Annotated in this window: 51 protein-coding genes (1 of these 51 only partly in view); 37 read left to right on the forward strand and 14 right to left on the reverse strand. The window is 62.3% G+C overall.

What is annotated here, in order from left to right; translation table 11 throughout:
* The 9 genes from BMZ79_RS03955 to BMZ79_RS03990 all read left to right on the forward strand — a co-directional run.
* Nucleotides 1-885: the 3' portion of a glucuronyl esterase domain-containing protein gene (locus BMZ79_RS03955; protein WP_090636711.1), read on the forward strand. The gene continues 36 nt to the left of window position 1, outside the view; the window shows 885 of its 921 coding nt (coding positions 37-921); its start codon lies off the left edge, out of view; the stop codon is at nt 883-885.
* Nucleotides 886-1328: 443 nt separating this feature from the next.
* Nucleotides 1329-2828 carry a malate:quinone oxidoreductase gene (locus BMZ79_RS03960; protein ID WP_090636712.1) on the forward strand — a complete coding sequence of 500 codons (1500 nt, stop codon included), beginning with the start codon at nt 1329-1331 and terminating at the stop codon, nt 2826-2828.
* A gap of 241 nt (nt 2829-3069) precedes the next feature.
* Nucleotides 3070-5142 carry a serine hydrolase domain-containing protein gene (locus BMZ79_RS03965; protein ID WP_090636714.1) on the forward strand — a complete coding sequence of 691 codons (2073 nt, stop codon included), beginning with the start codon at nt 3070-3072 and terminating at the stop codon, nt 5140-5142.
* A 107-nt stretch (nt 5143-5249) separates the two neighbouring features.
* Nucleotides 5250-5723 (forward strand): GyrI-like domain-containing protein, encoded by a 474-nt coding sequence (locus BMZ79_RS03970; RefSeq protein ID WP_090636715.1) that lies wholly within the window; start codon nt 5250-5252, stop codon nt 5721-5723.
* 224 nt (nt 5724-5947) lie between these two features.
* Complete coding sequence (locus BMZ79_RS03975; protein ID WP_090636717.1) at nt 5948-6922, forward strand: S1C family serine protease; 975 nt, start codon at nt 5948-5950, stop codon at nt 6920-6922.
* Between the two features lie 160 nt (nt 6923-7082).
* Nucleotides 7083-8039 carry a D-2-hydroxyacid dehydrogenase family protein gene (locus BMZ79_RS03980; RefSeq protein WP_090636719.1) on the forward strand — a complete coding sequence of 319 codons (957 nt, stop codon included), beginning with the start codon at nt 7083-7085 and terminating at the stop codon, nt 8037-8039.
* 122 nt (nt 8040-8161) lie between these two features.
* Entirely contained in the window at nt 8162-8872 is a 711-nt protein-coding gene (locus BMZ79_RS03985; protein ID WP_090636720.1) for a copper resistance CopC family protein, read from the forward strand.
* Between the two features lie 402 nt (nt 8873-9274).
* Nucleotides 9275-9562: a hypothetical protein gene (locus tag BMZ79_RS33520; RefSeq protein WP_218154645.1), complete on the forward strand. Its 288-nt coding sequence runs from the start codon at nt 9275-9277 to the stop codon at nt 9560-9562.
* A gap of 479 nt (nt 9563-10041) precedes the next feature.
* A complete protein-coding gene (locus BMZ79_RS03990) occupies nt 10042-10662 on the forward strand; it encodes a DedA family protein (protein ID WP_090636722.1) in 621 nt (206 codons plus the stop codon).
* Between the two features lie 26 nt (nt 10663-10688).
* Here BMZ79_RS03990 and BMZ79_RS03995 read toward each other — a convergent pair whose 3' ends face one another.
* Together BMZ79_RS03995 and BMZ79_RS04000 are read right to left on the reverse strand one after the other, a co-directional pair.
* Entirely contained in the window at nt 10689-11150 is a 462-nt protein-coding gene (locus BMZ79_RS03995; protein WP_090636724.1) for a nuclear transport factor 2 family protein, read from the reverse strand.
* 256 nt (nt 11151-11406) lie between these two features.
* Complete coding sequence (locus BMZ79_RS04000) at nt 11407-13002, reverse strand: catalase (RefSeq protein ID WP_090636726.1); 1596 nt, start codon at nt 13000-13002, stop codon at nt 11407-11409.
* Nucleotides 13003-13343: 341 nt separating this feature from the next.
* On the opposite strand from BMZ79_RS04000, the gene BMZ79_RS04005 reads away from it, so the two are divergent.
* From BMZ79_RS04005 to BMZ79_RS04025, 5 genes are all read left to right on the forward strand, one after another.
* Nucleotides 13344-13739: a GNAT family N-acetyltransferase gene (locus BMZ79_RS04005; protein ID WP_090636728.1), complete on the forward strand. Its 396-nt coding sequence runs from the start codon at nt 13344-13346 to the stop codon at nt 13737-13739.
* 48 nt (nt 13740-13787) lie between these two features.
* Entirely contained in the window at nt 13788-14564 is a 777-nt protein-coding gene (locus BMZ79_RS04010) for a GNAT family N-acetyltransferase (protein ID WP_090636729.1), read from the forward strand.
* Nucleotides 14565-14700: 136 nt separating this feature from the next.
* Nucleotides 14701-15291 carry a TetR/AcrR family transcriptional regulator gene (locus tag BMZ79_RS04015; RefSeq protein ID WP_090636731.1) on the forward strand — a complete coding sequence of 197 codons (591 nt, stop codon included), beginning with the start codon at nt 14701-14703 and terminating at the stop codon, nt 15289-15291.
* 382 nt (nt 15292-15673) lie between these two features.
* On the forward strand, nt 15674-16417 hold the full coding sequence (locus tag BMZ79_RS04020) for an SDR family oxidoreductase (protein ID WP_090636733.1): 744 nt from the start codon (nt 15674-15676) through the stop codon (nt 16415-16417).
* A gap of 299 nt (nt 16418-16716) precedes the next feature.
* Entirely contained in the window at nt 16717-17769 is a 1053-nt protein-coding gene (locus BMZ79_RS04025; protein ID WP_218154646.1) for a phosphotransferase enzyme family protein, read from the forward strand.
* Between the two features lie 100 nt (nt 17770-17869).
* Here the strand turns inward: BMZ79_RS04025 and BMZ79_RS04030 are convergent, their stop codons facing one another.
* Together BMZ79_RS04030 and BMZ79_RS04035 are read right to left on the reverse strand one after the other, a co-directional pair.
* Nucleotides 17870-19075 (reverse strand): MFS transporter, encoded by a 1206-nt coding sequence (locus BMZ79_RS04030; RefSeq protein ID WP_090636735.1) that lies wholly within the window; start codon nt 19073-19075, stop codon nt 17870-17872.
* Between the two features lie 138 nt (nt 19076-19213).
* Complete coding sequence (locus tag BMZ79_RS04035) at nt 19214-20143, reverse strand: AraC family transcriptional regulator (protein ID WP_090636737.1); 930 nt, start codon at nt 20141-20143, stop codon at nt 19214-19216.
* Between the two features lie 187 nt (nt 20144-20330).
* On the opposite strand from BMZ79_RS04035, the gene BMZ79_RS04040 reads away from it, so the two are divergent.
* Complete coding sequence (locus tag BMZ79_RS04040; RefSeq protein WP_090636739.1) at nt 20331-21068, forward strand: SDR family oxidoreductase; 738 nt, start codon at nt 20331-20333, stop codon at nt 21066-21068.
* Between the two features lie 182 nt (nt 21069-21250).
* Here the strand turns inward: BMZ79_RS04040 and BMZ79_RS04045 are convergent, their stop codons facing one another.
* A complete protein-coding gene (locus tag BMZ79_RS04045; protein ID WP_177221998.1) occupies nt 21251-21976 on the reverse strand; it encodes a GntR family transcriptional regulator in 726 nt (241 codons plus the stop codon).
* Between the two features lie 285 nt (nt 21977-22261).
* Here BMZ79_RS04045 and BMZ79_RS04050 point away from each other — a divergent pair, with 285 nt between their 5' ends.
* From BMZ79_RS04050 to BMZ79_RS04100, 11 genes are all read left to right on the forward strand, one after another.
* Nucleotides 22262-23602 carry a 6-phospho-beta-glucosidase gene (locus BMZ79_RS04050; RefSeq protein ID WP_090636743.1) on the forward strand — a complete coding sequence of 447 codons (1341 nt, stop codon included), beginning with the start codon at nt 22262-22264 and terminating at the stop codon, nt 23600-23602.
* Nucleotides 23603-24165: 563 nt separating this feature from the next.
* Entirely contained in the window at nt 24166-25074 is a 909-nt protein-coding gene (locus BMZ79_RS04055) for a carbohydrate ABC transporter permease (protein WP_090636745.1), read from the forward strand.
* Nucleotide 25075: 1 nt separating this feature from the next.
* Nucleotides 25076-25939: a carbohydrate ABC transporter permease gene (locus tag BMZ79_RS04060; RefSeq protein WP_090636747.1), complete on the forward strand. Its 864-nt coding sequence runs from the start codon at nt 25076-25078 to the stop codon at nt 25937-25939.
* Between the two features lie 103 nt (nt 25940-26042).
* Nucleotides 26043-27467, forward strand: coding sequence for an ABC transporter substrate-binding protein (locus BMZ79_RS04065; protein WP_090636749.1), 1425 nt, complete (start codon nt 26043-26045; stop codon nt 27465-27467).
* Between the two features lie 139 nt (nt 27468-27606).
* Entirely contained in the window at nt 27607-28407 is an 801-nt protein-coding gene (locus BMZ79_RS04070; RefSeq protein WP_090636751.1) for a sugar phosphate isomerase/epimerase family protein, read from the forward strand.
* Nucleotides 28408-28419: 12 nt separating this feature from the next.
* Complete coding sequence (locus BMZ79_RS04075) at nt 28420-29550, forward strand: Gfo/Idh/MocA family protein (protein ID WP_090636753.1); 1131 nt, start codon at nt 28420-28422, stop codon at nt 29548-29550.
* A 3-nt stretch (nt 29551-29553) separates the two neighbouring features.
* A complete protein-coding gene (locus BMZ79_RS04080; RefSeq protein WP_090636755.1) occupies nt 29554-31161 on the forward strand; it encodes a gamma-glutamyltransferase family protein in 1608 nt (535 codons plus the stop codon).
* A 389-nt stretch (nt 31162-31550) separates the two neighbouring features.
* A complete protein-coding gene (locus BMZ79_RS04085; protein ID WP_090636757.1) occupies nt 31551-32750 on the forward strand; it encodes an MFS transporter in 1200 nt (399 codons plus the stop codon).
* A gap of 232 nt (nt 32751-32982) precedes the next feature.
* The gene (locus BMZ79_RS04090) at nt 32983-33552 is read left to right on the forward strand and encodes a sigma-70 family RNA polymerase sigma factor (RefSeq protein ID WP_256252539.1); all 570 of its coding nucleotides are present in this window, start codon (nt 32983-32985) and stop codon (nt 33550-33552) included.
* The gene (locus tag BMZ79_RS04095) at nt 33542-34246 is read left to right on the forward strand and encodes a DUF4367 domain-containing protein (RefSeq protein WP_177221999.1); all 705 of its coding nucleotides are present in this window, start codon (nt 33542-33544) and stop codon (nt 34244-34246) included. The genes BMZ79_RS04090 and BMZ79_RS04095 overlap by 11 nt, the downstream gene beginning before the upstream one ends.
* Before the next feature lie 337 nt (nt 34247-34583).
* Nucleotides 34584-36791: an RCC1-like domain-containing protein gene (locus tag BMZ79_RS04100; RefSeq protein ID WP_090636761.1), complete on the forward strand. Its 2208-nt coding sequence runs from the start codon at nt 34584-34586 to the stop codon at nt 36789-36791.
* A 142-nt stretch (nt 36792-36933) separates the two neighbouring features.
* Here the strand turns inward: BMZ79_RS04100 and BMZ79_RS04105 are convergent, their stop codons facing one another.
* The 5 genes from BMZ79_RS04105 to BMZ79_RS04125 form a co-directional block, all read right to left on the reverse strand.
* Nucleotides 36934-37275, reverse strand: coding sequence for a nuclear transport factor 2 family protein (locus BMZ79_RS04105; RefSeq protein WP_143088885.1), 342 nt, complete (start codon nt 37273-37275; stop codon nt 36934-36936).
* Nucleotides 37276-37327: 52 nt separating this feature from the next.
* Nucleotides 37328-38119, reverse strand: coding sequence for an SDR family oxidoreductase (locus BMZ79_RS04110; RefSeq protein WP_090636764.1), 792 nt, complete (start codon nt 38117-38119; stop codon nt 37328-37330).
* A 366-nt stretch (nt 38120-38485) separates the two neighbouring features.
* A complete protein-coding gene (locus BMZ79_RS04115) occupies nt 38486-39484 on the reverse strand; it encodes a phage baseplate protein (protein ID WP_090636766.1) in 999 nt (332 codons plus the stop codon).
* Nucleotides 39485-39787: 303 nt separating this feature from the next.
* Nucleotides 39788-40024, reverse strand: coding sequence for a hypothetical protein (locus tag BMZ79_RS04120; protein ID WP_090636768.1), 237 nt, complete (start codon nt 40022-40024; stop codon nt 39788-39790).
* A gap of 100 nt (nt 40025-40124) precedes the next feature.
* Entirely contained in the window at nt 40125-40829 is a 705-nt protein-coding gene (locus tag BMZ79_RS04125) for a spore germination protein (protein ID WP_090636770.1), read from the reverse strand.
* Between the two features lie 119 nt (nt 40830-40948).
* Here BMZ79_RS04125 and BMZ79_RS04130 point away from each other — a divergent pair, with 119 nt between their 5' ends.
* Nucleotides 40949-41512, forward strand: coding sequence for a TetR/AcrR family transcriptional regulator (locus BMZ79_RS04130; protein ID WP_090636772.1), 564 nt, complete (start codon nt 40949-40951; stop codon nt 41510-41512).
* 210 nt (nt 41513-41722) lie between these two features.
* On the opposite strand, the gene BMZ79_RS04135 is transcribed toward BMZ79_RS04130, so the two are convergent.
* On the reverse strand, nt 41723-43066 hold the full coding sequence (locus BMZ79_RS04135; RefSeq protein WP_090636774.1) for an ATP-binding protein: 1344 nt from the start codon (nt 43064-43066) through the stop codon (nt 41723-41725).
* 249 nt (nt 43067-43315) lie between these two features.
* Here BMZ79_RS04135 and BMZ79_RS04140 point away from each other — a divergent pair, with 249 nt between their 5' ends.
* Complete coding sequence (locus BMZ79_RS04140; RefSeq protein WP_090636777.1) at nt 43316-43897, forward strand: dienelactone hydrolase family protein; 582 nt, start codon at nt 43316-43318, stop codon at nt 43895-43897.
* Between the two features lie 170 nt (nt 43898-44067).
* Here the strand turns inward: BMZ79_RS04140 and murF are convergent, their stop codons facing one another.
* A complete protein-coding gene (gene murF, locus BMZ79_RS04145; RefSeq protein WP_090636779.1) occupies nt 44068-45165 on the reverse strand; it encodes a UDP-N-acetylmuramoyl-tripeptide--D-alanyl-D-alanine ligase in 1098 nt (365 codons plus the stop codon).
* Nucleotides 45166-45342: 177 nt separating this feature from the next.
* Between murF and BMZ79_RS04150 the strand changes: the two genes are divergently transcribed.
* Both BMZ79_RS04150 and BMZ79_RS04155 read left to right on the forward strand, forming a co-directional pair.
* Nucleotides 45343-46491, forward strand: a complete 1149-nt coding sequence (locus BMZ79_RS04150; RefSeq protein ID WP_177222001.1) for an aminotransferase class I/II-fold pyridoxal phosphate-dependent enzyme — start codon at nt 45343-45345, stop codon at nt 46489-46491.
* On the forward strand, nt 46488-47432 hold the full coding sequence (locus tag BMZ79_RS04155; RefSeq protein WP_090636782.1) for a 2-hydroxyacid dehydrogenase: 945 nt from the start codon (nt 46488-46490) through the stop codon (nt 47430-47432). Before BMZ79_RS04150 ends, BMZ79_RS04155 begins: the two co-directional genes overlap by 4 nt.
* A gap of 137 nt (nt 47433-47569) precedes the next feature.
* Here BMZ79_RS04155 and BMZ79_RS34140 read toward each other — a convergent pair whose 3' ends face one another.
* Nucleotides 47570-47734: a hypothetical protein gene (locus BMZ79_RS34140; protein ID WP_177222002.1), complete on the reverse strand. Its 165-nt coding sequence runs from the start codon at nt 47732-47734 to the stop codon at nt 47570-47572.
* 108 nt (nt 47735-47842) lie between these two features.
* On the opposite strand from BMZ79_RS34140, the gene BMZ79_RS04160 reads away from it, so the two are divergent.
* On the forward strand, nt 47843-48085 hold the full coding sequence (locus BMZ79_RS04160; RefSeq protein WP_090636784.1) for a hypothetical protein: 243 nt from the start codon (nt 47843-47845) through the stop codon (nt 48083-48085).
* 119 nt (nt 48086-48204) lie between these two features.
* The gene (locus BMZ79_RS04165; RefSeq protein WP_090636786.1) at nt 48205-48744 is read left to right on the forward strand and encodes a cupin domain-containing protein; all 540 of its coding nucleotides are present in this window, start codon (nt 48205-48207) and stop codon (nt 48742-48744) included.
* 178 nt (nt 48745-48922) lie between these two features.
* On the opposite strand, the gene BMZ79_RS04170 is transcribed toward BMZ79_RS04165, so the two are convergent.
* A complete protein-coding gene (locus BMZ79_RS04170; protein ID WP_090636788.1) occupies nt 48923-52033 on the reverse strand; it encodes a discoidin domain-containing protein in 3111 nt (1036 codons plus the stop codon).
* Nucleotides 52034-52318: 285 nt separating this feature from the next.
* On the opposite strand from BMZ79_RS04170, the gene BMZ79_RS04175 reads away from it, so the two are divergent.
* From BMZ79_RS04175 to BMZ79_RS04195, 5 genes are all read left to right on the forward strand, one after another.
* Nucleotides 52319-53767, forward strand: coding sequence for a spore germination protein (locus tag BMZ79_RS04175; RefSeq protein WP_090636790.1), 1449 nt, complete (start codon nt 52319-52321; stop codon nt 53765-53767).
* Between the two features lie 7 nt (nt 53768-53774).
* Nucleotides 53775-54896 carry a Ger(x)C family spore germination protein gene (locus tag BMZ79_RS04180; RefSeq protein WP_090636793.1) on the forward strand — a complete coding sequence of 374 codons (1122 nt, stop codon included), beginning with the start codon at nt 53775-53777 and terminating at the stop codon, nt 54894-54896.
* 15 nt (nt 54897-54911) lie between these two features.
* On the forward strand, nt 54912-56015 hold the full coding sequence (locus BMZ79_RS04185) for a GerAB/ArcD/ProY family transporter (RefSeq protein ID WP_090636795.1): 1104 nt from the start codon (nt 54912-54914) through the stop codon (nt 56013-56015).
* Nucleotides 56012-56212 (forward strand): hypothetical protein, encoded by a 201-nt coding sequence (locus BMZ79_RS04190; RefSeq protein WP_090636797.1) that lies wholly within the window; start codon nt 56012-56014, stop codon nt 56210-56212. Before BMZ79_RS04185 ends, BMZ79_RS04190 begins: the two co-directional genes overlap by 4 nt.
* Before the next feature lie 159 nt (nt 56213-56371).
* Entirely contained in the window at nt 56372-57574 is a 1203-nt protein-coding gene (locus BMZ79_RS04195) for a macrolide family glycosyltransferase (RefSeq protein WP_090636799.1), read from the forward strand.
* The last annotated feature ends 97 nt before the right edge of the window (nt 57575-57671 follow it).

Raw genomic sequence — 57671 nt, forward strand, 5'->3', positions numbered from 1 at the left:
TCGTTCGACGGTCCGGGAGGCACGATCGTGATTCGCCTGCTCCTCTTCGTGCCGTCAACCGGCGAGCCGCGGAAGGCGCCGGCCTTTCTGTTCCTCTGCAATCGGGAGCGCGCGCATATGGATCCCGACCGCCGCGAACGCAGCGGCTTCTGGCCGGCGGAGGACCTGGTCGCGCGGGGCTACGCGGCCGCCGTCTTCCACGTGGAGGACGCGGATCCCGATTACGACGACGGATTCCGCAACGGCGCGCACGGCGCGTTCGATCCGCCGGGTCCCCGGGCCGACGACGCGTGGGGCGCGATCGCGGCATGGGCATGGGGCGCGAGCCGCGCGATGGATTATTTGGAGACCGATCCCGGCATCGATGCAAGCCGGATCGCCCTCGTCGGCCATTCGCGCGGCGGCAAGGCGGCGCTGTGGGGCGGTGCCCAGGACGAGCGATTCGCGCTCGTGGCAAGCAACAACTCGGGCTCGACCGGCGCCGCGATCGCCCGGGGGAAGGCGGGGGAGACGATCGCGGACATCAACCGGCAATTTCCCCACTGGTTCTGCGAGCGGTATAAGCGCTATAACGGGAAGGAAGACGATCTGCCCGTCGATCAGCACCAGCTGCTGGCCTTGATCGCGCCGCGGCCGCTCTACGTGGCCAGCGCCACGGAGGATGAGTGGGCGGATCCCGAAGCGGAATTCATGGCCTGCGTGCTCGCGAGTCCCGCATACGGCCTGCTTGGCCGGCAAGGCGTGTCCGCCGAGCTTCGGCCGGCACCGGATACCCCGCTTACGGGCGGCGGCATCGGCTATCATCTCCGCACGGGCGGGCATGACTTGACTCGCTATGATTGGCAGCGCTTCATGGATTATGCGGATCTTCACATGCGAGGCTAATCATCGGGTCGACGAGGCAGCGTCTGGTCGACGAATGCTCGCCGCGAACCGGCGGTCTCCGCAGCCCGCCGTTTTCGCGGCGGGCCGTTCGATTTGGCCGGGGGCCGGCCGAACGTTCAGAAAAATGTTGGAATTGCCGCGCGGCCGGGCCGGCGACTGGCGAAAGCGCCGACAATGAACGGCATTCCCGCCGCTCGCACGATCCGGAAGGAAGCCGAAACCGCACTGCGAGGCGCGAATCGGCGGGATTTCCGCCTCGCAACATCGCTGCGCTTCTTGTCGTATCGCTTGCAACTATCATATAATAGTTAATAAATATTTTTTAATGTTTTGGACTGGTCCGGAAAAGGCGTGCGACGCGGTGGCGCCTCGGCTTGTTGCGGCATTTTATGCCGGTGCGCCTGCATCCTTTTCGGCAAATTCAGCGTGTAAGGACGGTAAACATGAGTGACAGACAAACTAGTACAGACGTTATCCTGATCGGTGCCGGCATCATGAGCGCGACGCTGGGGTCGCTGCTGAAGCAGCTGGCGCCGGACTGGAACATCAAAGTGTTCGAGAAGCTGGCAAGCGCGGGCGAAGAAAGCTCCAACGAGTGGAACAACGCGGGAACGGGGCATGCGGCGCTGTGCGAGCTCAACTACACCGACGAGAAACCGGACGGCTCCGTCGATATCGCCAAAGCGATCAAAATCAACGAGCAGTTTCAAGTGTCCCGGCAGTTCTGGTCGTATCTCGTGGATCATCAGCAGATCCGCAATCCGCAGGAATTCATCATGCCGCTGCCGCACATGAGCCTGGTGCAAGGGGAGAAGAACGTCGGCTTCCTGCGCAGGCGGTATGAAGCGATGTCCGCCAATCCGCTGTTCGCGGGCATGGAATTCTCCGACGACCCGAAACAATTGAAGAAATGGATTCCGCTCGTCATGCAGGACCGGAAATCGAACGAGCCGATCGCGGCGACGAAGATCGACACCGGCACGGACGTCAATTTCGGCGCGCTGACGCGCATTCTATTCGAAACCCTGCAGCGCCAAAACGTAGAAATAAAGTACAGACACATGGTCGATAATATAAAACGGACGCGCGACGGCCGCTGGGAATTGAAAGTGCGGAATCTCGGCACGGGCGCCGTCGAGCGTCACTCGGCGAACTTCGTGTTCATCGGCGGCGGGGGCGGAAGCTTGCCGCTGCTGCAAAAGTCCGGCATCCCGGAATCGAAGCGGATCGGCGGCTTCCCGGTCAGCGGACTGTTCATGGTGTGCAACAATCCGGACGTCGTCGCGCAGCACAACGCCAAGGTGTACGGCAAGGCGCCGGTCGGCGCGCCGCCGATGTCCGTGCCGCACTTGGACACCCGCTACATCGACAATAAACGTTCGCTGCTTTTCGGACCGTTCGCGGGCTTCACGCCGAAGTTCCTGAAGACGGGTTCGATGTTCGACCTGATCGGCTCCGTGAAGCCGAACAACGTCGTGACGATGCTGGCGGCGGGCGCCAAAAACATGGGCCTGACCAAGTACTTGATCCAGCAGGTCATGCTGTCGAAGGAGAAGCGGATGGAGGACCTGCGGCAGTTCGTACCGAACGCCAAGAGCGAGGACTGGGATCTGCTCGTGGCCGGCCAGCGCGTGCAGGTCATCAAGGATACCGAGAACGGCCGCGGCACGCTGCAGTTCGGCACGGAAGTCGTCAACAACGCCGACGGATCGATCGCGGCGCTGCTCGGCGCGTCGCCCGGCGCTTCCACCGCCGTCTCCGTCATGCTCGAACTGATGAAGAAATGCTTCCCGCAGGAAATGAAAACGTGGGAGCCCAAAATCAAGGAAATGATTCCGTCCTACGGGCTGTCGCTCGTGAAGCATCCGGAACTGATTCAAGACATTCATGCGTCGACTTCGCGCGCGCTCGGACTGAACCGGGCCCTGCAAGCGGCAAAATAATCGCCGATTTCCAATCGGAGCGCCATACGGCCTTCGTCTCGCTAACCGCGGGATGGAGGCCGTTTTTGTGCGCCGAAGCGTCGAAGCGTTGCGCATATGGCGGGATTCGTTTGACAAATTCTATTAAAGTTGGACACTTTCGGTAGATTGTCCCGTACTAAAGAGAGACTCTTGCCAAGCGCATGCTTTCGAAGGAGGGTAGCCGGGACGAAGGCAACGCAATACGATTGAGGAGGCTCTCATGCATAAACGATTGAAATGGCTGACGATGACAGCGCTTGCAGCTTCCCTGCTCCTGCCGGCCGGCGCGATGGCCGCGGGACAGGACGGCGCGCAGAGCTACGACGCCACGAGAAAGGCCGCGGCCGAGAAGGCCGCGCTGCTCACGGGAACCTATCAAACGACCAGCGTGCAGTACGCGCTCATCGACCATGGCCGGATCGTCGTATCCGGCGAAGCCGGCCGCAACGACGAGAAGGAGCGCGTACCGCTGTCGGCGGATACGATGTACGGCATCGGTTCGACGAGCAAAATGTTCGCGACGGCGGCCGTGATGAAGCTCGTCGACGAAGGGAAAGTCGACCTGGATACGCCCGTCGTCCGCTACCTGCCGGACTTTACGATGCAGGACGAGCGGTATGCGCGCATTACGCCGCGCATGCTGCTGAATCATTCGTCCGGGCTGTACGGCTCGACGTTCCCGAACGCGTTTTTGTTCGAAGACAACGACACCTACGCGCACGATCATTTGTTGGGCGAGCTGGTCAAGCAGAAGCTGAAAGCCGACCCCGGGGCGTACTCCGTCTACAGCAACGACGGCTTTACGCTGGCCGAGCTGCTGGTCGAACGGGTGAGCGGCACGGACTTCACCTCGTTCATTCACGAGACCTTCACGGAGCCGCTCGGCATGGACGCGACGAAGACGCCGCTGGATCGGCTCGACCTCTCGCGGATGGCGGGTCTGTATTTCCCGGCTTACAAGGGTCAGCTGCCGAACGAGACGGTCAACGTCATCGGAGCCGGCGGCATCTACTCGACGGCGGAGGACCTGGTAAGGTTCTCGCAGATTTTCACCGGGCAAACCGCAGGCATCCTCTCGGACAAGGCGGTCGACGCCATGGAGCAGGCGGAGTATAAGCGCGGAATGTGGCCCGACGACGCCGACACGTCCGTCAATTACGGGCTCGGCTGGGACAGCGTCGACCTGTTCCCGTTCGGCGAGTACGGCATCCAGGCGCTGACGAAGGGCGGCGACACGATTCTCTATCACGCCTCGCTCGTCGTGCTTCCCGACCAAAACATGGCGGCGGCCGTCCTCTCCTCCGGCGGCTCCAGCACGACGGACCAGCTGCTCGCGAACGAGATCCTGCTCGGAGCGCTGCGGGAGAAAGGCGCCATCGCGGAGCTCAAACCGGCGAAATCGTTCGGCGCCCCGGAGAAAGCGCCGATGCCGGAAGCGTTGACGGAGCTCTCGGGTACGTACGGCGCGACGAATCAATTGCTCAAGGTCGAGGTGCGCAAGGACGGCGACCTCGCGGTGAGCGCGGTCCAGGCGCCGGGCGCGCCGGCCGAGCATTACGTCTACACGGCGGACGGCACGTTCGCCAGCGCGGACGGCAATGCGAAGGTCGCGTTCGTGAAGGAAACGAACGGCCATACGTACGTCTGGGTGCGCGGATACGCGTCGCTGCCCGGACTCGGCCAGACGGCCTTGTCGCAGTATTCCGCCGAGAAGCTCGAAGCGAACCCGATCCCGAGCGAGACGGCGGCGGCATGGGAGAAGCGGGCGGGAGAGTCGTATTATTTGGTCAACGAGAAGTATTCGTCGCTCGCGTACTTGCTGCAGCCCGCGGTCAAGATCGCGCTGTTCCCGGACGCGCCGGGCTATCTGCTCGACCAGAAGATACTCGGTCCGGACGTTTCCGCGAGCGACCTGCAAATTCCGACGATGGCGGGGCGGGACACGCAGGCGTACCGGTTCTATACGGACAACGGCACCGAGTACATGACGTCCGCGGGCAGCGTGTTCGTCAGCGGCGAGGCCGTGAAGCCGATCTATGCCGGCAAGCAATCGGCCGCTACGATTCCGGCGAACGGATACGCCAAGTGGTATAAATTGTCCGATCAGACGGCCGGCAAGACGATGCAGGTGAAACGGCCCGCCGACGCCTCGTTCGCCGTCTACGACGCGCAAGGGACGTGCGTTTACTTCAGCGTAGCCGGCGGGAAGGACGCCGTCGTCCTGCCGAAGAACGGAACCGTCGCCTTCGTCGGCGATGCCGGCGCGAAGTTCGGCATTTCCGTCAAGCCTTGACCGCATGTCGAGGACGGGCTTTACAGGCGAGCTAGCTTTTCGCTACCATAGAGGTTAAGTCAGATATGAAATGATATGATTTCCATTTACGGGGAGGGCGAGCGAATATGCGGACGTATTCAGTCGAACGCGTCGAAATGCCGGCCATCCGGCTGATCGGCTTCGAGCTGCACGAGAGCTTGAATCAAGTGCTCGAAACGAAAATCGTCGTGAAGCTGCGCGAGGAATTGGCGGCGCGCATCCGCGACATCGAAGGCGCGGCGGACGCGGCGGGCATCTATTTGGTTCAAGCGTATTCCGAGAACGAGCAGTGGACCCCGGACAAGCCGTACCGGCATGTCATCGGCGCGGCCGCAGCGGAAGGCGAGGCGATTCCGGCCGGCATGGTCGCGTACGCGCTGCCGGCCGGACGTTACGTCAAGGTCACGCACGAAGGACCGGAATCGCGGATCGGCGAGACGTACGACTACATCAACCGCGAGCTCGGCCACCGGCCGGTCGATATCGAGGTTTGGCCGGACATTCGCGCGTTGGAGCGCGAAGAGAGCCGGATCGATATTTACTTTCCGGATCGGGGATGACCGGTTCTTGATCGGCTGAAGGAGCGAAACGCACGCCATAAGAGCGCTCGGGATTGCATTCCCGGGCGCTCTTCATTATTCCGACCGGCATGCCGCCGTTTTAAGCAATTCTTCAGTTAACTTTCATCTGGTTATTAGCCTCCCTTAAGTTGCGCTTCAGGTTCGCGCCCTATACTTCTATCTATCGACAGGACAAATCAAGGGCAGCGAAGGGCGGTAATCGAATGAACGAAGATACCCGAATCGAGACGAGCATCAAGCTGAATGCAGATGAAAATAAGCGTGCGCGCAAGTCGCGAAAGGCCGCAAAGACGGGAAGCGCCAACTGGCGAGCGATGTTCGCGACGTTCATGGCCGGCGCGGCCGTAATCGGCGGCTTGACGTTCGCTTCGGATAAGATGAATCTATTCGGCTATGCCGCCCGGCCCGCGCAAGCGGCCGTCTCCTCCGCCGGCGATTCGGCGGCAGCCGGCGTGCAAAGCGCCTCCTTGGCTTCTTCGGGGACGAACGGCATCTCGTCCATCGTGAAGGCCGCGAGCCCGGCCATCGTCAAGATCGAGACCAAAGTCGACCGGGCGGCGAACGGGCAGGCAAGAAGAAGCGCGCTTCGGCAAGGCGCGGAGGGCGGAGACGCGGTCGAAAGCGGGATCGGTTCCGGTTTCGTGTTCGACTCGAGCGGCTATATTATGACGAACGAGCACGTGATCGACGGGGCGGACGAAATCGAGGTCTACGTGCAGGGCGTCGACGCGCCGTTCACGGCCACGCTGCTCGGAAGCCGCTACGACCTGGATTTGGCCGTGCTTAAGATCAACGGCGACAAGGCTTTTCCAGCCCTGAAGATCGGCGACTCCGACGCGACGGCGGTCGGCGATTGGGTCGTGGCGATCGGGAATCCGTACGATTTCGACTATTCCGTAACGACGGGCGTCTTAAGCGCCAAAGAGCGCGAGATCAGCATCGACGACGAACAGGGTACCCGTAATTACAAGCATTTGCTGCAGACGGACACGGCCATTAACCCGGGCAACTCCGGCGGTCCGCTGCTGAACACGAAAGGCGAGGTCATCGGCATCAATACGGCCGTGAACGCCGAAGCGCAGGGAATCGGCTTTGCGATACCGGCAAGCACGGTAAATTCGGTCATCGATCAGCTGAAAGCAAGCGGGACGGGCGCTAACGGACGGGCAACGCTTTAACCTTAACGGCATTCGTCGGTTCGATTGGCTTGCGGCTGCATAAATGGACCAAAGAAGCTTGGGAGCACGCCGATGCGGCCGGGGTGCTCTTTTTGGATCTTGCTTAGGGCTAGTCCTTATGCCAAGATGAGAGCATAACCGGACAGGGAGGAACCAACGAATGATAAAATGCGCAATACTGGACGATTACCAGCAGGTCGCGATGTCGATGGCGGACTGGTCGTCCGTCGCGGATCGGGTACAGATCGACGTGTTCCAACGGCATTTCGACGACGAGGCGGAGCTGGCGGCCGCCGTCGCGGATTGCGAGATCGTCGTCATCATGCGGGAGCGGACGCCGTTCCGGCGGTCGCTCTTCGAGCGGCTGCCCCGGCTGAAGCTGCTCGTGACCACGGGAATGCGCAACGCTTCGGTCGATCTCGCCGCCGCTTCGGAGCGCGGCATCGTCGTCTGCGGCACGCGCGGCGGCGGCGAAGGCACGACCGAGCTGACGTGGGCGCTCATCCTGGGCTTGGCGAGAAAGCTCGTCCAGGAGAACGAGGCGCTTCGCGGCGGCGGGCCTTGGCAGCAGTCGATCGGCGCCGACTTGACCGGCAAGCGGCTCGGCCTGCTCGGGCTCGGCCATATCGGCGGCAACGTCGCGCGGATCGGACAGGCGTTCGGCATGGAGGTCGCGGCGTGGAGCCAGAATTTGACCGCGGAGAAAGCCGCGGCTGCCGGCGCGCGTCTCGCGGCTTCGAAGGAGGAGCTGCTGGCGGACAGCGACATCGTCTCGGTTCACCTGGTGCTGAGCGACCGCACCCGCGGCCTGCTCGGCGCCCGCGAGCTCGGGCTGATGAAGCCGACCGCGTACCTGATCAACACGTCCCGCGCGCCGATCGTGGACCGGGACGCGCTGATCGCGGCGCTGCGCGAAGGCCGGATCGCCGGCGCCGGGCTGGACGTGTTCGAGACGGAGCCGCTTCCCGCGGACGACCCGTTCCGCTCGCTGCCGAACGTGTTGGCCACGCCGCACATCGGCTACGTCACCGAAGCGGCGTACCGCGGATTCTTCCGCGGCGTCGTCGCCGACATCGAGGCATACTTGAACGGCTCCCCGGCGAACGTGCTGGGCTGAGCCGGCAAACGGAACGCGGGGCGCGTTCACGAGATGTTCATCCCCGTAGCCCGAAAGGGTCATCTAAAACGTCGGATCCTTTGGTATACTGGGTTCGTCATGACGGATGAAGAGGAGTGAACATGATGAATCTACGCGCAGGAATCCTGCTCTTGCTGATCGCGCTGTTCGCGCTGCCGACGGCCGCGTCGGCCCATACGAAGTTGAAAAGCGCCTCGCCCGCCGACGGCGATACGGTCGCGAAGGCGCTGACGGAAATCAAGCTGACGTTCGCGACGGCGATCCAGCCGCTGACGGTGCTGAAGGTGACCGACGGGGAAGGGAACGCCGTCGCGGTCCAAAGCGCCTCCGGCGAAGACGAGATTACCGGCACTTTCGGGCAGCCGCTCGCGAACGGCACGTATCAAGTTGCGTGGCGCATCATCGGGGAAGACGGCCATAACATCTCCGGCAGCTACGCGTTCACGGTCGCGGTGCCGGACGAACAAGCGCCCGCCGGCGGCGGTAACGCAGCCGCGCCGGATCAGCCCGCGAACCGCTCGGACGTAAGCGGTTCGGCGGAGCCGGACTCGAATGGCGAAGCTGCGGCCGATCCGGCCGTTCAGGAGGCGAACGCGCCGCGGCCGAACGCAACCGGCGACGGCGGTTCGGCCGAGGCCGTCGATACGGCGGCGGGAGACGCCCCGGCAGCCGATGCCGATTCCCCGATCGCAACGGATGCCGAGGCGGACGACTCGGCCGAGAAGAGCAATCTAGGTGCGGGCTGGATCGTCGCGATCGGGCTTGGCTGCCTGGCAATCGTCGGCGCGATGGTCCGCGTATTCAGATCCTAAGGCAGCGAAAAAGTCCGCGTGCGAGCGGACTTTTTTCATGCCCTTCGATGGTCCTCTCTGATGACCGTCCGTTCAAAGCGCGGCGATTGTCGCGCAACCCGCGACGGCCGTTACGGCAGCCGCTACGACAGCCGGTCGATCCAGAGGCCGCGGGCGCAAGCCAGCAAGCCGCCGATGACGAACGACGCAAAGGCGACGGCGAGTCCGATCAGTGCGTACGCCTCCTTTAAGGCGGATTCGCTTCAAAATCGAGAATTCGGCTGATAATCGTCCATTTTCGCGGAAAATGCGGTCTTTTTCGCCGGGAACGTGATATGATGAAAGGAATGACGCGGCGGCAGCATCCATGCAGGCGGCCGAATTCGGGCCATTCGCGCGGCACGTTGTCACACCAATGCTTGGATGACGAATACGTTAGTGCAGGGGCATACGTCCGGCGACCAACAGCCGGGCCGTCAAGGCTTGTTTGCCGTTTCCATGACCTGGCCGAGGAGAACGATCGTGAAGATGAGAGACATGCGGGAGTACATTTCGATTAATTTGATCATTTTTATGTTTTGGGTGTTTCTGATCGTCAAGGACGGCGTCATCTCGCCGCTCGAAGGCGCGCTGCTGTTCGATCTGGCGCTCGTCTACCTGATGCGCGAACCGATCAAACGGCTGCTGGATGCGATGTTTCGCGCCCGATGACGGCCGAACCTTGAAGAACGCCAGAAAAAGCCGGGACCGCGATGGCGGTCCCGGCTTTTTACAGGTTGTCCCGGCAATCGCGTCGCGCGCCGGATCTAGCGGCACCGTCTTCGCGTTAAGCCGGAGCGACGCCAAACGGGCAAACGCGTTTGAAGCGCGTTTGCCCGTTTTCGATGCCCGATCGCCGGTCTGAGGAAAAGCCCGCCGCAAGAGGGGGGCCAAAAGCATCCCGTTCGTGGTATAGTTCCAGTAAGAGAGTCGAAGCGAAGCGTGAACGTCGGCCATAAGAAGTACGAGGGCGTAGACAATCGGCGACGCGAGAGAATGATGTTCGTTTCCGGAGCCGGCTTAAGCAAGCTTCGGGATCACGGTTAAGCAGGAAAGGAACGCGTAATCTAAGTAAGAAAGGGAGCGCGTAACCGAAGAGAATCCGGGACGATCGGAGCAACATCCGCCCGGTATGGAAAGAGGCAGGTTGAATGGACGTCGATATGATGGCAGGGCTGATCCAGCACCTGGGCTATGCAGCGTTATTCTTCGTTTTATGTCTGGGCCTGATCAGCATTCCGGTCCCCAATGAAGTGATCGTCATGACGGCCGGCGCGGTATCGGCGGGCGGTTCCTTGCTCCCGCTGCCGGCCTTTCTATGCACGTACCTCGGCGTGCTGTCCGGGCTGACCTTCGGCTATACGATGGGGCGCCGGTACGGCAGGCCGTTGGTGCGGCGCTTCCAGCACAAGGCGCGGCTCGGCAAAGCGTTGCGCTTCGCCGAAAGCCTGCTCTCCCGGTACGGGAAGTTCGCGCTCTGCGCCAGCTATTTTTTTCCGCTGGTCCGGCATGTGATGCCGTATCTAGCGGGCATGAACCAGATGAGCTTCAAGCTGTTCGCTGTCTTCTCGTATACGACGGGCCTCATGTGGACGCTGCTGTATTTCCTGCTCGGACGGCTGATGGGCAATCAAGTCCAGGAAACCGGCTATGCGATTTATTACTATGGCATGGGCGCCTTGGCGGTCGTCGTCGTCGGCGCGGCGGCGCTCGGCGTCGTCAAGTGGTTGTCCCGGGCGCGGAGCCAGCGGGACCGCACGCTCGGACGATAGCTAGTCAGCCAGGTTGTCCCGGGCGGCTACAAGCCCAGCTCCGACAGTCCGGGATGCTCGTCCGGACGCCGGCCGAGCGGCCAATGGAACTTGCGTTCCGAGGGCCGGATCGGCATATCGTTAATGGACGCGAACCGGCGGCGCATGAGGCCTTGCTCGTCGAATTCCCAGTTCTCGTTGCCGTACGAACGGAACCAGTTGCCCGAATCGTCATGCCATTCGTAGGCGAACCGCACGGCGATCCGGTTGTCCGTAAACGCCCACAGCTCCTTGATCAGCCGGTAGTCCAGCTCCTTTTCCCATTTGCGCTTGAGGAATTCGACGATTTCCGGCCGACCGGCGGGAAATTCGACGCGGTTTCGCCAGACCGAATCCTCCGTGTACACGAGCGATACTTTCTCGGGGTCGCGGCTGTTCCAGCCGTCCTCGGCCATGCGGACCTTCGCGAGCGCGGTCTCCGGCGTGAAAGGCGGTACGAGTGCAGTCATGCGTTTCTCTCCTTTGGCGAATGCGATTCGGCATTCGCGATTAATCGGTCACCGTTCCATGGTAGCCCGGCCGCGCGCCGGAAGCAACCGAAATCGCGGCCATACCGGTTGCGGCGGCCGAATCGCAAGCATCCCGAGCCGGCCAACCACGACCAAAGCATTGCAAAAGAGCTCCCGCGACCAGACTGCGGGAGCTCTTCGTCCATTCGTCCGCGCGCGAGCCGCCAAGACGGCAAAGCAAGCCCGGGGGCACGGCTCAGTACGGCTCGGCGTCATGTCCCTTTTGCGCGGCATCGTTCGGCGCTTGGGCGCCGTCGCGGTTGGCGAGATTCGTTTGGCTGCTTCCGCCGCCGCCGGCCTGCGCCAAGCCTTCCCGCAGACGGCGGCCGTATTCTTCGTCGGCCGCTTCGGCGAGCGCGATCATGCGGTCTCGAATGCGGGCGTCGCAGCGGGAGAGATCGCCGATCAGGTTGGCGAGCAGCTCGTCCTTCTCCCACGGCTCGAAGCCCCGGAACGTCTCGCCGGCTTGCTTCGTGTTATCGTTCCGGTCGATGGATTGCCGCACCAGGTTGCCCTGCACGTACGGCGTATGCTCCTTGCCGGGCTGCTCCGCTTCGACGAGGCCGCCGAGCAGCGACGGCTCGTAATTGACGTGCGGGTTTTGGCCCGGCGCGAGATCGACCCGGAGCTGCATCATGCCGCCGCGCTGGTTCGTCGCGACATGCTTCCGGGGCGCGTTCACCGGCAGCTGCAAATAATTGGCGCCGACGCGGTGGCGCTGCGTGTCCGAATAGGAGAAGGTGCGGCCCTGCAGCATTTTGTCGTCGGAAAAATCGAGCCCGTCGACGAGCACGCCTACGCCGAACGCGGCCTGCTCCACTTCCGTGAAGTAATCCGCGGGATTGCGGTTCAAGGTCATTTTGCCGACGGGCAGCCAAGGGAACCGGTCGTTCGGCCACAGCTTCGTGTCGTCGAGCGGATCGAAGTCCAGCTCCGGATGCTCGCCGTCGGGCATGAGCTGCACGAGCAGCTCCCACTCCGGATAGTCGCCGCGTTCGATCGCCTGGTACAGATCCTGCGTCGCATGGTTGAAGTTCGTCGCTTGAATCTCGTTCGCTTCTTTCACGGTCAGGTTCTTGATGCCCTGCTTCGGCTCCCAATGATACTTCACCAATACCGCTTCGCCGGCCTGGTTGACCCACCGGTACGTATTCACGCCGGAGCCCTGCATCATGCGGTAATTGGCCGGAATGCCCCACGGCGAGTAGACGAGCGTGACCATATGGAACGTTTCGGGCGAGCTGGCGCAGAAGTCGAAGAACCGCTCGGCGTCCTGCACGTTGGTCACGGGGTCCGGCTTGAACGCGTGGATCATGTCGGGGAACTTGATCGCGTCGCGGATGAAGAAGATTTTCAGGTTGTTGCCCACGAGGTCCCAATTGCCGTCCTCGGTATAAAACTTCACCGCGAAGCCGCGCGGGTCCCGGAGGGTCTCCGGCGAATGGGTGCCGTGCACGACCGTGGAGAAGCGGACGAAGAGCGGCGTCTGCTTGCCCTTCCCTTGAAACAGCTTGGCGCGCGTATACTTGCTCGCCGGTTCGCCGCCGACGGTGCCGTACGCCTCGAAGACGCCGTGCGCGCCGGCTCCGCGGGCGTGAACGACGCGCTCGGGCACGCGCTCCCGGTCGAAATGGCTCAGCTTCTCGATGAAATCGTAATTTTCCAGCGTAGCCGGCCCGCGGTTGCCGACGGTCCGGATGTTTTGATTGTTCGTGATGGGGTGACCCTGCCGATTGGTCAATTCGTTGCTCGCGCTTTGCCCGTCCGGGCGGCGCGTGGAATCTGTCGTCACGGTTGTCGCGGCTCCTTTGCGTGTGGGGGATGGGAAGGGCTTTTTTGCCACTAGTAGTATTGATTAGCAGGCGGAAATTATGCGGGATGCGGATAATTGCGCGAAGAAGCGTGCGAAAGCGCAAGCGAATTCGACCCGCGGTATGAAAAGCCGAATCACGTTTCGGGGCGGCAACCGGGCACGCGATCGACTGGCCAGCATCTGTGTTGGCACTCTCGATTATGGCAGTTTCCGTAACCTTTCGTGATGGAGCTCGTCTAGTAGACGTGGCGAGGAGATAAGGTTTTGGGAAGGGAATGGGAAATTCGGCAGACCGAACGCATAGTAAGGAGGAATAGCGATTGTATCATCCCATCGTTATCAACCTGCCGATCGCGCCGGACGAGGTACCGGCGCTCCGCGAGCACATCGGGTGGGAAGGGCGTCATGCGGATTATCCGCGCTTGTTCGAGCGCTGCAACTTTTGGGCCGGGTGTCGCAACGAACGGCGGCAATTGATAGCTTTCGGTTATATCTCGGGCATGGGGCTGCAGCACGGCTACATGGAAGACGTGATGGTCCATCCCAATTACCGGCGTTCGGGCTTGGGCCAAGCGGTGGTTCGCGCACTACTGGAAGAAGCGGAGCGATTCGGACTGGACATCGTCACATTAACGTTCGAAAACAAACTGACCGCGTTCTACGAAGGCGCCGGGTTCGCATCCTGTGCCGGGGGCGTGTGGAGAAGGGATGGTTAGAGCGGCCGAACCATAAAAGCGGCCGCACGACACGAGGAGGAACAGCCATTGACGAACGAATCGCACGTACAAGCCATTATCGCAAACATGATCGATACCTTCGCCTTTCTGAGCGGCAACAGCCCGCGGGTGCAATTCGTCCGTACCGCGGCCTGCGCCCGCATCGAGACGGATCTGCCGCTGCCGATCTTCAACCGCGTATTCGGCTATAAGCCGGACGGGGACGCGGCCGCCGAGGTCGGATCCATCGCGGAATCGTACCGCGCGCGCGGCATGCGCTGCAGTTGGCATACGTATTCCCATGCGCCGGACGGAGCGGTCGTGCAAGCGCTGCGAGCGAATGGCTTCGAATTCGGCGGCAGCTTGACCGGCATGGCCGCGGCGCTCGAAGGGCGGACGTTTTCTGCCGAACGCGTGCCGGGACTGCGCATCTCGGCGATACGGACGGAAGAAGAGCTCGCATCGTTCAAACGCGTGTTCGTAGCGGAATACGGGCTGCCGGACGCGTTGGCCGCGGCGTTCACCGACGCCTTCGCCTTCGATCCGACGGGCAAAGCGCGTTATTACCTGGCAAGCTTGAACGGGGAACCGGTCGGCAGCGCCATGACGTACGGCGAAGGCGACGCGGCGGGTCTGTATACCGTCGCCACGCTAAAGGCGTTCCGTTCGCGCGGGATCGGCAGCGCGGTTACGGCGTACGCCTTGCGCGACATGCAGGAATCCGGCATCAAGCTCGCGATTCTTCAGGCAAGCCCCATGGGCACGAACCTGTACCGCAGGCTGGGGTTCGACGATGCGGTGACGATTAACGTCCATGTCGGTTAAGCGGCGCCGACGGGTTCGCAAGCGCGATTCGAATGCGCATGCCAATGATTTGGATGACAAATAACAGAATCGCGATATTGTTATCCGACTTGCGGTCTGCTATAGTAATACCAACGACCGGAAGGAGGACGAGCGGATGGCGAACGATCTGCCGCTTAGCAAGGAACAAATTCTCGATACCGCGGAACAGGTGCTGAAGCGCTTCGGACCGGACAAAACGTCCGTCGTGGACGTCGCGCGGGCGCTTCAAGTAAGCCATGGCACGCTGTACCGCCATTTCGCGAGCAAAGCCGCGCTGCGCGAAGCGGTGACGGCGCGCTGGCTGGACCGGATCATCGCCGAGCCGCTGGCGTCGCTCGCGGACCTTCCCGGCGACAGCGCGGCCGATCGGCTTCGGCAGTGGGTCGTCGCCCTCATCGCGGCCAAGCGGACGTACGCGGCGGACGATCCCGAGCTGTTCAAAATGTACGCGGACGTCACGTTGGAAGCCGGCGGAATGATCGAAGCCCACATCGGCCGCTTGATCGGGCAGCTGGCATCCATCATCGCGTCGGGTATCGCGTCCGGCGAGCTGAAGCCCGGCGATCCGGAGGAGACCGCTCGCGCCATCTTCATCGCCACATCGAAATTCCACCACCCGTCTCATGCGCGGGAATGGCTTGCGGAGCGCGCCGACCGGGAATTCGAGTCCGTCTGGCGCGTGCTCCTGTACGGCATCGTGCGGTAGGCTCGCCATACTTGGCGCCGAGCCGCGAAGAACCACTCGATACCAGTAACCAGCCTGCGTGCGCGAAGCACGAACATCGACGCGCATTGGGCAGTCTTCAACAACCCTTCGATCCCTGAATCGAAGGGTTGTTTGCTTTGTTTGTTTATATTTGCTTTGATTGTTTATATTTGCTTTGTTTGCTTTCTCGCAAGCGGCGCGAACCGGCATCGAAAAATTAAATGACAAAATCGATAATCTGTCACTTGATATTTGTTTGAAGCTGATCTATAATCAAATCATCAAAGCGAGGAAATGTTAATCCTTAGTCCGTTCATCGATTCGATGTAGAATCGCAGCCGTTATCAAGCAAACGAACAGCTAATTCAGGGAGGAATCATTCATGAGCCGTACATTGGAAGGCAAAGTCGCGTTGGTCACCGGAGCGTCGCGCGGGCTGGGAAAAGCGATCGCCGAGCTGCTCGCGGAGCACGGGGCCAAAGTAGTCGTCAATTATGCCAGCAGCCCGGGGAGAGCGGAGGAGGTCGTGTCCGCCATCAAGGCGAACGGCGGGGAAGCGTTGGCGGTTCAAGCCGACGTCGGGCAGGTAACCGAGATTGAGCGGCTGTTCCGCGAAACCTTGGACGCTTACGGCCGCATCGATATTTTGATCAATAACGCCGGCATCATGATCACGAAGCCGCTCGCGGACATTACGGAGGAAGACTACGACCGGCAGTTCGCGATCAACGCGAAAGGCACGTTCTTCGCGATCCAGCAGGCGGCGAAGCACATGGGAAGCGGCGGGCGCATCATCAACTTCTCGACCTCGGTCACCGGTCAGATGTTCCCGACCTACAGCGCGTATACGGGCTCCAAAGGCGCCGTCGAGCAGTTCAGCCGCCAGTTGGCCAAGGAGCTGGGCCCGAAAGGGATCTCGATCAATACCGTGGCGCCGGGACCGATCAATACGGAGCTGTTCACGGCCGGGAAGACGCCGGAGCAAATCGCGAGCGTCGGCAGCGGCAACTCCTTCGGCCGGCTCGCGGAGACCGAGGACATCTCCAAGGTCGTGCTGTTCCTGGCCGGACCGGATTCCGGCTGGGTGACGGGCCAGACGATCCGCGTCAACGGCGGGTTTATTTAATCCGACACTACGATGAATTCCAGCGCGGCCCCTTTGCCGAAACGGCGATGGGGCTGCGTTTTTTTGTGCCCACGGACGAAGCAGTAAAGGGCAGGCTTCTTTAGCGGCGGTCCTTAAAGCGTTTTCGCTATACAGGCACTCCGGATTGCGCTAAGGTAGAACCATCCTAAATAAGGAGGTTTTTAGATGGAGATGATCTGCCGCGAATGGACTGATGAGGTACGGAACGGCTAACCGTACCGTGCACCGGAACGAATGCCCTTCCGAAAAAAATCAAGAGCATGGAGGGTTAACTTGCTATGAATGCAAAACAACCGTCAAACACCCGGCCGGACATCCGCAGCGCGCCGGATGTGTCGGAGCAGCGGCTTCTCCATTGTCTTCGCGACCGGTATCGCCTGAATCCGGTTTCGCTGGCGTTTCTTCCGCACGGCCATGACTTCGGGGCCGGGGTCTACCGGGCGATCGACGAACAAGGGACGGCATACTTGCTGAAGGCGTCCTCTCGTCCGTTCGAGGCGAACCGCTACCTTGTCCCGGCGTATGTGCGGGGTCAAGGGATCGAAGCCGTCGTTGCCCCGATTCCCGCCGCGGACGGCGCTTTGTGGACCCGGCTTGAAGCGTGGACCGTATCGGTCTACCCCTATGTGGAAGGAAGCGCGGGCTTGGACGGCATGACGGCGAAGCACTGGAAGGCGATCGGCGAAGTCATGAAACGCATCCATCAAGTGCCTCCGCCTGCGAACATCGCTTCGCTGCGCGAAGAACGCTTCGATCCGTCCGCGTACATACGCTGGATTCGCGAGTTCGGCGAGGACGATGCGCGCGCGGCCGCCAAGGACTATACCGGGCGCGAGCTGCTCGCGTGCTGGGCCGCCAACCGCGCCATGATCGGCGAGATGATGGCTTCGCTCGCGCGATTGGCGGAGGCGCTGCAGGGCGAGACGCTTCCGCAAGTGATCTGTCACGCCGATCTGCACGCGTCGAACGTCATCCGCGGCCAGGCGGACCGCGTGTTCGTGATCAATTGGGACGAAGCGATGCTGGCCCCGAAGGAACGGGATTTCATCTTCGTCCGCGAACCGCATGCCGCCGCGTTTCATGAAGGTTACGGCGCGGGGGAGACGAACCCTGCAGCGCTCTCGTACTTTCTTTGGGAACGCATCGCCCAAGACTTGATCGAATGCGCGACGAACGCATGCCTGAAACCGGAGCTCGGCGAAGCGAGCAGGGCGGCCGCGGGCCGGGCGGTGCAAGAGATGTTCGCCGGGAGGAAGGGCGGCCACTTCGAAGCGGTCCATGCCGCGAACGAACGGCTGCCGGCCAGCCTTCGCGCTCCGCTGAAGCGATAAGTCGCGCCGAAAATCAAAATCAAACAGCAGCCGGAAACCTCGCGTTTTCGGCTGCTGTTTTTGGACGCCTTAACGGTTCGAATCAGGCGACGAGCGGTATTCAGCCCGCCTCCCGGGCCTTGGTCTCGACGCCATAGACGAGCAGCATGACCGTTCCGATCAGCAGCACCGCGGTAAACAGGCTGAAAATCGGCGCATAGCCGGCGTGCCCCTGCACGAGGACGCCGACGAGATACGGCGCGATCACGCTTCCGATCCGCCCGAAGCCGGCGGCGAAGCCGGCGCCCGCCCCGCGGATCGGCGCCGGGTAGTTTTCGGGCGTATAGGCGTACAGCGCGCCCCAGGCGCCCAGATTGAAGAAGGACAGCAGCGCTCCCGTCAGCAGCAGGGTTCCCGTGCTCTGGCTGAAGCCGAAGCCGAGCGCCATCGCGCCGGAAGCGATCAGGAAGACGGCGAGCGTCGCCTTGCGGCCCCATTTCTCCACGAGGTACGAAGCCGCGAAGTAGCCGGGCAGCTGGGCGAGCGTCATGAGCAGGACGTAGCGGAAGCTCTGGATCATGGTGAAGCCTTTGTCGACGAGGACGGAAGGCAGCCAGAGAAACATGCCGTAATAGGAGAAGGCGATGGCGAACCAAACCGCCCAGAGTGCGATCGTTTCGCGCTTGTAGGACGTGAACAGCTCGCGGATCCGGATGCGCCGTTCCGCTTTCGGGCGATAGTGCGGCGATTCCGGCACCTCGCGGCGGATCCATAGCGCGAGCACGATCGGGAGCGCGCCGACGGCGACCGCGACGCGCCAGCCGTACGGCGGAATGACGAAGTACGCGAGCACGGCGGCCAAGATCCAGCCGGCGGCCCAGAAGCTTTCCAGCAGGACGACCATCCGGCCTCGCGTTGCCGCCGGCGCGAATTCGCTGACGAGGGTGGACGCGACCGGCAGCTCGGCCCCCAGCCCGACGCCCATCAGGAACCGCAGCGCCAGCATGATGCCGAACCCGCCCGCGAACGCGCTGCCGAAGCTGAACGCGCCGAACACCACCAGCGTCAAGAGAAACACGGGACGCCGGCCGAACCGGTCGGCAAGATAGCCGCCCAAGACCGCGCCGATGGCCATGCCGACCAAATTGAACGTGCCGAGCAGGCCCGCCTCCTGCGCTGACAGCCCCCATTCCTTGCGGAGCGCGACAAGGATGAAGGAAAGCAGGCCGACGTCCATGGCATCGAACATCCAGCCGAAGCCGGCGGCCCAGAACACCTTGTTGAGCTCGCGTTTGCCGCCGGTTACTTCCGCGAATACTTGGTTCATGGCAACGCTCCTTTCGACGGTAACGTGCGTACCAGGAGTGTTCCTTAATAAGCGCCGGTTTATTCCGCCGCGGTCCTTCCGCATGCGACAGGGCTCCTGACGATGATCGTCGGAGCCCTGTTCGCCATGCGCGCTTTCTTAATCGTAGAAGTAGGCATCCGCGCGAGGACCGCGAAGCAGCTCGCGAACGTCCAGCATCGGCGGACGCCCGAACATGCGCGCGTATTCCCGGCTGAACTGGGACGGACTCTCGTAGCCGACGCGGAAGGCCGCGTCGGCGGCTTGCATCCCTTCCGTCAACATTAGCCGGCGCGCTTCCTGCAAACGGACCGTCTTCTGGTACTGCAGAGGACTCATCGCCGTGACGCGCTTGAAATGCTTGTGAAACGCGGACGTGCTCAAGTTCGCGGACTTGGCGAGATCGTCGACCGCGATCGGACGGTCGAAATGCCGGTTAATCGCGTGAATCGCCTGTTGGATTCCGTGCGCGTGGCTGCCGATGACGGCGATCTGATGCAGCAGGGCGCCATGCTCGCCTCGCAGCACCCGGTAGAGGATTTCCCGGAGCGCGAGCGGCGCCAAGGCCGGCACGTCTTCTGGCTCGTCAAGCAGCCGCATGAGCCTTGCGACGGCTTGCAGCAATTCGGGCGACATGCGGTTGAGCGTGATGCCGCGGCTCGGCTCCGCGGACGGCATGTGGGGTTTGTTCATTTCGGCGACGACGGCCAAGATCACGTCCGGGTCGAAGCTCAGCTTCAAGGACAAATACGGCGTCTCGGGCGAAGCTTCGACGATGCGGCCGGACATCGGCAAATCCACGGAGACGACTAGATAGGCCGAGGGATCGTATCTGTAGGTTTCGCCCGCCAGCACCGCCGTCTTCGCCCCTTGGGCCACGATGCAGACGGAGGGCCGGTGAACCGATTCCATCGGTTCCGTGACTTCCGTGGCATGCATCAGCGTAAGCGAGGGTATGGCCGTCTCGTACCTGCCGTTCGACGGCGCGTGGCGGCGGACCAACAGCGCGAGCTGCCGCAAGGCTAGTTCCATGGGAAGCGATTCGTTCATGTTCGGAGCTCCTTTTCGTACATAGGCTTGTAGATGCATCATAACCTGCCGAAAGAGAATCGGGCAAGAATCGGAGAGGGATGATCTAACGGCGGCAGCCCGCGCTCCGCTATGATGAATATGCAAGGTCGACCGCGCACGACGCGCGGATCGGCCGATTCTAACGATACAGGGGAGTGGGAGAGCCATGACATTAAAGGACAAAGTCGCGATCGTAACAGGAGCTTCGAAGGGGATCGGGCGGCAGACGGCCATCCAGCTGGCGCGGCTCGGCGCGAAGGTGATCGTCAATTACGCCTCCAGCCATGCAAATGCGGATGAAGTCGTGGAGACGATCGGGCAATTCGGCGGGGAGGCGGCGGCCATTCGGGCCGACGTGAGCAGCGTCGCCGACGTCGAAGCGTTGTTCGGGGAGACGATGGCGCGCTTCGGACGGCTCGACATTTTGGTCAACAACGCCGGCATGATGGTGCCCGCGCCGATCGCCGACATGTCGGAAGCGCTGTTCGAGCGGCATTTCGCGGTGAACGTGAAAGGTACGTACTTCGCGTGTCAGCAGGCGATGGCGCATATGGCGAAAGGCGGGACGATCCTTAACTTCTCGACCTCGGTTTCGGGCGCGATGCTGCCCGCCTACAGCGTTTATGCCGCGACGAAAGGCGCGGTCGAGCAGCTGACCCGGCAGCTGGCCAAGGAATTCGGTCCCCGCGGCATCGTGATCAACAGCATCGCGCCGGGTCAAGTCGCGACGGAATTGTTCCTGAACGGCAAGTCGCCGGAGCTGGTCGATTCGTACCGCCGCATGAACGCGTTCGGGCGCCTGGGCGAACCGGAGGATATCGCGAACGCGGTGGAATTGCTCGTCAGCGACCAAGCCCGCTGGATCACGGGGCAGACGATACGCGTCAACGGCGGATTCAATTGAGCGCATCCGGCCAAAAGCCCGTCCCCCGGCGGAAAGCGGATAAGGTGACGATGCCTAAATATGAGCTTCCCTTAAGCATGGCACCATTAGGCAAACAAATCGAAAGAGCCTGCGCCGCGCAGGCTCTTTGATCTTGTGCGCCCGGCTTCGCGGCTGCCTTTCGGGCGAAACCGCGCCCGCGCCTAGCGATGGTCATACCTCCGTTCGATCACGAAATGGGACATATCGGCCCGGAAAAAGCTTTCGCTGTATTCGATCGGCGTGTTGTCCTGAAGGTAGGAGACGGTACGAATGTGGAAGCAAGGAGCGCCCGGTTCGATCCGGAGCAGCTCCGCGACCGCTTCGTCCGCGATGACCGGCTTCAGCGTATCCAGGGAGCGGTCGATCGGACGCCCGTACTTCTCCTTGAGCAGCTTGAACAGCGAGCCGATTTCCTCCTCGTTCGACAGTCCCGGCGCCAAGGACCACGGCAGATAGATGGTCTCGTAGGCGACCGGCTGGTCGTCGGCGAGGCGAAGCCGGACCAGCTTCGTGACGGGCGATTGCCCGGGAATGTCCAGCTGCGATTGAAACGGGGGTTCGGCCGGCACGACGGACGACGCCAGGAGCCGGGTCTCGGAACGGCGGCCGAGCTCTTCCATCAGCTCGGAGAAGTTGACGATCGGCGCGAGCATATGATGGACGATTTCGGATTTGGCGTCGGCGATGAACGTCCCCCGGCCTTGAATCTTGTTGATGCGGCCTTCCAGCTCGAGCTGCTGAAGCGCCTGGCGGATCGTCGTGCGGCTCACGTTGTAGAGCTTGCACAGTTCATCCTCCGTCGGCAATTGGTCGCCCGGCCGGTATTCGCCGGATTTGATGGCACCGAGCAGATGCTGCTTCACGACGGCGTACTTGCTTATGGACATAGCGGAAACTCCTCGTTCAACATGGAATCCATCCATACAACTGCGCATGGATACGCATTCATCATAACATATCCGCCGAATCGTCGAAAGGAAAGAAAAGGCTCCTTGACGGAAGGCAATCGTAAAGGAAACATTATCGCGAAATTGCGCGATCTCCTCGAAAGTATCGCATCGCTTTGGCCGAAAAGGCGTAAAAATTGAAAAATATGGGTTGACGATTTGTAATGATGAATTTATAATCAGCCTTACCTATAATAACAATGCTAGAGACGGAGGCGTCGCCCCATGAGAAAAGACCGGTTGAAAGTGGCGGTAATCGGCGGAGGATCGTCGTATACCCCCGAGTTGATCGAAGGCTTCATCAACCATTATGGCAGCTTTCCCGTGCGCGAGCTTTATTTGGTCGACATCGAAGAAGGGCGGCGCAAACTGGAAACGGTAGGCAGGCTGGCCGAACGGATGATCGCGCAGGCAGGCGTGCCGATTCGCGTCCATACGACGCTCGACCGCCGGGAAGCGATCGCCGGCGCGGACTTCGTCACGACGCAGATGCGCGTCGGCATGCTGGAGGCGCGTTCCCGGGACGAGAAGATTCCGCTCCGGCACGGGCTCATCGGCCAGGAGACGACGGGCGCGGGCGGCTTCGCCAAGGCGCTCCGGACGATCCCGGTCATCCTGGATATCGCGCGCGAGATGGAAGAGCTGGCTCCGGACGCGTACATGATCAACTTCACGAACCCGGCGGGCGTCGTGACGGAAGCCGTGCTCAAGTATTCGGGCATCCGCACGGTCGGCTTGTGCAACCTGCCGATCGGCACCAAGATGCAAATCGCGAAGCTGTGCGGCGCGGACGTATCCGACGTGAGCATCGAGATGGCCGGCATCAACCACCTGAACTGGACGACCCGCATCGTCGTCGGGGGCGCCGACATCACGGCCGCCGTGCTGAACAAGGCCGCGGGCGCAAGCGGGTTGACGATGAAGAACGTTCCCGATTTCGGATGGGACGCGGAATTTCTCCGTGCCATGGGGGCGCTGCCGTGCAGCTATCATCGTTACTATTACATGAAGGATCTCGTGTTCGAAGAGATGAACAAGACGTTCCTGGAGAAGGGCACGACGCGGGCCGACGACGTCAAGCGGGTGGAGAACGAGCTGTTCGAGCTGTACGAGGACCCGGGCTTGGCGGTCAAGCCCCCGCAGCTCCAGCAGCGGGGCGGGGCGTATTATTCCGAAGCGGCCGTCAACCTGATGACGTCGATCTACAACGACAAGCGCGACCTTCAAATCGTGAACGTGCGCAACGACGGCATATTGCCGTTCCTGCCGGCGGACGCGTCGGTGGAGGTCAACTGCGTCATCGATTCGCAGGGCGCGCATCCGGTCCGCATCGAGGCGCCGATCCCTCCCCAGATCCGAGGGCTGCTGCAGCTCGTGAAAGCTTTCGAAGAGCTGACCGTGAAAGCCGCGGCGGAGGGCGACTATGCCGCGGGCCTGCAGGCGTTGACCCTGCATCCGCTGGTTGGCAGCGCGAAGCTGGCCAAGCAAGTGTTCGACGAGATTCTCGCTGCCAATGCGCCGTATCTCCCGCAATTTCAGGGTCATCGCCTCGGAGCGAAGGCTTAGAACAGGGCGGTGCTCGGTCCGCCATCCGAAGGACGGCGGCGAGAACCGCACCGGACCCGCGCGTCTCCTTGAGCGGCGCGAGGGTCCGATGCGGGTCGATAGCTGCCGGCAATAAGATCGGAACAAAGTCGGCAGAGCTCATAACAATGTTAATTGAAATCGCTTACATTACAATCAATTTCGTTATTTACATGAAAGGTAGTAACCTTTATAATGAGTCATAACATGTTAGATAAGCAAACACAAACATGCCGCGAGAAAGGAGGAGTGCGTTACAGTCGGCGGGCAATCCGCCGGACGTCGGCCGGACAAGCCACTGGGAAAGCCGTTGGGCGCAAGCCGCCGGACAACGGCCGTACAAGCCCGCCGGACAGCGGCCGGACAAACCGCCTCGCACCGCCGCGGGCGCGTATGCCGCATGCCGGCATCGAAGCGGGCGCGTTGCCGCTTGCTCGCATCGCTACGATTATCCGCACGCAGCATCTTCTTACATCCGGTTCAGTCGAACGCCGCATGGTTTTGGAGTCAGCCACCATTAACGATGCAAGGGGATGAAACCCGATATGGCAGGCCTACGCCTTGGAAAGAAGACGGAATTGCGCGAAACGAAGTATCTGTACCTGTTCCTGTCGCCTTGGATCCTCGGACTTCTGTTGTTCACGGGCGGCCCGATCCTCGTATCCGGCTACTACAGCTTCACCCGCTACGACATCGCCCACGAACCCGTATTCATCGGCTTTCAAAACTACATAAACCTGTTTCAAAACGATCTCTTCTGGAAATCGTCCGGCGTCACCTTATATTACACGCTTGTCGGCGTTCCGGTCGGTCTCGCGGCCTCGCTGTTCCTGGCCATCCTCCTCAACGTCCGCATCCCGGGACAGCGCGTATTCAGCACCATCTTCTACTTGCCCTCGGTCGTCTCCGGCGTCGTGCTGTCCCTGCTGTGGGTCTGGCTGCTGGATCCCGACTTCGGCGTCGTGAACGTCCTCTACTACAAGATCACCGGCAACACCGGTCCCCAATGGCTGTCCGACGAGCATTGGGTCATTCCTTCCCTCATCATGATGTCGCTCTGGACGCTCGGCAACAACGTCGTCATCTACCTCGCCGGCCTGAAGAGCGTTCCGCCCAACCTGTACGAAGCCGCCCAGATCGACGGCGCTTCGCGCTTCCGTCAACTGGTGAACATCACCATTCCCATGATCTCGCCCGTCACGCTGTTCCTGCTCATCACCGGCATCATCGGTTCGTTCCAGGTGTTCGTCCAAGCGGACGTCATGACCAAGGGCGGTCCCAATTACGCGTCCTACTTCTACGTCTATTACCTTTACCAGCAAGCGTTCCGCTCGTTCAACCTCGGCTATGCGTCCGCAATGGCCTGGGTGCTGTTCGTCTTCGTCGGCCTGCTGACCTGGCTGATGATGAAGGTGTCCAAACGGTGGGTCCACTACGAAGGGGGCGGGGATTGAGATGACGACGCGCAAAATCGCCGCGGGACGCTCCGCGTCCGCGGGAGAACGAACGGTCAAGGCGCTGGCGTTCGCGACCCTGATCATCCTGGCGGCGCTGATGATCCTGCCGCTTTACATCATGGTCAGCACCGCGCTCAAGACGCAGCAGGACGTGTTCCTGTTCCCGCCCGAATGGGTGCCGAGCCCAGCCGTGTGGCATAACTTCATCGACGCGATGAAGGCGAGGTCGTTCGGGCGGTATTTCTACAACACGTCGATGTACGCCGTCGTCGGCACGTTCGGCGAGGTGTTCTCCTCGGCGTTCGTCGCCTACGGCTTCTCGCGGTACCGCGGCTATGGCCGGGGCGCCATGTTCCTGATCCTGCTCGCCACCATGATGATTCCGTACCCCGTCACGATGATTCCGCAATTCGTCCTGTTCAAGAACCTGGGCTGGATCGATTCCTACCTGCCGCTGAACGTGCCGTCCTTCCTCGGTTCGGCGTACATCATCTTCCTGCTGCGGCAGTTCTTCAGCTCGGTGCCCGTCGATCTGTTCGAAGCCGCGCGACTGGACGGCTGCAGCGAGCTCCGGACGTTCTGGAATATCGCGCTGCCGCTCTGCAGTCCCGCGCTGGCGAGCGCGGCCATATTCGGCTTCATGTATCGGTGGAACGATTATTTGGGCCCGCTGATCTATCTGAATACGGATTCCAAGTTCACGGTGTCGATCGCCTTGTCGTCCTTCACGAGCATGTTCAACATCGTGCCCTGGCATCTGCTCATGGCCGCCGGCATCGTGGCGATTTTGCCGCCGACGATCATCTTCTTCCTGGCGCAAAAGTATTTCGTCCAAGGGATCGTCGTGTCCGGTCTGAAATAGCCGGCCGCGGAACGGAAGGGAGGGGATGCCGGCCGGGAAGACGCCGCATCGCTGCCAAGTCGGGAATGGTTCGATAACGATGATACGCATAGGAGGGTTATAGATGGCGAAGAAGTGGATCGGCATCGCGAACGTCGCGTGCCTCGGAGCGGTATTGGCGCTCGGCGGATGCAGCTCGGACACGGGCAACGGGGGGAATGGGGGCACGAACGGCAATACGGGGGCGAACGCGAACGGCGCGGCGAACGAGCCGGCCGGAGGCGGTTCGAGCGGCGGCGGGAAGAAGGTCACGATTACGCTGCTGAACGCGCAGGACAACGGAATCCGGGACAAATTACTGCCGGACGTCGTGAAGAAGAAATTCGAGGCCGCCAATCCGGACATCACGCTCGAAATCGTCAGCGTGCCTTACGATCAGTTCGACTCCAAGATGAACACGATGGTCGCGGGCGGCACGCCGCCGGACATCTGGAGCCACTGGGGCCAGAGCGGCTTCGTCGATTACAACGTCCGCGACATGGTTTTGGATCTGACGCCGTACATGGCCGACTTCAACAACCCCAACATCCCGCAGTCCACGCTCGACATTTACAAAATCGACGGCCAGCAGAAAGGCATTCCGCTGAATATTTACTCCAGCATGATCTTCTATAACAAGGAGCTGTTCGACAAAGCCGGCGTGACGGTGCCGAACTACAAGCCGGGCGATTCGGCATGGACATGGGACAAACTGGTCGAGCTCGCGAAATCGGTGAGCAAGGACTACGGCAAGCCAAGCGCCGTCTACGGATTCACGTACGGCATGGGCGAGCATCTGCTTACGTACAGCTGGGATTGGGGCCTCGACGTCTTCGCGCCGGCCTACGCCTCGGGCTTCCTGGACAAGGCGGACTTGACGGATCCGAAGCTCGCGGAAGCGACGAAGTTCTTCCAGGATATGATCTTCAAGGATAAGGTCATGCCGACGAAGGCCGTCGAGGAATCCATCGGCAAAATCGGCGATCCGCTCCTGACGGGCAAGGTCGCGATGTCGCTCGTCGGCAGCTGGGCGATGGGCGGCTTCAAGGAAACGAACATGAAGTTCGGCGTGCTGCCGCTGCCGACCGGTCCCGCGGGCACGTCGACGCCGTTCATCTACGCCGACCCGCTCATGATCTCCTCCAAATCGAAGAACCCGGACGCCGCCTGGAAGCTCGTGAAGTTCATGACCAGCCCGGAGATGCAGATGGAGATGACGAAGACGACCGGCTATCCGCCGTCCGACACCGTCGCGTACGCGGAATGGTTCAAGCAGTACGAGGGGCTGACGGACACCGCCTACCTGGAAGAGGTCAACTCGGCCGCGATCGAGAAGGGCAAGGAATCGCCGAACCATCTCATCGCCGGCTACGGCGACATCACCTCGTTCATGCTGAACGAGCAGCAGGCGATCTTCAACAAGGAACAGGACCCGGCGGCCGTCCTGAAGGACATGAATCCCAAGTTCCAGCAGCTGCTCGACGATATCAAGCAAAAAGCGGGCAAGTAACGCCGTCCGCGCGCATAGATAAGCGGTAACGGCATGGATCGGGGGCCGGAACGCGAAGCGCCCGGGTACCTGGCGGGCATCGCGGTTTCCGGTCGCCGCCAATCAACGCGTACCAGCCAGAGAGGAGCGTGGACACCGCATGAAGCTGTCCATCGGAGGATTTTCGTTCTTTAATGAGAAGCAGGCCGGCAAGATGGATATATTCGGCTATCTCGAATCGGTCAAATACCGCTATCGCCTGGACGCCGTCGACTTGTGGAACGGCTTCTTCGCGAGCGGCAACGATGACGGTCTCGTGCTATTGCCGGAGGAAGAGGTCATCATCAAGATTCGGGAGGCGATCGACGAGCGGGAGCTGACGGTCGCGAACATCGCGCTCGACGGCGTCCATCTCGTCGATCCGGACCCGGCCAAGCGCGAGCGGCTGTACCGGAACGCGCTGCTCCATCTGCGCGCCTCCGAGCTGCTCGGCGCGCGGACGGTCCGCATCGACATCTGCACGCAAGGGACGGAAGAGATCGGCGAGGCCGACTTCGACTATATCGTAAAGCGCTATCAGGAATATTGCGACCGCGGCGCGGAACACGGCTATACGGTCGGCCCCGAGAACCATATGGGAGCGGCGCTGAATCCGCATCTGCTCAAGCGGATCGCCGAGGCGGTGGATCGCCCCAACTTCGGCATCCTGCTGCACTTGAAGCGCTGGAGACCCGAGCATGCGGACGGCGACGCGATCGTGGCGCCGTGGGTCGTGCACACGCACGTCGACTTGAAAACGCTGACGTCCGGCGAAGCCGAAGCCTCGGTCCGGGCGCTGGAGCAAGCGGGCTACGGCGGCTACTGGGCCGTCGAGCATAACGCCAAGACGCATGCCTATGAAGAAATCGACTGGATGCTGGCATCCGTCAGAAGAATGTTCAATCGCATGGGCGAGTCCTGAGGAGGAGCGACTATGGAACCGGTCAGAATCGGAATCATCGGCGTCGGCCAGATCGGCAAGCATCATCTCGAGCAGTACGCCTCCATCGGCGGCATCGAGATCGCGGCCGTTTGCGACGTCAACGAGCCGGAGGCCCGCCGCGTGGCGGAACGCTACGGCATCGGAAGCGTCTATACCGACTATCGGGAGATGCTCCGCCGCGACGACCTCGTCGCGGTGGACGTCTGCCTGCACAATAACTTCCACGCGCCGGCGACGATCGCCGCGCTGGAGGCGGGCAAGCACGTCTACTGCGAGAAGCCGATCGCGGGCACGTACCGGGACGGGGCGGCGATGGTCCGGGCGGCGAACGACTGCGGCAAAATGCTGCATATTCAGCTCGGGACGCTGTACCGCGGCGAGACGAAAGCCGCCAAGACGCTGATCGACGAAGGCAGGCTCGGGCGGCTCTACCATGCCCGGTCGACCGGCTTCCGGCGGCGCGGGCGTCCGTTCGTCGACGGCTACGGCACGCCGTTCTTCACCCGCAAGGACGCCGCGAGCGGCGGGGCGCTGCTCGACATGGGCGTCTATCATATCGCGCAGATGCTGTATCTGCTGGGCATGCCCGAGGCGACGCGCATCTCGGGCCGCGTCTATCAGGAGATGGACATGGATGCCAAGCGGAGAGCGGAGAGCGGCTTCGACGTCGAGGAGTCGGCCATGGGCTTCGTGCGGTTCGCGGGCGGCGCCACGCTCGACATCATCGAAGCGTGGTCGCTCCATCTGGACGGCCTCGAAGGCGGCAGCCTCGTCGGCTCGCGCGGCGGCATCCGGCTGCCGGCGTATTCCGACGTCCGCGCCACGACGGGCTTCGGCTATTACACGACGGTCGGCGACATGGACGTCGACGGCACGATCGACCTGAACGCCATGAGCGAGCGCCGGCGCCGCCTGTACCCGGACGAGGACGCGTACGAATCGTCCGCCAAGCATTGGGCGGCCGCGCTGCAGGGCAGGGTCGGGCTGCTGCCGACCGCCGAGCTCGCGCTGCAAACGATGCTCATCAGCGAAGGCATCTACCTGTCCGCGCAGCTGGACCGGGAAGTGACCGCCGAGGAAGTGGCGGCGCATTCGCCGGCCGTCATCCGGGAGGCGAACTGAACAATGAACTTCGAACCGCTGTATAATCCTTATCCGTCGCGGCGCATGACGACCTACGGCCGCAAGGGCATGGTAGCGACCGCGCAGCCGCTTGCCGCCCAGGCCGGACTCGACGTCCTCAAGCGGGGCGGCAACGCCGTCGATGCCGCGATCGCGGCGGCGGCGTGCCTGACCGTCGTCGAGCCGAATTCGAACAGCATCGGCGGCGACACGTTCGCGATCGTCTGGGCGGAGGGCAAGCTTCACGGCCTGAACGCGAGCGGCCCGGCGCCCGCCGCGATCTCGCTCGAGGCGGTCCGGGCGGCCGGTCACGAACGGATGCCGGGCTACGGCCTGCTCCCGGTGACCGTTCCCGGCACGCCGGCCGCTTGGGCCGCGCTGGCCGAACGGTTCGGCCGGCTGCCGCTGACCGAGACGCTTCGCCCGGCGATCGAGTACGCGGAGGACGGCTACCCGGTATCGCCGACGATCGCGCGTTATTGGGCCGACGGCTTCCGGAACATCGGCGAGCTGGGGGACGAGCTTTACGCGCCGTGGTTCGCGACGTTCGCGCCGGCAGGCAGGGCGCCGGCCGCCGGCGAGCTGTGGCGCTCCGAAGGCCACGCCCGGACGCTTCGCTCGATCGCCGAGACGAACGCGGAATCCTTCTACCGGGGCGAGCTGGCGGACCGGATCGACCTGCACTTCCGGGAGAAGGGCGGCTATCTGAGGAAGGAAGACTTGGCGGCGTATCGCCCCGAGTGGGTCGAACCGATCCACGTGAAGTATAAGGGCTACGAGGCATGGGAGCTCCCGCCGAACGGCCAAGGGCTCGTCGCGCTGATCGCGCTGAACATTCTGAAGGGCTTCGATCACGCCGCGAAGGATCTGGCCGACACGTACCACAAGCAAATCGAAGCGGTCAAGCTCGCATTCGCCGACGGTTTGGCGTACATCACCGACCCGCGGCACATGGACGTCTCCGTCGACGCGCTGCTGTCGGACGCGTATGCCGACGAACGGCGGGCGCTGATCGGGGAGCGCGCGCTCGTCCCGGCGCCGGGCGAACCGCCGACGGGCGGCACGGTGTATTTGGCCGCGGCCGACGGCGAGGGGAACATGGTCTCGTTCATTCAGAGCCACGCGGGCGATTTCGGTTCCGCCATCGTCGTGCCCGGCACCGGCATCTGCCTGCAGAACCGCGGCTCCGGCTTCTCCCTGAACCCCGATCACCGGAACGCGCTTGCGCCGGGGAAGAAGACGTTCCACACCATCATTCCCGGCTTCCTGACGAAGAACGGAGTTCCCGTCGGTCCGTTCGGGGTCATGTGCGGCTCCATTCAGCCGCAGGCCCACGTGCAGCTGCTGCTGAACACGATCGATTTCGGACTCAATCCGCAGGCCGCGCTGGACGCGCCGAGATGGCGGTGGGTCCGGGATACGGTCATCGAGGTGGAGCCGGGCTTCCCGGATCATCTCGCCCAGGCGCTGGCCAGGAAGGGCCATACCGTGCAGCGGGCGCTGGACGTCGGAATGTTCGGCCGCGGCCAGATCATCTGGCGCGATCCCGCGAGCGGCGTGCTGGCCGGCGGCACGGAGCCGCGGGCGGACGGCGAGGTCGCGGCCTGGTAACGCCGCGGCTCGCCGGGCCGCGTCTGCGAAGATCGACAACCGTCACGCGCCATCACTCGCCGTTGTCTCTCGAGCGAGAGGCGCGCAATCGTCGCATCGGACACCCGCCCGGAACCGTCGGGGGGCCGAAAACGGTGCGGCGGCTCAACCGTGCGCTCGAACGTACGCTCCTTCACTTGGAAATCGCGGCATTCGCGGGAAATCGCGGATTCGTTCCGCGGTTTCCTTTTTTTCGCGCCGACCGGACGCGAATGCGCCGGACGGGGTAGCAGGAGCGAGCGCTGCCATTATATACTAGTACACGCACGGGAAAGGATGGATTACGGGACATGTCATCGCCAGCATTACCTTCATCGGCCTCATCGTCTACATCGTCTACATCGTCTTCAATGCCCAACGCGCGTACGCTCGGCATCATCAAAGCGTTCAATTTTTTCATTTATGGCGCCATTTCCATTTACGGGACGTTTTTTCCGCTGTACTTGAAGGATGCCGGCATGTCAAGCTTCGCGATCGGCCTGCTGCTCGCCGGCGGTCCGTTCGTGTCGCTGCTCGCCAACCCGTTCTGGGGCTATTGGAGCGACCGCCTCGAGAACGCCCGGCGCATCCTGCTCATCCTGCTGATCGGCAACGCGGCGGTGATGCAGCTCGTCTTTTCCCTAAAGGCGGTTTATCTGATTTTCGGCTTCATGCTGCTCTATTTCTTCTTCCAAAGCCCGTTGTTCTCGCAGAGCAACAGCCTCATTCTGGACGTGGCCGAGAAGACCGGACGGAAATTCGGCGCGTTCCGGCTGTGGGGATCGCTCGGCTGGGCGGTCATGGCGGTGGCGACGGGGCCGGTCCTCGAACGGCTGGCGATCGGCCGGCTGTGGATCGCGTACGGCATCATGATGGTCGTCTCCATCGGCTTGGCGTTCCTGCTGCCCCGCGGCGGCAAGACGGACGCCGCCCGGAAGGCGCCCCGATCCGGTTCCCGGCAGCTGTGGGGCAATAAGCCGTTCATGCTGTTCCTGGCCATCGGGGTGCTGATCTCGATTCCGAACTCGATGAACAACACGTTCGTCTCGATTTATATAGCCGACTTGGGCGGGAAGAGCACGCTGATCGGCTGGTCGGCGTTCCTGTCGTCGATCTTCGAGATTCCGGTCTACCTGCTCTTCGACCGCTTCCTGCGCAAGAACGAGCGGACGATGATCGGCTGTCTCGCGGCGGTCAGCGTGCTGTACGCGCTCCGCTGGTTCCTCATGTCGACGGCGACGACGCCCTTTACGGTCCTCTTCATTCAGGCCATGCACTGCCTGACGTTCGCGGGCTACTACTACGTGGGCACGCAATTGACGGTCATGCTCGTGCCAAGGGCGTTCCGGGCTTCGGGCCAAGCGCTGTACGCGCTCAGCTGGGGCGGCGTGTCCGGCATCGCGGCCGGCGTGACCGGCGGCTGGATCTTCGAGCAGTTCGGCGCGCACGCGATGTACCGGATCAGCGCGGCGACGGCGCTGCTCGGCGTGACGGGCTTCGCGCTCCTGTACCGCTTCATCGCGCGGACGGCCGCGAGCGACGCGAACGTGCCCGGCTTCAGCGGGCGCTGACTGCTTGCTCGAATCGGAAGCATCGCCGTCCGCCGGACGGGATTCCGGCGCGTTGCTTTTCCGGTACTGAAATTCCGGTACCGCAATTCCGTTACTGCAGTGCAATCCAGCACAGCAAGGCGATACTGCGTTCCGGCATTGCCGTCCACCATCGAGTCAGGTCAACCCGCGGCGGGGTTGGCCTTTTTTTTCGCGTCATGCAGCGGATGGCGAACGAAGGCCGTCTAATAGGGTGGAGGTGGTAACCGTGAAGCCGGCCGGCTCGACAATTCATGAACCGATTGCGAAAGAACCCGCTCTAGCGCTGGAGCAGCTGATGGACCGCTTCGGCGCGCTCGTCCTGCGCACGGCTTATTTTTATACGGGAGATCGGCATCTAGCCGAGGATATCAGCCAGGAGGTCTTCCTGCGCGCGTTCCGAAAATGGACCTCGTTCCGGGGCGAAAGCACCGTCAAGACGTGGCTGACGACGATGACGATCAACGTATGCCGGGACAAAACGGGCGCGCGCATGTTCGCCGAGCAGCCCACCGATCCCAGTCGTATGGACCGGGGCCGTACGCTCAGCGTCGAAGACGAAGCCATCGAACGGTTGGAGAAGAGCGAGGTGCTGCGGCATTTGCTGCGCTTGCCCTTGCCGTATCAGGAGGCCATTTACTTGTACTATTATCTGGAGCTAAGCACGAAGGAGATCGCGAACGCGACGCATGCGCCCGAAGGCACCGTGCGCAACCGGCTGCACCGCGCGCGGGAGGCGTTGGCACGGGAAATCAAAAAGGAGGCATCGACCGATGACCGATAGGGATCACACGATGGACGCGGATCATAAGCTGGGGGAACAACTGCGGCAGGAGTTGGACGAAACGCTGTTCGCTTCGCTGGACTTCAGCGAACGCGCGAAGGGAGAGATTCGTCGACGGGCCGCGCACGAGAAGACGGGACGACGGCGCGCGTTCCCCGCATGGCGGAGAACGGGGGCGGCCGCCGCGATCGCGGCGCTCCTGCTGGTCGCGGCGTTTCTGTTCGCCCGGCAGCCGGACGCCCCGGCTCCCGGCGGACAGCCGGGCGGCGCCGCGCCGGGCGGAAGCGGCTACGGCTCGGAGCTGTCGCAGCTCGAGACGAAGCCGCTCGGCTCGGCGGAAGACGCGAAGAAGGTCTTCGGCCCCGGCTTGCTTGTCCCGTCCGCGCTGCCGGAAGGCTACGCGCTTGCGGATATCGCGTCGACGGGCAAGAAGGATCAGCCGGTCCGGGACGTGACGTTCAATTACGCGACCGCTTCGGAAGACAAGACGATCACGTTCATGGTCAGCCGCGCGCCGGCCGCGTTCCCGGCCGACATGTTCTCGCCGACGAAAGTAAACGGCCAAGACGGCTACGTGTTCGAACAGCCGACGTTCGTCGAGCTGTATTGGACGAAGGACGGCATCCAATACGCCGTGCTCGGGCCGATCACGGCCGATGCGGCGATGAAGATCGCCGAATCGGCTCGGCCTTGACGCTGCGTTCGGCACAGCGGCGGCGCCATCGTCAAGCGGCGCTCCGCGCATTTCCTAAAAGTCGCTAAAAAGCGACTTTTTTCTTTGAAATCCGAGCCGGGTGCCAAGTTGGGGAAGAAGACGCATCACGCCCGGGACCATTTTCTGGTAGGGTAGGAGGGACAAGCCGGATAGTCGCAAAACGCGCCGCCGTTCGCGCGCAGCGCGGAGGCTGCGCGGATCTTGTGCGCGAACGCGCTCCGCGGGTTCCGTGGCGCGGATCGCAAAGCCCGTGCGCGGACTACGGGTCAAGCCCGCCGATTGCTGCCGGGCGCTCGAATCGAGAAGGAGGAATAAGATGCGTACGAGGAAGTTTATCGGCATTATCGGACTGGCCGCCTTGCTGGCTGCCGGCACGGCGGCGGCCAAGCCCGGACCGGACGAGCGGCAGCCGCTCGTTTTGGCAGCGGGCGCGCATAGTTTGGCCGCCAAGGGAGACGCGATCCGGGCCTGGGGCAGCGACCGGTACGGACAGTTGGGCGACGGCCGGCGCCCGATCGGCACGACGCCCGGGCTAGTGGCCGCCTTGAACGGCGTCGCGGCGATCGGCGCGGGCAGAGATCACAGCTTGGCCCTAAAGCAGGACGGAACCGTCTGGGCATGGGGCGATAATTACGCCGGCTTGCTCGGCGACGGCGGCGGTCAGGACCGTCCGGCGCCCGTGCAGGTCGCGGGCCTCGGTCCCGCGGCGGGCATCGCGGCGGGCGCCGCCCATAATTTGGCGGTCGAACGGGACGGTACGCTGTGGGCGTGGGGCGAGAATCTGCTCGGCCAGCTCGGCGACGGCACGGTCGTCGACAGGTCCGTTCCCGTCCGGGTTGCGGCGCTGGAGCGGGTCGACGCGGCGGCGGCGGGCAACGCGCACAGCCTTGCGCTCGCCGAAGACGGCGCGGTATGGGCGTGGGGCGACAATGGGTACGGTCAGCTGGGCGACGGCACCTTCTCCTCGCAGGCCGCGCCCGTTCGGGTAGAGGGGCTTGACGGCGTGTCGGCCGTCGCCGCGGGCGGCGAGCACAGTCTGGCGCTAAGAACCGACGGGACCGTGTGGGCATGGGGGCGCAATGGAGAAGGCCAGTTAGGCGACAGTACGCTCGAGAACCGGACTTCGCCCGCGCAAGTACCGGTCTTGAACGACGTGACCGCCATCGCGGCGAACGGCAATCACAGCCTGGCGCTCCGCGGCGACGGCACTGTGTGGGCCTGGGGAAGCGATGCTTCGGGCGAGCTTGGCGACGGCGGCGGCGCGGACAATCGGAACGCGGCGGTCCAAGTCAAGGGGCTCGATTCCGTCGTCGCGATCGCGGCCGGCCAGGACCATAGCTTGGCGGTGACCAAAAATGGCGACGTCTGGGCGTGGGGCGCCAACGCCTCGGGCGAGCTCGGCGATAATAGCACAACGTCCCGCCAGAAGCCCGTCCGCATCGCCCGCCTGGGCGCGGCGACGGCGCTCGCCGGCGGCGGCGACCACAGCCTGGCGCTCGGCGGCGACGGCACCGTCTGGGCGTGGGGCGACAACCATGCCGGCGAGCTCGGCGACGGAACGCCGCTCTTCCGGGCCGAGCCCGTCGCGAGCGCCAAGGTCAAAGGCGTCCTTGCGCTCGCGGCCTCGACGAACGGCGAGCATTCGCTCGCGCTGGCCAAGAACGGCGACGTCTGGGCGTGGGGACGCAATCAGACGGGGCAGCTGGGCGACGGCACGACCGCGGACCGCTCCGAAGCGGTCAAGGTGCGGGGCCTCGGCAAAGCCGTCGCCATCGCCGCGGGCGATTATTTCAGCGTCGCCTTAAGGAAGGACGGCACCGTCTGGGCGTGGGGCAACAACTACTTCGGCTCGCTCGGGGACGGCACCAACGCGAACAGCGCCAAGCCCGTTCAAGCGGCCGGGCTTCGGGACGTCGCCGCCATCGCCGCCGGCGACGATCATACGCTGGCGCTGCGCGGAGACGGCACCGTCTGGGCATGGGGCGAAAATCACGCCGGCGAGCTCGGGGACGGCAGCACGACGAACCGATCCGTTCCCGTGCAGGTGGCCGGACTCGAGGCGGTCGTCGCCGTGGCGGCGGGCAGCGACCATAGCCTGGCGCTGAAGCGGGACGGCACCGTCTGGGCATGGGGTGCCAATGCGGAAGGTCAGCTCGGCGACGGAAGCACGACGAATCGGACCGTGCCCGTCCAAGTGGCCGGGCTCGGCGCGGTGACGGCCGTCGAAGCCGGCATCAATCACAGCCTGGCGCTGAAGCAGGACGGCACCGTCTGGGCATGGGGCGCCAACGGGTTCGGGCAGCTCGGCGACAACCGTACCGAATCGCGCGCAACGCCGGCTCAAGTCGCCGGCCTTGATTCGGTGGTTGCCATTGCCGGCGGCGACTACCACAACTTCGCCGTGCGAAGCGACGGCACGGTCTGGGCATGGGGCATGAACGGCGACGGTCAGCTGGGCGACCGCACGACGGACAACCGCTTGTCGCCCGTGCAGCTGACGGAGCTGCCGTTTACGGATCAGTAATCCAAGTCGGATCTCGGGCACGTCTTTTGCCTTGCTCTTCCATACATTGGGTTAAAAAACAGCGTCACCGCAACGCCGAACAACCCCATCGAACCTCGATGGGGTTGTTCTCGTTGCGGTGATCGTCCGTCGTTCGTTTCGTTCACGGGAACGAAATCGCCACTTCCGCGATTTTGTCGCCGGACAGCTTGAACGCATGCTTGAGCAGGAGCGGATCGGGCAGGTTCGTCTTATCGAACTCGCCGTCGACCGAAGCGATGACGGCATAGTCCCCGTCTTGCTCGGCCGCTTCCGTGACGACGAAACGGACCTTCGGGCCGAACACCTCGGACCGGCTCCATTCCCCGATGGCTTCCATACCGATGAAGACGCGTTTGAAATCAAGCACGCAAGCCTGTTCGTCGAACGCGGCCAGGAACTCGTCCGGCATCCCGTCGTTCGCGGCGGCGAAATACGCGTTCACGGCATCTGGCAGTTGAGTCATCTCTTATACCTCCTGAATTGGCGAGAATATTGGCGTAGCAGCGGGGGTACGGTCAAACCGTCGGCACCGTGCCGCCGTCGATCACGAATTCGCTGCCCGTAATGGAAGCCGCGCGGTCGGACAACAGGAACGCGGCGAGCTCCGCGACTTCCTCCGGCATGCCCGGGCGCCCGAGCGGAATGCCGCCGAGCGAAGCCATCAGCTCCCGCAGCGCGGCTTCGCGGCTGCCCGCCGCCGTCGCGATCCGGTCGATCATCCGATCCGCCGCTTCCGTCTGAATGAAGCCCGGCGCGATCGTGTTGACGCGGATGCCTTTCGGCGCGAATTCCTTGGACAGCCCCTTGCTGTACGTGGTGAGCGCCGCCTTGGACGCCGCATAGGCCAAGGTCGTCTCGAACAGCGGCAGCTTGCGCTGAATGGAGCTGACGTGCACGATGGCGCCTTTGCGTTGTTCGGCCATGAACGGCAGCAGCTGCCTGTCCAGGCGAACGGAACCGAGCAGATTCTGGTTCAAAGTCGCGATCCAGTCTTCCTCCCTCAAGGCCAATGCGCCGCCCGGAGGCGTGGATGCGCCGCCGACCGTATTCACGAGCAGATCGACGCCGCCGTGCTTCTCCTTCACGGCGTTCACGATCAGCGCCGTGCCTGCCGGCTTCGTCACGTCGGCCTGCACGAAGTGAACACGGGGGATCGCGTACGCCGCCGGAATTTCGCGGGCGGTCGTCAGCACGTTCGCGCCGCCTTCGGCCAGCCTCTTGACGATTGCATAGCCCATGCCTTTCGTGCCGCCGGTGACGACCGCCCGTTTGCCCTCGAATTCTTGCGTAAAGGATGCGATACTCATGTAATAAGGCCTCCCGTTCATGATAGTTGGATGCGTGCGTCGAGCACAGGAGTAAGCATACGCCGAACGGAACGATTCGTCTAATTTATATAAATGATGAGTATCATTACTTTCGTTCATGAAAAGTCGTTGTCATTCCTGAAGCTCGTTTATCGGTTTGATGATAAGGATGAATTATACAAGCCGGGCAGCCAGGATTAAAATAAGGACGCGTTAAATAGGGAAGAACAAAAGGAGACGAAACCCCATGCCTGCTTACCCGCCGGTTCCGGCGCCTAACCGCCGTGCTAGACGCAAAGAAAGCCGACCGTTCGGAATCGAACGGCCGGCTTTTTGACATTGCCCGTCGCAGGCAAGGCGAAGCGGTTAGAACACGCTGTCCGGCACGTAATACACCTTCTGCGTATCTTTCTTGTCGTCGGGGTCCGCGACGATCGTGAAATACACGTTGCCGTCCTTGGTCTGCACGCCTTCGATCTCGTGCTTGCCCACGTTCGTCACGTTAACGAGCGTCTTGTAAGCGCCGGTGCCGGACATCATCGCGATCTGCGGCGTATCGCCTTCCGCGCCGCCGGACGTGTAAATCTCCGAATCATCCAGCATGTCGAGTCCCTGGAACGATCCGTTCGGCCGGACGATGCCGTCGCCCGATTGCGTGAAGCTGGCCACGCACGCGCCGACCGCGTCCGCGCTGTCCAGGCGGACTTGTTCGCTGCCGTCCAGCAGCTTGTTCAGCGCGACCGTATCATAGACGGACCAGGTGACATCGCCTTCGGCGGTCTGCACCCGAAAGATCGTGTAGGCGCTGTTGCCGCCGCCGTCGACGCGGTAGGTGTCGCCCAGCCGGGAACCGGTCTTGTCGGCGTAGTTCAGATAAGTGAACCGGTGAAGATCCGTGTAATCGCGCGTAGTCCCGGCGTCATACTGAAGCCGCGCGACCTGCAGCGACCAGTCGTACGAGGTGGACGGGTCCGCTTTCGAGCTGAAATAGAAGTAGTTGACGCCGTTGTAGGTGTACATGTCGAGCGTCTGGCCGTGGCCGGCGTTGGTGATGGTCATTTCGTCCACGTAGGTCGCGGTGCTGCCGCTCATGAGCAGCCGGGACAGGTAGACCGTTCCGCCGGATCGCTGCGTGACGTACACGTACGTCGAAGCGATGTACGCTTTTTGGACGGCGAGATTGTGATGCAGCCCTTTCAGGCTGTACGCAAGGGTCGCGCTTGCCGAGACGGTGCGCGCTGGCGCGGCCGCGAAGGCGGGCGACGCGATCGTGCCGAACAGCAGACCGGCGATCGCGAACGAGGCCAGAACCTTCGGCTTTGGCGACTTGCGTGGCTGGAGCAGGGACGATTGGATGCGCGGCATGAGAGAGTACCTCCTTGGATGGCGATGGAATCATGGCCACACCGGTATGGATCATGGCCGGACTGGCACGGAATCATCCTGATTATCGCGGAGGATGAAGGAGCCGGGAATAGGCAGCGGGTACCAATTCCGGTTAAGGTTTTGTTGCCGGGGCAGCGGGGAGCCGGAGAGGAGCGGCGCGGAATGGGCCGTAGCGGCTCGCAAAGACGTAACGAACACAAGGATACAAGCTCGTTCCCGGCATACGGAACCGAACGTGCATCCTTGTTCGAGGCGGTAACCCGTATCGGGTCGGGCGATGCCTTATTGGCCGAAGTTGCCGGAGAACTGCGCGACGACGGCTTGCACCTCGGCAACCTTGTCGGGCTTCAGCAGGGTGAGCATCTTCGGGATGAACCCTTCGACGTCGTTCTTGGAGAACGTGCCTACGTCCTGCTTCCGGAAGTTCTCGGCCAACACGGCTCTGGCTTCCTCTTCCTTGCCTTCTTGCACGCGCTGCAAAATAAACTGCGCGAACATGTCTTGTCCTTGCTTGTCCATGCGAACAGCCTCCTGAATGATCATAATATAACACCATTTGGTTTCGCTTTTCATTATAACACCAAATGGTTTCGTGTCAATGACAAAAGGGGGAGAGCCGCTACGCGTCCTGCGCCGCCGGCTTGGCGCGGGCGAGCGAGACGAAATAGAGCAGCAGCGGCAGCAGTACGAGCGGGAGCAGGGACAGCGTCGACCAGGATCTCGCGACGCTTTCCTGCGCGATGACCATGATGGAGTAGCACATCAGCGCCATGACGATGCCGGCCAGCATGACCGGCCAGATCTGGATGTTCTCGTCCCGTAGTCGAAGGACGTGCGACGCGCAACCGATCGTCGCCTGGAACACGCTCAGGACCCGGACGACGTCCGGCCGTTCGGAATTGCTCACCGTCGGGAAGATCGAGAATTGGCTTTCCTGAATCGATTCCTCGATATAATTGCTCTCCAGAATCGCGTCGATATCGATCTTGTCGAGGCGCCGCCTGACTTCCTCCAGCAGTTCCTCCGACACGATCCCGTTCAGGCAGACGACCAGAATGTTCGTCTGCGTCACCCGGCCGATCTTGCGGGGCTCCGCCCACAGCCGACGATCGCGGATCTTGCGCCGGAGCATCGACATGTTCCAGCTCAGCACCTCGGTGAACCCTTCCCGGGGGCCGCGGACGACGGACTGCACGTTCGGCTCTTCGATGCTCCGGGCGTTGATCTTCTGGGTCGAGACGGACAGCGCGCCCGGCTCGCCTTCGATCAGCAGAATGCCGTTGCCGCAGAACAGATGATCATACAGCTCTTCGAAACAGGTCAGTTTCCAGACGTTCCATTTTTTTTATCGCCGACATGAATTTTTCGCTTATTCCGGCGTCCCGCGCCTACTTGACATTCGCGCTTCGCTCGTACTAATGTTAGGGGCAAGAGGTGGAGAGGATGAGCAAGAAGCAGGACATTATGGCGGCCACGCTCGACTTGATTCATGAAGAAGGGCTCCAATCGGTGACCTTCGCCAAGCTGTTCAAGCGAGCCAGCGTCGGAGCCGGCACGATTTATAATTATTTCGCGAATAAAGAGGAACTGGTCAACGCGGTCTACCGGGAGGCGCGGAAGTCGATGGGCGAATTCCTCCTGACGAACTACGATCCGGAGGCGAGCCTGTACGAGCGGTTCAAGCGCCTGCAGCTGAACCGGCTGGAATTCGGCATTCGGCATCCGAAGGAATTCCTGTTCATCGACAGCTTCTCCTTCTCGCCGTATATCTCGCCGGAGCTGCGGGACACGGGCGATCCCAACGCGTCCTCCGAAGTGGTGCTTGCGCTGATCGTGGAAGGACAGAAGCAGGGCGTCGTCAAGGAGATGGATTCCCATTTGTGCCATCAGCTCATGCACGGCATTATCTCGTCCATCCTGAAAGGGTATTACGTGCAGAAATATCCGCTAAGCGAGGTTCAGATTCAGCAGGTGCTGGAGGCGTCGTGGAAAGCGGTTCTCGTCTAATCGGCAGTCCTTCGGAGGGTTCCTCGAAGGGCTGTTTTTCGTTGCGCGGGCGATTTCGGCGAGCGCCCGCGCGCGCGCAAGCGCGCCTCGAAGGCCGCGCATCGCGGCACGAGCGCGCGAAGGTGCCATCTTGTCGCGCAGGGCTTCGCGGCAAAGCAAAAAAACGGCAGCCTGCCGCCAGGTCTGCCGTTTTTCTCGTTTCATGGGCCTTCATGTCCGCGCTTCGCCGCGCTGCGTCAACGGCAGCGTAATGAAATACGCGGTGCCGGCGCCTTCCTTGCTTTGCACGTCGATCTGGCCGTTCATGCCGCGGATGACGCTGAAGATGACCATCGTTCCGAGGCCCGTGCCTTTATCCTTGGTCGAGTAGTAGGGCGATCCGAGCCGGTTGACCTGCGCCTCGCTCATGCCGATTCCGGTGTCGGCAATGGTGATGGTGACCGTTCGCGCTTGGTCGTCGACCGCATACGTCAACGTCAGCTTCCCGCCGCCCGGCATCGCCTCGATGGCATTTTTGCCGATATTGATCACAGCTTGCCTGAACTTGGACTTGCTGCCGTAGACCGTTGCGGACGATTTCAGGTCGGTGACGATTTCGACGTTCTGCAGATTCGCGTAGGAGCTTAAGATCTGGGAGGCTTTCGCGAGCGCTTCCTCCAGGACGATCGGCTCGAGCTTCTCGATCTGCGGCTTCGCGAGCGACAAGTAATCGGTTATGATCGCTTCGGCCCGGTCCAGCTCCTCCAGCGTGATGGCGGAGAATTCCTGCCGCTTCCGGTCATCGAGCGCCGGGTCGGACAGCAGCTGGATGAAGCCGCGGACGGAGGTCAGCGGATTGCGGACTTCATGGGCGACCGACGCCGCGATTTCGCTGACGACCTTCATTTTTTCCGCTTGGATGATGTCCTCCTGCATCCGCTGCTGCGACCGGATCGTCTCGATCATGAACACCAGCATGACCGCCATGACGCACTGCACGAGGATGATCGGAAGGCTGGGAACGAACGACGTCACGAAGAAGGACGTTTTGCCCTCGAGCAGGGCGTACGAGTTGACGACCGTCACGCGCAAAAACAAGCAGGTGCCGAAGACGAGGAGCATCCGCTTCTTGGCGCCCGCTCCCTCGAACCGCTTGAAGACGAACAGCAGCAGGACGACCGTCGGAACCAGGGCGACAGCATAATGGAACAGGTCGATACCGCCCAGCACTAGCCGATAGGCGAGCAGGCTGCCGAACAACAGCAGCGTCGTATACATTCCGCCGTAGAGCGAGCCGATGACGAGCGGAATTCCCCGCAGATCGAGCGCCGAGCCGAAGGCGTTGACCGGAAAGGTCATCGTGATGATCATGGGAATCAAAAACAGAACGTACAGGAAGAAGGGGTTTTTGCGTTTATAGAAAGGACGGTAGAAAATCAAGGGCAAAAAAATGATGAAGGCGTTGAGGATGAAGTCGGAATGAAAGAGCATGGGGCCGTTCCTTTCATGAGTGCTTAGCTTTATTTTCGCGACGGAGCGGTCATTTCCTTTATCCGAGGGAGTTAATTTTTGCATGAACGTACCGCCGCAAGGAAGGAAGACCTGATGGTTAGGAGGCAAGCGGCACGGTCCGCCCGGGTCGCGATGCGGCTTTACAATTGGCGAATCGGGCAATCGGGCATCGAATGCGTACGGCGGTAGCGAACGAATATTCGCCTTTTTCGAACGGCTGGCAGGAAATGACAGGGAAACGTCGAAATAAGGGAGGACAGCTGCGCAACCTATTCAAGCAAGCAAGCAAGCAAACGATCGGAGGAGAAGAGAATGGCCGAAATACTTCTGTTTCACCACGCGCTCGGCGTGACGGCAGGCATCGAAGCGTTCGCCGGCGAACTGAGAAAGGCCGGGCATACGGTACATGTGCCGGATTTGTTCGAGGGCCGCGCGTTCGGTTCGATCGAGGAAGGCATGTCCTACGTGCAAGAGATCGGGTTCGACGCGATTATCGAACGGGGGACGCAAGCGGCCGCCGCGTATCCGCGCGATATCGTTTACGCGGGCTTTTCGCTCGGCGTCCTGCCGGCGCAGAAGCTCGCGCAGACCCGCGAAGGCGGCCGCGGCGCGCTGTTCTTCTATTCCTGCGTGCCGGCTTCGTCGTTCGGAACCGATTGGCCGGCGGAGCTGCCGGTGCAGATCCACGGCATGGACGCCGACCCCTACTTCGTCGACGAAGGCGACATCGACGCGGCGCGCGGGATCGTGGCCGCGGGCAACCGGGCGGAGTTGTTCTTGTACCCGGGCGACGCGCATTACTTCGCCGACAGCAGCTTGGCCTCGTACGACGCGGACGCGGCGGCCTTGCTGACGCGGCGCGTGCTCGAATTCCTCCGGCAATTGGACCGCTGAGCAGGAAGCGGTCAGCGCAAGTACCGGGCAGAGCAAGTCGCCGCCGAGTTGGAGCCGCTGAGCGGTCTTTGGCCGGGCGACAAGCGAATCGATCGGTTCGAAGCCCCAAAAAAGCCGCTGGCGCAGCGGCTTTTTTAGCTGGCGCCTCCCGCGGGCGCGCCTCCCGTTAATTACTTCCTCGCAAACCGGCTTTTCAGGAAGGCGACGGTTCGCTCCAGCTTCAAAAGGTGGGTTCCCTTCACCAGGATCGCGGTATGCGGCTTTAACGTGCCGGCCAGCGCGCGAAGGAGCGGCGGCCGCGAGCCGAAGCTGCGAATGCGGGAAGCGGGGAAGCCCGCTTGCTTGGCGCCCGCCGCCACGTAGCGCGCGAGCTTGCCGATCGTATAGAGCCGCGTGAGCTTCTTCTTCGCGGCGTACCGGCCCACGTCGAGATGCGCCGCGCGCGCGCGGGTTCCCATGTCCTTCATGTAGCCGATGACGGCGACCTTATGGGTCCGGCGCACCTCGGCGAGCGTGTCGAGAGCGGCCTTGGTCGCATCGGGATTGGAGCTGAACGTGTCGTCGATCAGCAGCATGTTCCCCCGCAGCCGCGTCCGGACCAGCCGGCGATACGGAATGGGATAGTGCTTCAATCCGGCGCGAATGACGCTCGCCGGCATGCCCAGCCGATGCGCGATGGCGATCGCGTTCAGCGCGTTGTAGACGTTGTGCACCCCGAGACAAGGAATGAAGAACCGTTCGTCCTTGCCCCCCAGCCGAACACGGAACGAAATCCCCCGGTCCGAGACGCGAATGCCCCGCGCCCGGTAATCGGCTTTGCGGCGGATGCCCACCTTCAGCAGCGTGCCCCGGAAGCCTTTCACGGTCAATAGCCGCGAGTTCTTGTCGTCCGCGTTCAACACGAGCGTTCCGGCGGGATTCATGTAGCGGATCAGCTCCGATTTCGCGGCCGCGATGCCCTGCACGCGGTTGCCGACGTTGCCGATATGCGCCGTCCCGACGTTGGTGATGACGCTGAAGCCGGGGCGGATCAAGCGGCAGTGCCGGCGGATATCGCCCTTGCGGAGCATGCCGAACTCGAGCACGACCGCCCGGTGGCGCGCCCGAATGCGCTTGATGTGCTTGCGGGTGCCCGCCGGCGTGTTCCAATTCGACGGGGTCTTGAAGATCGTCCAGCGTCTCCGCAGGATGGACGCGATCATTTCTTTCGTGGTCGTTTTACCCGCGCTTCCGGTGACGGCGATCACGGGAATGTTCCGATCCGGCATGCCCAATTCCACCTTTTTTATGGATGAATGTGCTGTAGTCTACGCAGCAAGGGCGGGGAAGGCGTGGGTATTTGGAAGAAAATGGGCATCTGCCGGAGGGCGGCGGCCGCGCTCGGCGATATAGTGTAGAAGTGTGGGAGAATCGACACTTCAATCTATCGAGCGGAGCGTGAACGCGTGAAAATCGTAGGGCGCTTGCCCAATTTGACGAGATACGAGTCTATCGGCATCAACCAGCCTTACAACGTGGCCGACGGCCACGCGCATCAACCGCAGACGCCGACGCAGCGGCAGATCGTCGGACGGCTGCCGGAGCTGTTCGACGAGGCGGAGACCGCCAAGCAAAGAGAGCTGGAAGAGGCGTTCCGGCACGCGTTTTATGCGCTGGCCGGCCAGCGGACCGCCATGAGCCTGGAGCGGACGTTGTTCTGCTACTCGGCTTCGCTGTCCACGGACTTGATCGCGACGTACCTGAATTCGCGCGGGCTCTCGGTCGCGCTGCTGCATCCCTGCTTCGACAATCTGGCCACGCTGCTGCGGAGGCGCAATGTCGCGCTGACGACGCTGCACGAGGAGGACCTCGGGCCGGACCGGATGGATCAGACCTTTGCCGGACTCGCGGAAGACGCGGTGTTCATCACGCTGCCCAATAACCCGACGGGCTTCGAGCTGCCGCGGGAAGCGTGGGAGCGGATCGTCGCGCTCTGCGGACGTTACGGCAAGCTGCTCATCGTCGACTGCACGTTCCGGTTCTTCTCGCGGACGCCGGCCTGGGACCAGTACGAGCTGCTCGAGCAATCCAAAATCGGCTACATGATGGTAGAGGATACGGGGAAGACCTGGCCGACCCAAGACTTGAAATGCAGCATCTTGGCGATGAGCGAGGATCTGGAGGCGGACGTGCTCGAGCTGCATAACGACATTCTGCTCAACGTGTCGCCGTTCATCTTGCGGCTGCTGGCCGAATACGTGAAGGATACGGCGCGCGAGGGGCTGGCCGCCTCGATATGGGAACCGATCGACCGCAACCGCGACGCGATTCGGGAGGCCGTTCGCGCGTCCGGGCTGATCGTGGTCAACCCGGATTCCAAGATCAGCGTCGAATGGCTCCGCATCGCGGACCCGCGGATTCGCAGCGTGGACCTGGTGGACCGCCTGCGGCGGGTCGGACTCGGGATCCTGCCCGGCGACCATTTCTACTGGCAGGACCACGGCATCGGCGAACGTTATATCCGGGTCGCGCTGGCCCGGTGCCCGGAAATGTTCGCGAAGGCGTGCGCCGTGCTGAAGTCGGCGATCGCCGAGGACGAGGCGGAGCAGGCGTGAGAATCATCTATCTGGACGAACCGACGTACTTGCCGGACGACTTCGCGCGCGAGATGGCGCGTCTGGGCGAATTCGAAGTCTTCGCCGACCGGCCGGACCGACCGACCGCGCTGGCGCGGCTGGCGAACGCGGACGTGGCGATCGTGGAATGGACCCGGCTTCGCGACCTGGATTTCGGCCGGTTCGATCGGCTGAAGCATATCGCCCTCGTCATGACCGGCTGCGACCTGGTCGATCTCGAAGCGGCCGGCGCCGCGGGGATCTCGGTCTCGAATTGTCCGACGTATTCGGCGCAGTCGGTGGCGGAGCACGTGTTCGCGCTGCTGCTCGCCGTGAATCGCCGCCTCTTTCAGGCGGATCGTCTCGTCCGGCGGGGGGAGAGCCACGTCTACGGCCCGTTCCTCGCCGGCGAGCTGGCCGGGCAGACGATGGGATTGATCGGGACCGGCCGCATCGGGCAGGCGGTAGCGCGGATCGCCCGGGGATTCGGGATGCGGGTCGTCGGCGCGAACCGATCCGGCCGGGCGGTTCCGGACGTGGAGGCGCTGGATATCCGGGACGTGATGCGGCTGAGCGACGTCGTCTCGGTGCAGGTGCCGTTCACGGCCACAACGAAGGGCTTGATCACCGCCGAGCTGCTGGGCTCGATGAAGAAGTCGGCCCTGTTCGTCAATACGAGCCGGGCCGGGCTGGTGGACGAGGCGGCGCTGTTCGCGCTGCTGCGGGACGGCGGCATCCGCGGCGCGGGGCTGGACGACGTGGTGCGGACAGCGGACAATCCGCTGTACGGCCTCGATAACGTCGTCTTGACGCCGGGGACGGCGTGGTACACGGAAACCGCCCGGGAAGCGAACATGACGGAGCTGCTGGACACGGTTCGGGCGTACGTCGGCGGAACGCCGCGGAATATCGTCAACGGATCGTATCTGCGGAAGGCTTGAGCATGCGGGAATCACGAGAAACGGGCGGAAGCATCTGCCTCCGCCTGTTTGGCCCTCAACCGCCGACCTTGTCGATTGATGGATAATAAAGGGTTTTCCGCCCGGTTTGCGAATACGTCAACATGGCGCGCGCCCGGTTATTTGCGGTTCAAGCGCAGCCCGACGATGCCGAGCACGATCGCGCAGACGCCGACCACGAGATACATGCCGACCGTGAACCCGTTCGGCGCGTTCAAGGTCAATAAGATGCAGCACGACCCCAAGATGAGGCAAATGACGCTGAGTATGGTGCGTTTATTCATGCGATCGACTCCTTGCGGCTTCGGTAGCCTAATCCAGCTCCTCATGTCCTATTCTACAGATTGCGGCCGGGAGAAACAAACGAAGCCGCTACGATCGGAGGAATCGTCATGCGCAATACGGATAAGCGGGACCGGCTGAGCGAGGACGTGTTTACGTACCGGCTTACGAAGGACGCGAAAGTCTTGCTCTATTGGAAAGGAAAGCCCGTGACGACGCTCGCCGGCAAAGCGGGCGAGAAGTTTATGAAAGCCATCGCGGGCAAAGGCCATCTGGACGCGCAGCTGGTCATGGCGAAGGCGACCGGAAATTTCAAGCACGGGAACGAGAAGGATCATCGTTCGGAGTCGTAGGCCCGACACGAAACCTTTACCTTTTTCGACATGCCCATCGATAGACATATCATAATTAAAGGCAGTAGTATGGTACCTATAGGCTACATACACCTTCCTCGGGCAAGGAGGCTGCCGGCATGGCAAACGCAAGTCGAGCGATCGTGAACCCGCACAGCGGACAACGGATGGTCTTCCGCAAGACCGGGAAGGACACGAACGGCGAAATGGTCGAGATCGAAAGCTTCAATCCGTCGTCGGCGCAGCGGGAGCCGATGCATATTCATCCCAAGCAGAAAAGCTCCTGCGAAGTCCTTGCCGGCATCGTGCATTTCCTCGTGGACGGCAAGACCCATGTGCTCAAGGCCGGCGACAAGCTGGAGATCCCGTCCGGCGTGCCGCATTATTTCTGGAACGAAGACCCGGAAGAGGCGCATACGATCCAGCGGTTCTATCCCGCGCTCGACATCGACGGCTTCTTCGCCAGCTACTTCGCGCTCGCGAGTACCGTCAAGATCGGCAAGAACGGTACGCCGAGCTTGCTCCGCATGGCGCGGCCGGCGCTGCATTACCGCAATGAAATCCGCATCGTCAATCCGCCGTGGCCCGTGCAGAGAGCTCTGTTCGGCGTACTCGCGCCCATCGCCGGGATGCTGGGGTATCCGAAGACGTATACGTAACCCGGGCTTGCCGTATCGGCCGGCGCGAACAGGAGGGAGCGTCCGTCGCTTCACGTATCCGCTGCGCAGCCGCGCGGTGCAGTCGCCTATCCGGGCAAGCCAACCTAGGCCGACAAAAGGGGCCGAACGTCATCGCCATGACGTTCGGCCCCTTATTCATGTTAGCGCCAAGATCGGTTTATTTGTAAATTGTAAAGATGTAATCGGTGTCCGTCTGCTGCTGCCAAGTCTGTCCGCCGTCGCCGGAATATTGGGCGATGCCGCCGGCGTATACGTCTTGGTTGACGTAGCCCAGTCCGTACTTGTTGTCCGTCGAGCCGTCGTCCTTCGCGTTCGGCGAGCGGAAGATCAGACCGTACTTCTTGCTCGTATCAAGCCCGGTCAGCCGAGGGAAGATCGAGTACGGCTGCGGCGAGCCGACGATGTTGTACGGCGGAATGGCCGTCGTGAACAACGTCCTCGCCGGCTTCAGGCCGGCATCCAATTCCACGATGTCGATGTAGAGATTATCTTCCGGCACCTTGTTGACGTAGCTCTCGTAGAAGTACACGTCGAGCTTCGGCAGGGAGCCGCTCGTCAGCGAGAACGTCTGCATCCGCTGCACTTGGCCGCGAAGGTCCGAGTAGCCCGCGAACGGAACGCCGCTGTCGTCTTGGGCGATGACGGAGCCCGTATTGCCCGGCACGTCGTAGACTTCGATCTCGTTCATCGAGTCGAGCCAGTGGCTCGTTTTCATGACGAGCCGGATTTTGGACGTCGTGACGGTCGGGAAGTCGAGCTGCCGGCGATCGCCGAGGATCATGCCCTTCGTCAGGTCGACGTACTTGGACGAAGCGTCGTCCCAATATTGCAGCGCGTACTCCCACGTCTCGTATTCCTGCTTGCCGTAGCCGTGCTCGTACACCACGACGCGGTTGGCGGCCGTCGGCGCGCCGAAATTGATCTCGACCCATTGGTTCGCGAAATTACCGTCGTTCCAAGCGGCGCTCCAGCGGGTCGAGACGTCGCCGTCGATGATCTTGGACGCGCTCGTGCTCCCGTCGTACTCGGAGGAAGCCGTCGCGGTGACGCCCGCGCCGCGCGCCAGGTTGACGGGCGCGTCGACGCCGGCGCGGGAGCCGTTGTCGGCGATCCGGAGGATGACGGACTCGCCCGGCTTCAGCGTGCGCGAATAGCTGCCCTTGAACGCGCCGAGCTTCGTCTCGCCGTACACGTCGGTCAAGACGTACGGCACGTGTTCCTTCAATTGCAGATCCTTGAAGTTGACGACGACGGGAGCGCTGGTGTTCATATCCCAGTTGGAGAGGCTCACGATCGTGTCGCCGTGCTTGTCCCGGTTGTCCTTCATGTAGAGAACGGCAGGGGAATGCTCGCCTTTATGATAGAAGTTCGTCATGTCGACCGGCCTTGCGGCCTGCCCGAGATCGGCGATTTCCATCAAACCCTTGTTCATGACGATCGTTTTCATTCGGTCTTCCGCGATGAACGGGACGAGGTCGCCGAGCAGCAAGTGGCCGCCGCCCATGACGATGGCAGTGGAGAGGAGCGTCGCTTGGTTCAGCGTCGTTTTGCCGTAGACGCCCTGCACGACGTTCTCCAGAATGGCCATGTCGGCGTCGTTATATTGATACAGCGTGCCGTTCGTCCACCAGGAAGCCGCCGCGTTCAGCGCCTGGCGCTCCATGCCCGAATAATGCAGGCCCGCATTGTCGTTCAGGCCGATCGAAGTATCGCAGCCCGTTCTTCGGCCGTGGGCATAGCCGGAAGGGAGGAGCGGCGCGATCGATTCGTCGATGAAGATCCGCTGCGGCGCGGCGAGCAGCGCGTCGCGCATGACCTGCATGCCGATGCGGTACGCCTGCATGCCGTTCTTGGTCTTGTCGTGGAAGCTGCCCTCGAACATGCCGAAATCGAGGAAGTCGAGCTTGGCGTAATCGAAGCCGGGCTCCACGAAGTAATAGTCCATGAGCCATTTCAAGTAAGCCTGCCCGCCGGGATGCGTCGCGTCGACGATCGGCGTGTTGAGGTACGACATGACGATGTTGCCGTTCGCGTCCTTCAAGGCGATGTCCCCGTACGTGTACGCGGTCGTCGGCACCGTGTCCGTCAGCTTGTCCCAGATGGCGAACGGAGCGGCGTACGAGCCGGCCTTCAGGCCTTTGCCGTGCACGAAATTCACGTAATCGTGGAGGTTGTCGAGAACCGGCTTGTCCTTGACGCCTTGGTAGCAGCAATCCAAGTTGATATAGGTGTAGCCGAGCGACTTCAGGTGATCGGCGTAATAATCCGTCATGCCGAACAGCGCGTCGGCCGTGCCGTAATCGCCCACGTAGTAGTTGTAGTAGGAATTATAGCCCTTCGGCACGGGCTCGCTCCATGGCAGCATCGGTTCGCCGACGGCGTAGACGCTGCCGAACGTCTCGAGCCCGGTCCGGTAGTCGTCGAAGTAGCCGAGGAAGAAGCGGTCCGACGAAACCGAGGCGCCGCTTTGCTGGCCGCCGGCGTTATATACGGAGAATCCGGTCAGCGGCCCGCCCGCCGTCGCCGCCTGGCCGAGATGCTGCATGCTCTTCCAGTTCGTCGTCGTGGCCGCGCCCGCGATGACGCCTTGTTTGCCGGCGTTGTCGAACATGCCCGCGACCCAGTAGCTCGTGCCGTTGAACGGTCCCCAGACGTCGTTCACGCCGGCCGGCTTGTCGTAGCCGTTTTGGCTCTTGCCGAAGTCGTTGACCGGCGCGACGCCGAAGTCGTAGTTGTTCGTGTACGGCGTCGTATAGATCCGCTTGTCGGCGCCCGCGCCGATATCCAGATTATCCGCCGCGATCGGCTCCAGCACGGCGATGTTCTGGCTCTCCGCCCGGTTCACCGTCATGTCCGCGAGGAGATACGACTGATTGTCGTACATCGTCAGCCGGAGCACGATCGTCGAGCCCGAGTCCAAGGCGTTCGTAATCGTCAGCCGCTGGCCGTTCTTGCCGTATTTATCGCTGCCCACGGAAGACCAAGCCGCCGTCCGCGTGCCGGGATCGTACGAGTGGATGCGATCCGTCGAGCCGGCAAGCTCGTAATCCGAGTAAAAATCCGCGATGAGCGTCGTGCCGCCTTGCTTGAAACTTCCCCGGCCGGACGAGAGGTCGTAGCTGACGGCGATTTTGTCGTTGACAGCGGTTACAATATTGCCCGTTTGCGAAACCTTGATGCGTTCGGCATCGGCATGCGCACGACCGCCGGGCATCATGACGGAAAACAGGAAGATCAAAGCGAAAAGTCCTAGAAGGTTCCGTTTCATTCCTCAATTTCCTCCTACCTGAGTGATAATCGTCGATCCAATCTCGCTAGCCGGCCTGCGCCGCGTACGTCCGAAGGCGCTCTCGGCCGTGGCTAGCGCCATACGCTCCTTTCCAATAATTGTACGTCTTGCCGTACTAGAGCCTATCTTACTGTCCGGCCGCCGGAAGCATAATGTAAAATTTTGTGCTGGCGATGTTCAATATTTTGCAACCGCCCGCCCGGAATGAACGCCATCCATTCTGGAAACCCTGACTGAAAGGAAGAGGGAGGGGAAATTTTCCACATGAACAAGCAACGCCAGGACCTCGCGGAAGCGGTCATGGAACGGCTGGGCGTCTCCCCGGACGTCGTATGCCGCCGGCTTCGGACGCGGGAAGGACTCGAGGTTTCCTGCCTTTATCTATCCTCGCTCGTCGACCAGAAGCTGGTGGACGAGGTCATTATCCGTCCGATTCTGAACGCCGCGCGGGAGCCGGATGCGGGCAGCCCGGGCGGCGAGCCGTCCGACTGGCTGCAGGATCGCATTTTCCATGGGCAAGTGAAGGCGAAGGACGGGCTCGACGCCTGCGTGGAAGCGGTGCTGGACGGTCATGCGCTGATCGTTCTTCCGGAGCGCCGGGCGCTGGCCATGGACGTTTGCAAACGGGAACAGCGCAGCGTGGAGGAACCGAGCACGGAATCGGCGATCCGCGGACCGCGGGAGGGGTTCGTGGAGGATCTGATCCGCAATCTGTCCCTCATCCGCAAGCGCGTGAAGAGCGACAAGCTCGTCTTCGAACCGATGGTGATCGGGACGGAGACGAAAACGATCGTCTGCCTGGCCTATATGCGCGGCATCGCCTCGGATCGGCTGGTGGACGAATTTCGCGCGCGGCTCCGGGCCATTCAAACCGACAGCATTTTGGAGAGCGCCTACATCGAGGAATGGATTCAGGACAAGGCTCTGACGCCGTTCCCCCAATTGATGGCCACCGAGCGCCCGGACGCGGTCGCCGCGAAATTGCTGGAAGGGCAGGCGGCGGTGCTGACCGATGGGACGCCGATCGCGCTTGCCGGGCCGCTGACGTTCTTCCAGCTCTTCGCCACGCCCGAGGACTACTACCAGCGCGCCGATATCGCGACGCTGCTGCGCTGGCTCCGGATGGCCGCCTTTCTGCTGTCGATTTTCATACCTGCGCTCTATGTTTCGGTCGTCAGCTATCACCAGGAGCTGCTCCCGACGCCGCTGCTGGCGAGCTTGGCCGCCCAGCGGGAAGGGGTGCCTTTCCCGGCGTTTCTCGAGACGATGATGATGATGCTCACGTTCGAAATCCTGCGGGAGGCCGGGCTTCGGATGCCGCGGATCGCCGGACAGGCGATCTCCATCGTCGGCGCGCTCGTGCTCGGCCAAGCGGCGGTGGAGGCGGGGATCGTCTCCGCGGCTATCGTCATCGTCGTCTCGCTCACCGCGATTTGCAATTTCGTATCGCCCATGTACAGCTTCGGCATCGCGCAGCGGATCGTGCAGTTCGCGTTCTTGCTTCTCGCGGGCACGCTGGGCTTGTTCGGACTGATGTGCGGCTTCTTTTTCCTGCTGATCCATCTCGCGTCGCTGCGTTCGTTCGGCGTCCGGTATTTCGCGCCGTTCGCGCCGCTCTACCTGCCCGATTGGAAGGATACGTTCGTGCGCGCGCCAAGGCCGGCGATGAGCCGGCGCCCGGCCATGCTGCGGCCGGGAAAGTCCAAGCGGTGAGCGGCTTATGACACGTCTGCGGATGCTGTTGGCCGTCATGCTGCTGCTGCTGTGCACGGGCTGCTGGGATATGCGGGAAATCAATCGGCTGGCCATCGTGAACCTGACCGCGGTCGACATCGATCCGAAGACCGGCAAGCTCGTCGCGTACTACCAGGTGATCAATCCGACGAGCATATCGGCCAAGCAATCCGGGCCGGCGAAAGCGTCCGTGTATACGTACTCGGTCACGGAAGACAGCCCCGGCTTGTTCACCGAGAAGACGGGCACGATCATGTCGCGGATGCTGTTCACGCCTCACTTGCAGTGCTACGTGCTCACGGAACGGTACGCGCGAAGAGGGCTCAACGATTTGATCAACTATTTGGAAATGTACACCGACAGACGGACCAACGTGTATGCCGTCGTCACCGACGCGCCGCTGAACAACGTCATGGATACCTTCACGCCGCTCGACCGGATCCCCGGGCGCAATCTCCGGATGCTGATCGACTGGCAGTCGCGATTGATCGGCATGAACCGCAAGCTGACGCAGGTAAAGGATATCGCGGAGGGGATTCCGCTCAGCCGGCCGACGATCATCCCGATGCTGCATTACCATGGCGACCGGCCGGCCTCCCAGTCGGATCGCGTAGAGCGCATCGAAGGAGCGAATCCCGGCTTCGAGCTCGCCGACGGCGCGGTGTTCGTCCATGCGAAAATGACGGGAAAAGTCGATCGCAACGCGATGACGCTCTATTTCGTGCTGAACGGCGAAGCAAGCCGGGGCTTCGAACGCCTGACCGTGAACGGCGCCGACGTGGACGTGGAAGCCAGTCATATCAAGGTCAGCCGGCACTGGGGACCGTCGCGGCTTCGCATCGCGATCCGCGCGGATCTGCGGGTGTTGTTCAATCAGCAGAAGATCCCGCTTACCTCGCGGAACGCTCGCGAGATCGAGTCGGCGTATAACCGGACGCTGCGGCAGCGCGCCGAAGATTTCGTCCGGCTGGCGAAGGACAAGGATTGGGATCTGCTCGGCATCGGCGATACGCGGCAGGGCCGCGGCAAGTGGCGGGACGTCGACGTGACGTTCGACGTTCAAGCCAAGGCGATCTGGTTCGGCAACACGAGAACGCCTTATCAATAAGGAGAGAGGGACGACATGGAAAAACCTGAGCAGCTCGGCGGCTGGCCTTTAATCGCGATGACGGCCGCGTTCGTCGCGGGGACGACGTTCATCCTGCTTCCCGTCGGGCTGATCTCCGCGGCGCGGCAGTACGGCTGGGTCGTCGAATTGTGGAGCGTGCTGTTCGGCGTGATCGCCGGCGCCTTCTGGCTGTACGTGGCGAGCCGGTATCCCGGGATGACGCTCGTCCAAATCGCCCGGCGCGCCCTCGGCAAGTACGCGGGAGGCGCGGTGGCTGTCTGCTATATCGCGTTTTTCGTTCAGCTCGCGGCTTGGGTGACGCGCAACATGAGCGACTACATGCAGATTAACCTGATGCCCCGTACCCCGATCGCCATCTTCACTATCGTCGCGTTGGTGGTATGCGCCTACGCGGTCATCAAGGGCATCGATACGATCGCGCTGGTGAGCGTGGTGATTCTTCCGTTTCTGACCATCGCGTATTGGACGCCGTTTACGGTCATGCTCCGGGAATGGGACTGGCGGAACTTCGACTATCCCGGGACGTTCGAATGGTGGCCGACGTTCGCGCAGACGAAGTACGCGCTCGGCTTTCCGTTCATGGAGACCGTCGCGTTCCTGATGGCGTTCCCGCTGGTGCGGCGGCGGCGCGGCGCCGCCTTCCTGGGCGGCATCGTCTTCATGGGCCTTCAGCTCGCGCTGTCGCTCTTCTTCACCGTCGGCATCCTCGGCGTATACCGGGGGTCGCATCTGACGTATCCCATCTATATCATTTTCCGCGAAATGGAATTTTCCAATCTGATCGAGCATCTGGAGGCCGTCGTATCCGTGACCGCGCTGCTCCTCGTGTTCGTGAAGCTCAGCGTGCTGTTCTCCTTCGCCGTGACGGCGATCTGCCAGCTGTTCGCCGTCGAGAACCGCGCGGCCATCGCGTATCCGCTCGTCTGGGTCATCTCCGCGTACGCGCTCTTCTTCGCCAATATCGTCGAGAACGCGGAATGGGGCGAACGCTATTTGTTCTACTACTACGTGCCGTTCGCGTTCGGATTTCCGCTCCTGTTCCTCGTCGTCTCCTGGTTTCGCGGCCGGGCCGATCGTTCGAAGGAGGCGGAGGCATGATCTGGCTCGTCCTGCTGTACGCCGCGTTTCTCGTCGCCGGGTTCATCGCCATGAAAGCCATGCGCGCGACCCGGAAAGAAAAAGTGTTGTTCGTGACCATTACGACGATCGGCGGCATCTTGTGGGCGAGCTTGCTTCTGCATCGGCCGCTCGACGTCAACCGGGCCATTGCAACCGTCATCGATTATTTCCTGTGACGTATGCGGCGCGCGAATCGGGTAGCATGACGAACGTTCGGAGGCTGCAGGCTTGTCCGGCGATCCGCTTCCCTTCATAATGAATGCGAGCGGTTCGAGGTCTCGTTACGGCTACGAACCGCATCTTGTTCCGGCCCCGATAGCCGAAGGAGTGAGCGCATGGCGCGCGTATTGGTGATCAACCCCGGATCGGAGGGGCATGTCAATCCGACCCTTGGCGTGGTGCGGGAGCTCGCGTCCCGCGGGGAAGAGGTCGTGTATTTTTGCATCGAAGCCTATCGGGAACGGGTGGAGGAGACGGGCGCCGAAGTCCGGACGATCGACGAAGGGAAGTTCGTTCAAGCCTTCCTCTCCGGCGGAAGAACCACGCTGCTGGAACGGGTGAACGGGCTGCTGCTGACGGCGGACGTCGTCGTGCCGAGCGTGCTGGCGCAGATCGAAGGCGAGCGGTTCGATTACCTCGTGCACGATTCCATGTTCGGCTGCGGACGGCTGCTCGCGCGGCTGCTGAAGCTGCCGGCGGTCTGCTCGTGCACGTCGTTTGCCCAGACGGAAGCCTCTTTCGGACGCGTATTGGCCGCTTCCGCCGCGCGGGTGCCGGCCGAAATCTCCGCGTCGATGAACGAAACCTACCACCGCCTGGCGGAGAAAACGAAGGCCGACTATGGCGTCGGGATCGGCTCGCCGTACGAGGCGTTCTGCAACCCCGCGCCGCTGACGATCGTGTACACGACGCGGGCGTTTCAGCCGGACGGCGGCGCCTTCGGCCCCTCGCATCGCTTCGTAGGCCCGTCGATCGCTCCGCGCGCCGCGGCGGACGACGTCGATTTGGCAGCGCTGAAGGCGAAGCAGACGATCTATATCTCGCTCGGCACCGTATTCAACCAGGCCGCCGATTTTTACCGGCTTTGCTTCGAGGCGCTGGGGAACACGGAGCATGCGGTCGTCCTCTCGATCGGGAGCCGGGTCCGGGCGGAGGAGCTGGGAGACATTCCGGATAACTTCGTCGTCCGGCCGTACGTACCGCAAACCAACGTGCTGCAAAGCGCGAAGCTGTTCGTCACGCACGGCGGAATGAACGGCGTTCACGAAGCCCTCTATTACGGCGTGCCGCTCGTCGTCATTCCGCAAAGCGCGGATCAGCCGATCGTCGCGGGACAAGTCGCCCGAATCGGAGCGGGCGTTCGTCTGGAGACGCAAGAGTTGACCGCCGCGCGGCTTCGCGAAGCGGTCGAACATGTCTTGGGCGAATCTTCCTATCGGGAAGCCGCGGCGGCGATGCAGGCGTCCTTGCGGGAATCGGGCGGATATCGGCAAGCGGCGGACGAAATACTGGCATTCCGGGATCGCCAACGCCATTAAAGCAAGCGCGCGTACGGCCTTCGGCAAGCGCGCCGCCGAATTGCGGTTCCCCTCCAGCCAACGGAAAACAGCCGGGTCAATCGACCGGCTGTTTTCC

The organism is Paenibacillus sp. UNC496MF (genome assembly GCF_900113915.1).
Taxonomy (GTDB): domain Bacteria; phylum Bacillota; class Bacilli; order Paenibacillales; family Paenibacillaceae; genus Paenibacillus_Z; species Paenibacillus_Z artemisiicola.

What these genes read in the sequence shown, in the direction of transcription:
- BMZ79_RS03960 (WP_090636712.1), top strand. Translation starts at nt 1,329, where the DNA reads ATGAGTGACAGACAAACTAGTACAGACGTTATCCTGATCGGTGCCGGC.
- BMZ79_RS03965 (WP_090636714.1), top strand. Translation starts at nt 3,070, where the DNA reads ATGCATAAACGATTGAAATGGCTGACGATGACAGCGCTTGCAGCTTCC.
- BMZ79_RS03970 (WP_090636715.1), top strand. Translation starts at nt 5,250, where the DNA reads ATGCGGACGTATTCAGTCGAACGCGTCGAAATGCCGGCCATCCGGCTG.
- BMZ79_RS03975 (WP_090636717.1), top strand. Translation starts at nt 5,948, where the DNA reads ATGAACGAAGATACCCGAATCGAGACGAGCATCAAGCTGAATGCAGAT.
- BMZ79_RS03980 (WP_090636719.1), top strand. Translation starts at nt 7,083, where the DNA reads ATGATAAAATGCGCAATACTGGACGATTACCAGCAGGTCGCGATGTCG.
- BMZ79_RS03985 (WP_090636720.1), top strand. Translation starts at nt 8,162, where the DNA reads ATGATGAATCTACGCGCAGGAATCCTGCTCTTGCTGATCGCGCTGTTC.
- BMZ79_RS33520 (WP_218154645.1), top strand. Translation starts at nt 9,275, where the DNA reads ATGACGAATACGTTAGTGCAGGGGCATACGTCCGGCGACCAACAGCCG.
- BMZ79_RS03990 (WP_090636722.1), top strand. Translation starts at nt 10,042, where the DNA reads ATGGACGTCGATATGATGGCAGGGCTGATCCAGCACCTGGGCTATGCA.
- BMZ79_RS03995 (WP_090636724.1), bottom strand. Translation starts at nt 11,150, where the DNA reads ATGACTGCACTCGTACCGCCTTTCACGCCGGAGACCGCGCTCGCGAAG.
- BMZ79_RS04015 (WP_090636731.1), top strand. Translation starts at nt 14,701, where the DNA reads ATGGCGAACGATCTGCCGCTTAGCAAGGAACAAATTCTCGATACCGCG.
- BMZ79_RS04020 (WP_090636733.1), top strand. Translation starts at nt 15,674, where the DNA reads ATGAGCCGTACATTGGAAGGCAAAGTCGCGTTGGTCACCGGAGCGTCG.
- BMZ79_RS04025 (WP_218154646.1), top strand. Translation starts at nt 16,717, where the DNA reads ATGAATGCAAAACAACCGTCAAACACCCGGCCGGACATCCGCAGCGCG.
- BMZ79_RS04030 (WP_090636735.1), bottom strand. Translation starts at nt 19,075, where the DNA reads ATGAACCAAGTATTCGCGGAAGTAACCGGCGGCAAACGCGAGCTCAAC.
- BMZ79_RS04035 (WP_090636737.1), bottom strand. Translation starts at nt 20,143, where the DNA reads ATGAACGAATCGCTTCCCATGGAACTAGCCTTGCGGCAGCTCGCGCTG.
- BMZ79_RS04040 (WP_090636739.1), top strand. Translation starts at nt 20,331, where the DNA reads ATGACATTAAAGGACAAAGTCGCGATCGTAACAGGAGCTTCGAAGGGG.
- BMZ79_RS04045 (WP_177221998.1), bottom strand. Translation starts at nt 21,976, where the DNA reads ATGTCCATAAGCAAGTACGCCGTCGTGAAGCAGCATCTGCTCGGTGCC.
- BMZ79_RS04050 (WP_090636743.1), top strand. Translation starts at nt 22,262, where the DNA reads ATGAGAAAAGACCGGTTGAAAGTGGCGGTAATCGGCGGAGGATCGTCG.
- BMZ79_RS04055 (WP_090636745.1), top strand. Translation starts at nt 24,166, where the DNA reads ATGGCAGGCCTACGCCTTGGAAAGAAGACGGAATTGCGCGAAACGAAG.
- BMZ79_RS04060 (WP_090636747.1), top strand. Translation starts at nt 25,076, where the DNA reads ATGACGACGCGCAAAATCGCCGCGGGACGCTCCGCGTCCGCGGGAGAA.
- BMZ79_RS04065 (WP_090636749.1), top strand. Translation starts at nt 26,043, where the DNA reads ATGGCGAAGAAGTGGATCGGCATCGCGAACGTCGCGTGCCTCGGAGCG.
- BMZ79_RS04070 (WP_090636751.1), top strand. Translation starts at nt 27,607, where the DNA reads ATGAAGCTGTCCATCGGAGGATTTTCGTTCTTTAATGAGAAGCAGGCC.
- BMZ79_RS04075 (WP_090636753.1), top strand. Translation starts at nt 28,420, where the DNA reads ATGGAACCGGTCAGAATCGGAATCATCGGCGTCGGCCAGATCGGCAAG.
- BMZ79_RS04080 (WP_090636755.1), top strand. Translation starts at nt 29,554, where the DNA reads ATGAACTTCGAACCGCTGTATAATCCTTATCCGTCGCGGCGCATGACG.
- BMZ79_RS04085 (WP_090636757.1), top strand. Translation starts at nt 31,551, where the DNA reads ATGCCCAACGCGCGTACGCTCGGCATCATCAAAGCGTTCAATTTTTTC.
- BMZ79_RS04095 (WP_177221999.1), top strand. Translation starts at nt 33,542, where the DNA reads ATGACCGATAGGGATCACACGATGGACGCGGATCATAAGCTGGGGGAA.
- BMZ79_RS04100 (WP_090636761.1), top strand. Translation starts at nt 34,584, where the DNA reads ATGCGTACGAGGAAGTTTATCGGCATTATCGGACTGGCCGCCTTGCTG.
- BMZ79_RS04105 (WP_143088885.1), bottom strand. Translation starts at nt 37,275, where the DNA reads ATGACTCAACTGCCAGATGCCGTGAACGCGTATTTCGCCGCCGCGAAC.
- BMZ79_RS04110 (WP_090636764.1), bottom strand. Translation starts at nt 38,119, where the DNA reads ATGAGTATCGCATCCTTTACGCAAGAATTCGAGGGCAAACGGGCGGTC.
- BMZ79_RS04115 (WP_090636766.1), bottom strand. Translation starts at nt 39,484, where the DNA reads ATGCCGCGCATCCAATCGTCCCTGCTCCAGCCACGCAAGTCGCCAAAG.
- BMZ79_RS04120 (WP_090636768.1), bottom strand. Translation starts at nt 40,024, where the DNA reads ATGGACAAGCAAGGACAAGACATGTTCGCGCAGTTTATTTTGCAGCGC.
- BMZ79_RS04130 (WP_090636772.1), top strand. Translation starts at nt 40,949, where the DNA reads ATGAGCAAGAAGCAGGACATTATGGCGGCCACGCTCGACTTGATTCAT.
- BMZ79_RS04135 (WP_090636774.1), bottom strand. Translation starts at nt 43,066, where the DNA reads ATGCAAAAATTAACTCCCTCGGATAAAGGAAATGACCGCTCCGTCGCG.
- BMZ79_RS04140 (WP_090636777.1), top strand. Translation starts at nt 43,316, where the DNA reads ATGGCCGAAATACTTCTGTTTCACCACGCGCTCGGCGTGACGGCAGGC.
- murF (WP_090636779.1), bottom strand. Translation starts at nt 45,165, where the DNA reads ATGCCGGATCGGAACATTCCCGTGATCGCCGTCACCGGAAGCGCGGGT.
- BMZ79_RS34140 (WP_177222002.1), bottom strand. Translation starts at nt 47,734, where the DNA reads ATGAATAAACGCACCATACTCAGCGTCATTTGCCTCATCTTGGGGTCG.
- BMZ79_RS04160 (WP_090636784.1), top strand. Translation starts at nt 47,843, where the DNA reads ATGCGCAATACGGATAAGCGGGACCGGCTGAGCGAGGACGTGTTTACG.
- BMZ79_RS04165 (WP_090636786.1), top strand. Translation starts at nt 48,205, where the DNA reads ATGGCAAACGCAAGTCGAGCGATCGTGAACCCGCACAGCGGACAACGG.
- BMZ79_RS04170 (WP_090636788.1), bottom strand. Translation starts at nt 52,033, where the DNA reads ATGAAACGGAACCTTCTAGGACTTTTCGCTTTGATCTTCCTGTTTTCC.
- BMZ79_RS04175 (WP_090636790.1), top strand. Translation starts at nt 52,319, where the DNA reads ATGAACAAGCAACGCCAGGACCTCGCGGAAGCGGTCATGGAACGGCTG.
- BMZ79_RS04180 (WP_090636793.1), top strand. Translation starts at nt 53,775, where the DNA reads ATGACACGTCTGCGGATGCTGTTGGCCGTCATGCTGCTGCTGCTGTGC.
- BMZ79_RS04185 (WP_090636795.1), top strand. Translation starts at nt 54,912, where the DNA reads ATGGAAAAACCTGAGCAGCTCGGCGGCTGGCCTTTAATCGCGATGACG.
- BMZ79_RS04190 (WP_090636797.1), top strand. Translation starts at nt 56,012, where the DNA reads ATGATCTGGCTCGTCCTGCTGTACGCCGCGTTTCTCGTCGCCGGGTTC.
- BMZ79_RS04195 (WP_090636799.1), top strand. Translation starts at nt 56,372, where the DNA reads ATGGCGCGCGTATTGGTGATCAACCCCGGATCGGAGGGGCATGTCAAT.